The organism is Parabacteroides sp. AF17-28, assembly GCF_003479205.1.
In the GTDB taxonomy this organism is placed as follows: domain Bacteria; phylum Bacteroidota; class Bacteroidia; order Bacteroidales; family Tannerellaceae; genus Parabacteroides; species Parabacteroides acidifaciens.
In genome coordinates this window covers 57,672-115,342 of sequence record NZ_QUGV01000002.1, presented here as the reverse complement: position 1 = coordinate 115,342, position 57,671 = coordinate 57,672, and the positions used below count along the sequence as shown (strand labels likewise).

The window sequence follows — 57,671 nt, the reverse complement described above, 5'->3', positions numbered from 1 at the left end:
TATGCCGAACATCTCGAACGGCTGGTGTCGCCGGAAGGGACATTCCCGCCGTTCGGACGTTCGCTAACGTACCGTACCGGAGCTTTTCAGGCGCTTTCTCTGATGGCGCTCCGCAAGCAGCTACCGGAAAAGTTGCCGGAAGGACAGGTCAGAGCTGCACTAACGGCTGTGCATAAGAGTATCTTCAGCAATCCGACCAATTTCACGGACGACGGTTTCCTGACGATCGGCTTTGCCGGACATCAGCCGGAATTAGGGGACTGGTACAGCAACAATGGCAGTATGTATATCACCTCCGAGAGTTTCCTTCCGTTGGGACTTCCCGCCGATGACTCGTTCTGGACGGTGGAACCGCAGGATTGGACTGCCAGGAAAGCATTTGCCAACGTCCGGTTTAATAAAGATTATCCGGTGGAGTATTAATTCTAAATTGTGACTCATATGAATAAGTATATATGGCTGCTGGTCCTGTTTGTGTTTCCTGCCAGCGGTTTCAGCCAAAAGGAGTGGACGAAAAAGCAGGTAGTGGATATCATCTACCGGGTCAATGACCATTGGCAAGCGCAGAATCCTGTTCCCGAAAGGGCTTTCTGGGATAACGCCGCTTACCATACGGGGAATATGGAAGCCTATTTCCTGACGGGGAAAGAATCTTATCTCCGCTATTCCGAAGCCTGGGCGGAACATAACGAATGGAAGGGGGCCAAGTCGGATGATAAGGCAAACTGGAAATACAGCTATGGCGAGACCGACGAATATGTCCTTTTCGGGGATTGGCAGATCTGTTTTCAGACCTATGCGGATCTATACCTGTTGCAGCCTGACCCGAAGAAGATCGCCCGTGCCCGTGAGGTGATGGAATACCAGATGAGCACGACCCGCAACGATTATTGGTGGTGGGCCGACGGATTATATATGGTAATGCCGGTGATGACCAAACTGTATAAGATCACCCGCGACCCGCTTTATCTGGAAAAACTGCATGAGTATTTTAATTATGCCAACAGTATTATGTACGACAAAGATGCCTGTCTGTATTACCGTGATGCCAAATATGTTTACCCGAAGCATACGAGTGTAAACGGCAAGAAAGATTTCTGGGCACGTGGCGACGGATGGGTGTTGGCCGGTCTTGCGAAGATATTGAAAGAACTTCCGCAAGCGGATACACACCGGGTCGAGTATCTTTGCCGTTTCCGGAAAATGGCAAAGGCTGTTGTGGACTGCCAGCAGCCGGAAGGCTATTGGACGCGCAGTATGCTCGACCCTGCTCATGCTCCCGGACCGGAAACAAGCGGGACGGCATTCTTCACGTATGCTCTTCTTTGGGGAGTCAATAATGGCTATCTCGATCAGGAGGTTTATCTGCCCGCAGCCTTGAAAGGTTGGGACTATCTGACCACTGTCGCCCTCCAGGCGGACGGAAAGGTCGGATATGTGCAGCCGATAGGCGAGAAAGCCATCCCCGGACAAGTCGTGAATGCCGGTTCTACCTCCAATTTCGGAGTAGGCGCTTTTCTGCTTGCTGCCTGCGAGATGTGCCGTTTCCTCGATTAGTCGATCCCCAACTCCCGCAACATCTGCTCGGTGTGCGTCAGGAAATATTTTGTCAGCTGATAGTGTTCCGTCTCCTCGAAAGGAGTGAGGCGGGCACCGTCTTCATCTATGTTATAGATGTCGGCTCCGGGATAGGCCATCAGGATAGGCGAATGGGTGGAGATGATCAACTGGCATCCCTGGTCGACCAACTCTTTTATCCGCACCAGAAGCGATAGCAGGCGCTGCGGGGAAAGGGCCGATTCCGGTTCATCCAGGATATAAAGCATGTTCCGTTCGCCGTAGTTGAGGAATGTGTTGAGGAAGCTCTCGCCATGCGATTGTTCGAGCAGGCGGCGCCCTCCGTAGCGTCCCAGCGAATAGTCGCGGCCATATTTGAGGATGTCGCGCATCGAGCGGGCGTCGATCTCACGGGCATGGTCGAAGAACGATTCGGCGCGGAAAAAGAAATGGTCGTCCGGCTTGCGCACTTCCATTAGGCGGATCTGGTCCGGCAGGACATTGGCGAGGACCTTGTGGCTCTCGTCGCCGTCGTTCAACATCCCCTGCGCTTCTTCATCCCGCATCTCATATTTATACATGACCGCTTCTAACAGTGTCGATTTGCCGATCCCGTTTTCCCCCACCAGGAAAGTAACCGGTTTCGTAAACACCAGCCTGTCCATATACCGCACGGCAGCCGCCCTGTACGGATATTTCAGATCTTCCACCGGTCCCGATACTTCTTCCGGATTGATTAGTTTGATTTGCTTTAGATAAACCATAGTACAGTTGAAAATTGAAAGTTGAAAGTTAAGGAAAGCCGGGCTTTCCGGGGGCTAAGATACGGAAGTAAATCTGATTTACAACTTTCAATTTTCAACTTTCAACTGAATTGTATTCTTCCTGTCACATCCATGCAACAGGTGTGCCGTTACTTTGCCGGCAAATAAGAGAGGATACACTTATAGACACATGATTATATAACACTGCTTCGTTTTTTTTAATAACTGATTTACGTGTTTGGGCTTTATGTCTCAGTGATGAGGGGTAAAGCTTTTTTTGGAGACATATAAGATAGTTTTCCGCACCCGACTCCTCGGATGGATATTACAATAACCCCCCTGTTTTTGCCGTTTTTCTATTTCGTCCGAAATCTTGATCGATTTTGGATTGACTCTTTTCACGGTTTAAGCTCCTTTTTCTGACAACAAGAAAAACGAGGTGCGCAGCCCGTTTCGAAAAGTGTGCAATTTGATTGCCGAAAGCCGGAAACGCCGTCAAAGTGATAAAGCTTAACTCCCGGAGAATCGAATATTTGAAAATAAAACGGATGGCGTCCTAAATATCCCAAGGAAATTCAGGTGCTTTTTTGCCCTTTAGACGGTCCTCTTTCCAATTACGACCGTCCAAATCGCCATTACGACCGTGCTAATCTTCGCGAGGTGCCGAGTGCACTACACATTAGCACGGTCATAATGGCAAAGAGGACGGTCGTAATTGCTGGAAACGCTCAAAAAAGTGGAAAAAGTTCCTTTTTGAGGTCGAAAAAGTGGATTAACATTTGTTTTGTTTCGGATGTCTCTTGGAGCAGAAAAATCCGTTTTTTACAATAAGCCCCCCCCCTAAGTAGTTGAAAGTTGAAAGTTAAGAGTTGAAAGTTAGAAGGGATCATATTTAAGAAAATCTGAACCTGTAAATGATGATTTAGCGACGTTGTCTTAGGGCTGTAAGCCCGGCAGATCTCAGCCCAAGGCGTGAGCCTTGGGTTAAGGAAACGTCCACCTCCCCCTCTTAGCCCTGTAAGGGCGGCACCGTAATATTCTGTGCCACAATGTATCGCCCTTACAGATCTTGAAGACAGGAGGTGGTCCTATTTAAACCCAAGGCTCACGCCTTGGGCTATGATCTGTCGCCCTTTACAGGGCTTTGGGCGATTCGCGAATTGCCTCTGCGGCAGGGGGGGGCTTATTGTAAAAAACGGATTTTTTGAGCTCGAAAGGTTTCCTAATTCAAACAAATGTCAACCCACTTTTCAGCTGTCAAAAAAGGGCTTTTTCCTATGATCCGGCACCTTATTGTCATGAAGAGGGACTTTATTGCTCTGATCCGGAACTTTGTTGCTCTGAAGTCAGACTTCATATAGCACGAAGTCAATCCTCAGGACGATGAAGCGTTACTTCACGGCAATTTTCTGCGCACCTCACGGCAACAAGCCCCTAAAATTTCCTTGGGATATTTGGAATGCCGTCCGTTTTATTTTCAAATATTCGATTCTCCGGGAGTTAAGCTTTATCACTTTGCCGCTGTTTCCGGTTTCCGGCAATCAAATTGCATACTTTTCGGAATGGGCTGCACACCTCATTTCAACTGCTGTCAGCCGGAGAGGTCAAAACCATGAAAAAAGTCAATCCAAAATCGATCAAGATTTCGGACGAAATAGAAAAACAGTCGAAACAGGGGGTTATTGTCAATTTGCAGAAGATCCAAACCTGAAAATATTTGAACGATGCAACTTTTTTCCAGCTTAATGAAAATTTTACCACTCAGGAAGCCCTCGAAAAGGGGATAAATCTCGGAATGGAAAAAAGAACCATAGAATCGCCCTTTACATGTAGATGTAACAAGATACTGATTACGCGTTTTTATGAAAGGGCGATGTCGGCTTAGTACGCTGAAAAACAGAGGTGTATATAGGTGTATAGACGTATCGGACAGGAGATATGAAATCTGCGGGAACTCTCTTCAAAAAGTATGTTTTGTAAAAATACATTTAGAAAACCCTCGGCTGCTTTTCATTTAAAAACGTAAGTGTTTTATTGCAAATACTACTATCTTTTGAATATCAACTGCTATTTGCAGAGCAAAAATCTACTTGAAAAATGACTAAAAAAAACGATCGTTTATTTTAGTCATCAAAAGTCAACATTTTTTTTCAATCTTCCAAATTTTTTCAAAATAAAAAACTCCTTGAATTTCAAAACTTGTCGCATTGTTTTGTAGAAAAATGCTCCAAACCCGCATCCAGCCTAAAAATGACTAAAAAAAAGGATCGTTTTCGATCGTCAAAATACAGAAAATAACACTTGTTAACTACTATTTGTAGGCGTACATTGTATAGGGTAAGTTAATAGAGCGATGATAGGGTACAGAATTTTATTTCAATCAATAAACTCATTATTAATGCTTTAATTAAAAATGTTATGAAGAAAAGATTACTTATGTTACTCGCTGCCTTTATGGCGGTGACGAGTGTGGGGTGGGTGCATGCGCAAGATGGCCCAACGATTACGACGGATCTAACCGTTGCCCAGAAGGGGAGAGCGATCGTATTTGGTATTACAACGAAGAAAGGGAATGCCGGGGATATAAACGTCCGTGCCTCATTAACGGCTGAAAACAATGCTTTTGACACTTGGGATTCCTACTATTATGAACCTAATGGAGGGAATCCTGGTTGGGTAAAATGGAATCCTAAAAACGATGGATTCGGTCCGGCTGAAGGATTTTCTTTGATGGATGCAACTTCTTATATTAAGGTTGTACCGAAGGAAACAGGAACTTTCAGCTATACATTGAAAGTGACAAAAGTGGATGGAACAGAGGTTACTTCTATGCCTTGCGAGTTAGAGGTAAAAGACGAACCTGTATCTCCAGTTGCTTCAATTGGTGATACGGATTATGCTTCTTTGCCGACAGCGGTTCTTTTTGCGGAAAAAGATAATACGATTAGTTTGACCGCAGGAGATTTTGTTTTGTCTCCACAGTTGGTTATTGATAAACCTATTACTTTATTAGGTGTCGCTCAGAACGATGGAAAACCTCTAACGAATCTGAAAGCTGATGCGAATGCAAATTGGCCCAAAAAGCAAGATGGAAAGACGATTGAAAATAAAACAGCAAACTTGGTTTCAATAGAAGGAGCTGCGGAAGGTAATGTTTTTTTGAGAAATATTCGTGTTATGAGTTCACAGGCTTCCGGCATCAATGCGCAATCCAAAATGACAACCAATTTGCATAATGTTGCTTTGGAAGCTAATGCTAATGCAGGTCTGTTAGTTCATTCAGCAGTAATAGGAGAAGGTCTGGTTACTATAAATAATGGCTGGGGCGGTGTAAATGTTGGAACAGACGGTACGCCTGTTTATTCTCCGAAGTTTACATTTGATCCTGATTGTTCTTTTGCCGAACAATCTAAGATCTGGTCTGAAGACACCACGTCAGATCCATCGACTTTGGTTGAAGGTCCGAATGGTTGGACTTCTTATGTTGGTGTACAGGGATCAAGTTCGAAGGAGATGCGGTATTGGACGAATTCGAAACTGACACTGGAAGGTAATACTGTTTTTGCAAATGGTAATCCTGTTACTATTAAAAAAGCAGCTGTAGAGGGTGAAGTGATTGTTAGTGTGACAGACGATGCTTCAGATTTTATCCAGTTGAAGAGTGAAGGAGCAACTGTTTACGGTGGTGCTAAGAATAAGACTGTACAGAGCTCTACGATTACGATGGAAAGTGGAACGATAAAACGGATATATGGTGGCGGTTATGGTTCGACGGCTCAACAAACGGCTAATGTCAACGGGACAGCAACCATACAGATCAAAGGTGGTACGATCACGGAGCTATTGTGTGGTGGTGGTGATCAGTTTGCCAAGACCAATGTTGTAGATATCAATGTTTCCGGTAATCAGACGAAAGTACAGTGCATATATGCAGGAGGTTTTGCTAATCCGGCTCAGAAGACTCCGGTTACGGTATGGAATGATGCTGTTTGCGGGACAAAAGATGTCAAGATCACTATCTCCGAGGGAGTAGAGCTTCCCGAAGGATTGGGTTGTGGAGGCGGACAAGGGTATACTTATACCGGGACTTCCAAAGTTACCATCACGGGTGCTAAACTCGGTTCTTTCTATGGAACACTATCTAACGGTTATGCAGACGAAATTGAGGCAACTCTCAAAAATTGTGTGTTCAGCAAGGTGGGAAATTACTATGAAATGGGAGCGATCAACCGTGGACAGATACGTACAGGCTCTTTTACGTTTGACGGCTGTACGTTTAATAACTTGGAGAATCTAAAAGCAAGTTTAGGGGCCGTTGATGGTTGGGCCGATTCCGATACGAACGGAAAACCGGTGCCTACCGTTTTAGAAGGAGTTGTTTTTAAATTCGTTAACTCAACTAATAATCAAAATCCGGTTATGATGATCGGACAGGGCTTGGCTAATGCGAATATCGAATTGACAGGTACGAAAGCATCTTTGAAGAAATTCCGTGATGGTACGGCTGTATCCGAAGGAACATCCGATTTTGCCATTGCATCCGGAAAAACTTGGAGTTTCAACTCCGGTCTTGAACTTGGAACAGGCGAAGAGGCTGCGACTTTGGTCAACAACGGTAAACTCAACCTCCCGTTATCAGATATTATGACCGGTATTGACTTGTGCGGTGGTACTTTGATGCCCGATTCCGCTACTGTTGTTGCTGATTCTGTAATTGTGTCAATGAATAAAGCTTCAGATAAGAAGGATCTGAAAGAAAAGGATTTCTCTATCGAATGTAAAGACGGTGTTATCGCTTCCAACGAAACGGTAGCAAAAGAATTGCTGAAAGCCGGCAAGGTGGTGATGGTGTTGAGTTTCTCGGAAAATACTTATTCTATTGCTTCTTTCCAGAAAACATTGGCTAAGATCACCAACCTGCCGGATAGTGTAGTGTTTGGTACAGTGCCGATCACGTTGGCATTCAATTTACCGGGTACGGAAGTTTTAATAAATGGTAATACAAGTGAAGTTGTAGAACTCAAAGATGGTGTTCTGACGATCAAGAAGCCGGGTACTGTTACTTTTGATCTGAAGGTTAAAAAGGATACAAATAACGATGGTAAGATAGATGGCAATGATAAAGATAGTGATGGCAATTTCACTTACGATGAAGACGCAGCCAACACGCAAATCCTGAAAGTCAACAAACGTAAGGTTACATTAACCAAAGGCTTGGAAGCAACAACTAAAGTGTATGATGGTAATACAAATATAACTTTGACGAAGGGTGAAACGTTAACATTCTCCGGTAAGTTAGGTACGGATGCAACCGGTCTGGATTTGGCAGCAAACCCAACAGGTAAACTGATAGATGCAAACGCTGGTGAAAACAAGGAGGTAATCGTTACGGCTGCTTTGGCTGCGGCAAACGGTTCTGACTCTACTGCTTACTACGAACTGGCTCCGATCACTTTTGTAAAAGCAAAGGTAACCCCGAAGGCTGCAACTGTTACAGCAACAGCTGCATCTCGTGATTATGGTGTGGAGAATCCTGAATTTACAGCGACTACTACGGGTTTGGTTGGAGATGACAAACTCGATGGTATCCTGAAGTTCACTTGTACTGCAACCAAAGACTCGTTGGCTAAAACATACGATATCGTTCCTTACGGCTTGACTTCCGACAACTATACAATCTCTTTTACAAGTGCAAAATTGACAGTCAATGCTGTTAATCCGGTTATCGAAATGGTGGAAGCTAAGACGGTACTGAAGAGTGATAATTCTGCTAAAGAAATCCAGTTAAAAGCAAAACTGATTCATGCAGGTGGCGCTAAGGAGATTACTTCTGTTAAGTTTGTCCAGGGAAGTACGGATGTTGCTGCTACTTTGGATAGTGGTTATTACACTGGTAAATTTGATGTATCATCCGGAACGACTTATTCTGTTAAGGCTTCTGCTACGGCAGGTTCTAATACCGGAGAAAGTAAAGCAATCAGTATTGTTGTCGATGCCTTGACTCCGCAGGTAGTCTCCTTCGGTGCATCTGTTCTGCCGACAATGGTTTATGGCAATGAAATGACATTGTCTGCAATGAGCGATCAAACTGCTGCTACAGGCGATTATACCTATAGCGTAGCTGAAGGTGATCCGGCAACTATTGCAGATGGCAAACTGAAAGCAACTAAAGTTGGTAAAGTGACCCTGACCGTAAGTCGTGCTGCCGATGTTGCTCATTCTGCCGCTGTCGCAACCCAAACAATCGAAATCATGCCGAAACCGATCACGGTTACAGTAGGTGCGATCGAAAAGGTTTATGACGGAACAGCAGCTATCGAGAAACTTCCGACTTTCACATTGACAGGTGCATCTGACGATGTTTCCGTTAAGACAGAAGGCTTGACACTTAGCTTTGCAAGTAAGAACGCAGGCGAAAGCGTGAAAGTCCTGATGCCGGAACTGACGTTGACAGGAACTAATGCTGCCAACTACACCTTGATCCAGCCGAAGAACGTAACCGGGAAGATTACGAAAGCACCGCTTACCGTAAAGGTGAAAGATGTGACACGCATGTGGAACCAGCGTTATACGAAGTATGAGTTCGAAGCTACAGGTTTGGTAAATGACGAAACATTAAGTAATGTTTATAGTGGTGTCTTTAATGTAACAGAAGACGGTTCTGTTTTGAATTTGAATATGCCGGGTGCATGTCCGAACTATGCGATTACGACTGTTCCGGGTACGCTGACTGTTGAACTGGGTACTCCGAAAGCGGTAGTGTATGGTACATCAGATGCCAAAAAAGCAATGATCGTTGATGAAGCCGGTTACACGGGATTGAAAACTTCTGAAGTTGGAGAAGATGGCTATGCTAATATTCTGGATGCAAGTGGCAAGGTGATAGGTCAGAGTTTGAATAAGATTTCTACTTCTGCTGTTACAACCTCTTCGATTAAAGCGCCTATGCAAACGAAAGCGGCTGTTGCCGGCGATTGGAATCAGGAAACATTTAAAGGTATATCTTATGGTACTCCATACGAAGTAACGAAGTTAGAAAATACTTGGACGTATGAATCGACCAATACCAATGTTCTGACTATTTCGACAAATACAGAAGGTAATATTGTTTGTACTCCTGTCGCAACAGGTAAGGCTACGGTATTGGCAATCAGTAGTAGTGAAGTGAAGATCCTGAACCTCGAAGTAGCTCCGGCTAAACTGACTGTTAGCACATCCGATATGAATAAAACATACGATGGAACAACCCTTGCTTCTGGAACGCTTACATTGAGTAATGAAGCGAATGGTAAGGACGTAGCACTGGATCTTTCCGGTATTACATTCAACTTTGCTGATAAAGCGGCAGGTGATAACAAAATAATCACTCCGTCTCAATCGCTGATCCTGATCGGTAGCGAAGCTAACAATTATGTTCTGGAAGTAACCCTGACAGGCAAGATCAATCAGAAAGAAGTGACAGTCGGAACTCCGCTTAGCGCTTACTATAACGGAAAGAATGTTATGGAACTGACTGATTATACATCGAACGACCGTATCAGTGGTGATATCGTTCCGATCAGGGTTACCTTTGGCGCTGCAACAGCCGGTGAACAAACTATAAAAGAGCTTGAAATGGGTACGACAGGTGATGCTGCTAACTATAAACTGGCAGACTCTAAACCAACAAATGGTAATATCCTTAAATCAACAGTTGTTGCCGAATTACCTGCTAATGCTTCTTCTGTAAGCAATCTGAAAAGCAACATCAAGCTGACAATTCGTGAAACAGGTGAGACTGTAGCAAGCAGTGCAATTGCTTTCAATCCGACTATAACATCCGAAGGTAGCGGTAGCAATACTGTTTATTATGTGAACGGTGGTGAAACAGTTAACTATTCTGTTGTTTACGACAAGAACCAGCTTGGTTACACAGCTGCCCCGACTCCTCCTTCTGGTGGTGGTGACGAAGGCGACGAAACCGTTACAATCTCCCTGGATGCAACAACAAAGACGTTGCCGCGTAATGAAGAGTTCGTACTGAAAGCAACTGTATCTCCTTCCGATAAGACCGTGACATGGAGCAGTAGCGATCCGACGATTGCCAGTGTGACAGCTAACGGAAACAGTGCAACAGTGAAAGCCTTGAAGGTAGGTACGGCAACGATCACAGCTAAGATCGGTGATGTAACAGCCACTTGCGAAGTAACTGTAGACTTTGCTACCGGCCTTGAAGAAGCCCTTGCCAATACGCAGGTATATGCAAAACAGGGTAGTATTTATGTGAATCCGATTCAGCCGCTGCAGCTGACGATTGTGAACATGTTCGGCAAGACAGTTTACAATGCACGCATCAGCAGCTATGCGCAAATACCGGTAACAAATGGCATTTACATTGTGAAATTAACCAATGCCGGCAATACGATTGTTACCAAGGTAAATGTATACTAATCCATATATAAGAGAGTTTTAGTATTGAATGAGAAAGGGCGTCCGAGAGGATGCCCTTTTTTTAGTCTCAGTTTCTCATTCGAACGACAGATATGGCTTGAGCCGCTTCCTGTCCATATCTGTAAATTCTTCTATCAGTTGCAGGTTCTCCCACCCGGAGAGTCTGCTTTTTTGTTTGCGGAGCTGTTCGATGGCTTTTGCCTGCCGGTAGTCGAGGTAAGGATGACGGCGGAGGTCTGCGGCGGGCAGGGCGTTGACATTCAGTTTGCGGATGTACAGTGTGTCGGTGAAGAACCAGGGAGCGAGGACAGCATAGCGCTCTTCATCGATGCCATACACTTCCGACAATTGGCCGACGGTGTAGAATCCGCCCAACAGTTCCCTGTATTTCACAATCCGGCGGGCGAAGGTGCTGCCGATGCCGGGAACTTTCTTCAGGGTGGTCGTGTCGGCTGCATTCAGTTCGACAACTGTTCCGGCAGGGAATTTTTCTGTCCGGACGTACGGCTTGTATTCTTTCCGTGTTTTCTTTGTTGGGAAAGGAGCGTTTTCTTTATGGGTATTTTTCTTCCCCTTCGGATGTAATTCGGATTCCTTTCGGATGGATTCTTTTTCCCTTTCGGATATGTCTTTTCCGATGATGATCCGTTTTTCGTCCGAAGCCAGTCGGTTTCCTGTCCGATGGGCATCCGTTTCCAAAGCGACAGGCATCGCTTTTTTACCCGTCCAAAACAATAAAATCCAAGAGATTGTAATCAGGCAAAGCAGCAAGGTCAACGCCCGCCTTTCACCTTTGGAGAAATAGAGAAGGTCTCGCCAGTTCATAGTTTGATTTGTTTATGGTTTGATGTTTCTTAATTGTTTGATATGGGAGATGCTTTGCGCCTGATGTATAATGTCTAAAACTTCAATTTGTTTAGCCGTTATGCGGTAGACGATCAGATGGGCTGGAAGGACAATCCTTCTATACCGCTTATCTTTGGTGGGAAGATATGGATATTCTGCATGCAACAAGTAGTCTGTGGCTAATTGCTGCACTTTTTCATATATAAGGTTCTCGTACTTGATTGCTGTTTGTTCACCGAAGGTCATTTTTCCATAAGTAAAGATTTGGTCGACTGATGAATAAAAAAGCAATGAAGCGATTACCGGTTTTGCCTTTGTTCCCTCCATTGTTGTATCATTTGTTTACCTTCTTCAAGTGTATAGAACGGGCCTTCCTCCGCTTCCCTGATCATTTCGGTCAATTGTTCGGCGGAAAGTGTCCCGCATCCGGTAGCCGGGTCGAATCCATAACGGGAGTTCCTTGCATCCCTTTTCTGTTGCACTTCCTCCCATGACGGGAAGGATTTACATTTAACTTTACAGGAAGTTGCTACTTTCTTTTTTCTAATGGTTTTGATTTCCATAAGGCGATTGTTTATTAAATGAATACTGTCCCACAAAGGTAAGAGTTCCCTGCAGATACGCAAGGAACTTCCCCGAGTATTTTAAAACAGTTTTATAATCCTGTTGACCAGTCCTAACTCGTTGAGGAAAATCAGGCCGATAGCGACCGGAGCGATGTACTTCATGAAGAAGGCGTAGGTGTTGAAGAAATGGAACGGGACGGTTCCTTCGTTCGTCAACTCGGCTTTTAGTATCTTGCGGTCGACACGTGTTCCGACAAAGATACAGATCAGCATACCGCCTAAGGGGAGCATTATTTTTGCTGTCAGGTAATCCAGCGCATCAAAGAAAATCAAGCCGCCGATCGTGAACTCTTTCAGCACGCTGAATGAGAGCGAACTGAGAATCCCTAATGTCAGCACGCCGCCTGAAACGAACCAGGCCGCCTTTTTTCGTGAAATATGATATTCTTCGTGTACATAGGCTGTCGCTACCTCATGAAGTGAGATTGTCGAAGTCAAAGCCGCCAAGGCGAGCAGCACGAAAAAGACAGTGGACCAGATCCAGCCGAAGGGCAATTGTTCGAAAACGTTCGGTAGTGTGATGAACACCAGTTCGGGACCTGCTGTCGGAGCAATGCCGAAACTGAATACTGCCGGGAATATCATCACTCCTGCCAATATGGCTACCAGCGTGTCCAGGACTGTGACCTGCAGGGCCGTTGTCTGGAGTTTTGTGTCTTTCTTGAAATAGGACGAGTAAGTAATCAGGCATCCCATTCCGATGCTAAGCGAGAAGAAAGCCTGCCCCATTGCGCTGAGCACAACCGACGAGGAGATTTTGCTGAAGTCCGGATTGAACAGGAATGCCAACCCTTTCTCGGCATTCGGCAACGTGACCGAACGGATGCAGAGAGCAATCAGAATCAGGAATAACATGGGCATCATGATTTTGGATGCCCGTTCGATACCTTCTTTTACGCCGGAGATAATGATGATATGCGTCAGGGCGATGAAGGCAATCGTCCAGCCTATCGGCCGTACGATCCCGGATGAGAATTGCTCGAAGTCCAGTTTGAATTCGGCCGCTGTCTTGCCCGTTAGTGAACCGTCCAGTGCCTGCATGATATATTCGAGCGTCCAGCCTGCCACTACCGAGTAGAAGCCCAGGATCAGGAATGCCGCCAGTACGCCGTTGTAGCCGATAAGAGACCATTTTGTTCCCGGTGCCATTACTTTGAAGGCGCCGGCCGCGTTTTTGCGGGAATGACGTCCGATGAAAAACTCCGTGATCATCACCGGAAGCCCTAATAAGATAATGCAAATGATGTAGATAAGGAGGAATGCTGCTCCTCCGTTGGAACCGACCATATAAGGAAACCGCCAGATATTACCCAGTCCGACGGCACAGCCTACTGTTGCCAGGATTACACCTATTTTACTACCAAATGTTGCTCTGTTATGATGATGGGACATATAGTTGAATTATGAATTGTGAATTATGAATTATGAATTACGCCGTCTTTGATGTGGATTACGCGGTCCGTGTCGTTTGCCAGTTGTTCGTCGTGCGTGACGATGACGAAGGTCTGGTGCATCTGGTCGCGCAGGTCGAAGAATAGCTTGTGCAATTCCTCTTTGTTGCGGGTGTCTAAGCTGCCCGAGGGTTCGTCAGCGAGGATGACGGACGGATTGTTGATCAGAGCACGGGCTACGGCTACGCGCTGTTTCTCGCCGCCTGACAGCTCGTTCGGTTTATGCGACATCCGGTCGGCCAAGCTCATGAAGTCCAGTATCTCTTTAGCTCTTTTTTCTGCCACAGCCGGCTTTTCGCGGGCGATAAGGGCGGGGATCATCACGTTTTCTAAAGCTGTGAATTCCGGCAGAAGCTGGTGGAACTGGAAGACAAAGCCGATGTTCTTGTTCCGGAAAGCCGCCAGCTTTTCTTCCGAAAGACGTACGGTTTCCGTCCCGTTGATATATAGTTTGCCGCTATCGGGCGCATCCAATGTCCCGACAATCTGCAGCAAGGTTGTTTTGCCTGCTCCGCTCGGGCCGACAATGGCGACAACCTCGCCTTCGCCTATCGTCAGGTCGATGCCTTTCAGTACTTGCAGGGAGCCGAAGCTCTTGGTTATTCCTTCTGTCTTTATCATACCTTTATTAATTGACAATTGATAATTGACAATTGACAATTGGACGGAATGACAAATAATTGTCAATTGTTCATTGTCAATTGTCCATTATCCTCATTCGTTATTTGCCAGTTGGCGGATGACAAATGAGGATAGATAGCAGCCGAATATCGCCGGCATATACGAGACAGTTCCGGTGGTCGTGCGTTTGCACTGTTCGCCTTCGACCTCTACGACGGCATCCGGATTCGCAATCTCTGTGGAGAAAACAACCGGAATCCCCTTGTTCAGGCCCAGTCCGCGCAACCGTTTGCGTACGGCTTTTGCCAGGGCGCAGTTGCAGGTTTTCGATATGTCTGCAATCCGGACTTGCGACGGGTCTGTCTTGGCTCCCGCCCCCATGGAAGAGACGACCGGAATCCCTTTCCTGTGAGCATGATACAGGAGGAATACTTTCGGGCTGAGGGAATCGATCGCGTCGACAATGAAATCGTATCGGGTGGCGGAAAGCACCTCTTCCGTCCTTTCGTCACGCAGGAATTCGTTGATAACGGTCAGCTTCAGACGCGGGTTGATATCCAACAAACGACGGGCCATGACTTCGGCTTTCGGCATCCCTAATGTGGAATGCAAGGCCGGAAGTTGCCGGTTGATGTTGCTCTCGTTCACGGTGTCGGCATCGACAATCGTCATGTGCCCGATTCCAGCCCGGCATATCTGTTCGGCGGCATAAGCGCCGACGCCCCCTAATCCGACGACCAATACATGGCTATGTGCAAGCTGTTCCATCCGGTCGGCGCCTAACAAAAGTTCCGTCCGCGTGTTCCAATTGTAACTCATTAGAAAGATTTTGGTTGCAAAAGTAATAAATCAATCAGAAACGTCCGTTCTTTTATATATCTTTGTCACATTTTAATTCAAATACCTATGAAGATACAACTTTATTGGCTGCTCTCTGCAGCCTTGTTATTATTGCCCGGAAAGGCAGACGCCGCTAACAACAAAAAACCGTTCGTTATCCCTGAACTTCAGGAGTGGAGAGGGAGCCAGGGAATGTTTACCCCGGCGGCAACCTCCCGTATTGTCTACACCGGTAAAGACCCGGCTGTAGCCCGTGTCGCCACGCAGTTTGCCGAAGACTACGAGCTGATGTTCGGCCGGCAGATGAAGGTCGTACAGGGCGGTGCATCGGCGGGTGACTTCGTCCTCACTCTCTCTTCCGACAGCCGCTTGGGTGAAGAAGGCTACAACCTGAAGATCACTGATCGTGTCACCGTGGCCGCTCCCAAGAGCAAAGGGCTTTACTGGGCTACCCGCACCTTGCTCCAGATGTCCGAACAAGAGGCCGGCCAGGCGTTGCCCAAAGGTACGGCGCGCGATTATCCCGACTATGCCATCCGCGGCTTTATGATGGATTGCGGCCGTAAGTTCATCCCGATAAGCATGCTGCGCGATTATGTGAAGATGATGGCTTACTACAAGATGAACACTTTTCAGATCCACCTGAACGATAATGCCTTCAAGCAATACTACAATCACGACTGGAACAAGACCTATTCCGCTTTCCGCCTGGAATGCGAAACCTTCCCCGGCCTGACCGCCCGCGACGGATTCTATACGAAGAAGGAGTTTATCGCCTTGCAACAACTGGCCGATAGCTTAGGTGTGGAGATTATTCCGGAGATAGACGTTCCGGCTCATTCCCTTGCCCTGACGCAGTATAAGCCGGAGATTGGCAGTGAAGAGTACGGCATGGATCACCTCGACCTGTTCAAACCGGAAACATACGAGTTCGTCGACGCCCTCTTCCGTGAATACTTAGAAGGACGCAATCCCGTCTTTGCCGGCAAGCGTGTACATATCGGTACGGACGAATATTCGAATAAGAAACAGGATGTGGTCGAGAAGTTCCGCGCCTTCACCGACCATTATATCCGCTTTGTCGAAAGCTTCGGCAAGCAGGCCTGTGTCTGGGGAGCTTTGACGCATGCGAAAGGCGATACGCCCGTCAAATCCCAAGACGTGCTGATGAGCGCCTGGTATAACGGCTATGCCGACCCGAAGGAGATGATCAAGCAAGGCTATGACCTGATCAGTATCCCCGACGGCTATCTGTATATCGTCCCGGCAGCAGGCTACTATTACGACTATCTGAACACCGAAATGCTGTATAAGGAATGGACGCCCGCCCATATCGGGAAAGAGGTGTTCCCCGAAAAACATAAGCAGATCAAAGGCGGCATGTTTGCCGTCTGGAACGACCATGCCGGCAACGGGATCAGCACGAAGGATATCCACTATCGCGTCTTTCCTGCTATGCAAACGTTAGCGGTCAAGATGTGGACCGGAAAAGATTGCACGACTCCTTATGAAGACTTCAACAGCGCCCGCCGGTCAATCAGTGAAGCTCCGGGCGTGAACGTAGCCGGCCGTATCGGTACCGAACCGCGTGCCGTCTATAACCTCGAAACACTGACTCCGGGAATGGCGACAGGGTTGAAGGAGATTGGTTACCATTACACCGTTTCTTTTGACATCAAAGCGGCTCTTGAGGAAAAGGGGACAGAGCTGTTCCGCTCGCCGGACGCAGTCTTTTATCTCTCCGATCCGGCTTCCGGTAAATTAGGCTTTGCCCGTGACGGCTATCTGAACACGTTCAATTACCAGTTCTATCCCGAAGAGACTGCAACCGTCACGATTACCGGTGACGAAAAGTCTACCCGCCTTTATATCGACGGCAAGCTAAAGGAAGATCTGAATATCCAAAAGCGTTACTTCAATGCCGGCAAGGACTCGATGAACTACGTCCGTACGCTGGTCTTCCCATTGGAGAAAGCGGGAAGTTTCAAGAGTTCGATCCGTAATGTGGAAGTGCTGAACTATTGCAAGCCGGAGATGTAAGCTTACGAGGTCGAGAACCCAGACCGGACAGAGCGGTTTGTGCTGATGACCGGCCGGGGTTGACGAATATCGTTGCTTTTACTTAATCTCCCGGTAGATGTTTTCCAGGACAGTGAGTCTTGTCGTCTTGCCGGCTTCGAAGCCTGTCAGGTCGAGACCGCTCAATCGCTTCCAGGCGGTTAGTGTGGCTGCATCGATCGGCTCCTGCAAGCGGGCGTTCCATTCGGGAAGGTAACCGCGGAGGCCCAGGTATTGAACCATGCGGAAGTGGGGATCGGTGTAATCCACATCTTTGAAATACATCAGCGTCGCTTTCTGGTTGACCAGGTTGTCCTGGAGGGCGGAAAGATCGATGTTCTGCACCTTCACCTTCTCGTCTATCGACAGGGCGGAAGCAATGCCTGCAGCCTGTCCCATTGCCATCCAACAAGGCTCCATGCGCAGAGTGGAGAATCCGATATGCGAACCTGAAACGGGAACGGGCAACAGCAGGTTGTCCACCTCTTTAGGCACCATCACGCCATAAGGAACAGTATAAACGGCGGACGGGTAGCTGATGAAACCGTCCAGATGGATACGTCCCGTCTCTCTTTTTCGTACCGCGTGCGAATCGAGTGCATAGTGGCTGGCTGTTATGCTGCTTTCGTGTATGGGCGGACGGCTGCCGATCGTCACCGGGACGGCATCGTTGGCGGTGAAGAAATACATCCCTTCGAAGCGGCGGCCTTCACGTACGTAGACCTGGCGTGGGAAATGCCCGTTGTCTGTATATTCATCCTTTGAAAGTCCCCATTCTTTAGCGGCTTTGCGGAAGTGGGCGGGCAGTTCGGGGTCGTTCTGGGCAAACCAGAAGAGCCCTTCCGTATATTCGCGCAGACGCTGTGCAAACTTGTCGCGCCATTCCCAGGAAGAGGTCGGCCAGGGCCAGTTTTCTTCCGGCAGGTCGGTGGAGACGAAGACGCCGTGCTGGTTGTTGGCGTCTGTCTTCATGTTCGGGACGTGGACGATATTGGTGATTTTGGCAATGCCCCATTTGTCGCCCGGAAGTTGGGACGGGTTACCGGCTTTGATATGCCGGCGGTTCGCTTCCATCATCTCGTCGGTGACGCGCTGCATGGCGGCATCGGTGTTACGTCCGGTCCAGACGTCTTCCACGATGGAGGCATAGTCTTCCCGGTTGTAACGGGCAGGCTTGGCAAAGGCAATGCGATTCGACGGGTTGTTAGTCAGACAGAGGCGGTAGTTGTAGGACTGGACGGCATTGTCCCGTTGGAACGTGCTGCCATCGCCTTCCGGTCCGCCCCAGTATTTGTAGACGCGTCCGGCACCCGGCTCGCCAAACTCGTCTTGTCCTTCGCGGCCTGTACGGAAGGGCACTCCGGCGGCAGCTCCGAGATCACCTTCGTAGGTGGCATCGAGGAAGACGTCTCCGCTGTATTCTTCCATCTTCCCGGTTTCGCGGTTCAGGATACGAATCCGTTCGATGCGGTTGTCGTGCATGATGATGTTTTCATCTTCCGCATCGAACTGGCGCATGGTGAGGACGGTGATTTTGTCTTTCTGCCCGTCCAGCATCTTTTGGAAGATACGGGCGCCGACAGATGGCTCGAAGTGGTATCCGTCGCTGCACATCTTCACCTGTTCGGAGTTCGGGCCGTAGGTGTCGACATAGTATTGCCGGACTCCGTCGACAAACTCCCGGAACAGTCCGGTCGTCGCGTCGCGGGTTGCAATGTCTGTCGCCCCCAGTCCGTTGGCGGGAAGCCCTCCGACATAGCGGGTCCGTTCGAGGATCACAGACTTTTTACCCATACGGGCGGCCGAAATGGCAGCCATGATTCCCCCCGGATTCCCGCCTACGATGACGAGGTCGTAGGAGGATTGGGCAAACAGGCTCGTACAACCTAACAGGAAGGAGAGTAGGATCGCTTTCTTTTTCATAAATCGTTTATTTACTGTTTAATACTTCGTATGCATAACGGGCGTAATGACCTTGCAGGCCGTTGGCATATTGTTCCAATATCGTTTTACCGATATCGTTTTCGTCTCCGCATAAGTAAAGGGCTCTTGCCAGATGCAGTTCCTTTAGTGCACGGTTACGGGTGGAGGTATCGATATCTCCCGGAACAACACTACTTTGCGCCTCTTTATAAGACTGTATGGCATGGAAACGGACGCCGGGAGTGGTCAGCATCTTTGCCAATACGGGAACGGCGTCCCGGTTACCGATAGACTCCGTGGCCATAGCAATGGCACGGAAGTGTGAGAAACAGTCTTCCGGGGTCAACTGCCCAGCTTTATTCAAGAGGGTTGGCAAAGCGGATGCCTCTCCTGTTTTTCCAAGCGCCGTGATCAGGGCGTCGAGATGGCTTAGGCTCATGCCGAACTGGTGCATACCCGTGTAATGCCAGCCTTGATCCCAGTTCTTGTACTGGCGGATCGCTTCTTCCAGGGCTGGTGCGGCTTTCTTGTCTCCCAGCATGCATAGGATGCTGGCGAGGATTGCTTTTTCGTCCGACTGGCTTGTCTGGCTGAATTGTTTGTCAATTAGCTTCCGGCAACGTTCCGGGTCGGAGAAGAGAACTTCCAGCCCTTTGTAGTTGTCTGAAACCGATTGGGCGGCCTTTTGCATGTCGGAGTTACTGAAGCCCTTGAACTCCTTGTCGGTCAGGACACGTTCAGGCAGGTTGCCGATCCAGACCAGGTGTTTTTGTATCTTCCTGATGTCTATTTTGCGGAGTGCTTTATTTTCTTTTATACATTGTGCGGACAGGTAACCTACTGCATAGCCCTGGTTTTGCAGGCAGGGTTGCATCCGGATAACCGGCATCGCGTCACGGTGTGCACTGGCTCCCAACCCTGTTGTCAGAATACCTTCCAGTCCTTTGGGCAGGAGGCTGCGGAGCGGGACATCGGCATCGTAGATCATGTGCCGCTTCATAGGTGGGGAGAGAAGGAAGTAAGGATCTACAATCATTCCGTGCGTATCGAAAGAACTTTGGTGGAATGAGATGGTGTCCGGATAACGGCGGTGGTTCAGCACGTCGTAGACCGAGATGATATGTTCGCCCACTACTCGCCGGCGTTCGCGTGTCTGCGGAACCTTGACGATATCGTAGTGGCCTTTCATCTTCACTTTGGCTTGGATGAAGGTGCGTGACACGTCCAAGATGTCTGTATCGTCGATAAACAACCAGTCGTTGTTATTGTAGGAGTCGCCCGGATCGCGTTTACCGGCTCCGGCTCCCTGGACGGCAAGTGTCTTTTTGCCGGTGTAGTCGAACGGCGCTCCGGCCGCAATGGCGATATCTGCACTTCCGGTACTGTCGATCAATACTTTTGACCGGATAACGCCCCGGCCGAAAGGAGTTGCCACGACAAGCCCTTTTACCTGATTGTTCTCGACCAATGCGCCGCATCCGAGTACGCCGAACCAGAGTTGCCCGTTTGCTTTCAGGAGCTCTTTCCGGTACCATTCCATTTTCCAGTCGGACACCGCCCGGTTCTTCCAGTCTTTTTGTTGGCGCGGATGGTTTTCCGGTGCCATTTCGTGTACACCGTTATCGATGGTTGCCGTGAAACCTTCCCTGAAGCCGTCCCAGTAACAGCCGATCAGCCCCATTGTCCCCATTCCGCCTAACCCATGCAGATATTCAAGTACCAGTGTACTGACCCCTTGCCGGGCAGCCGAGATACCTGCGGCAGCTCCTGCCGTTCCCCCTCCGAGGACGACAACGTCATATTCACCCAATACGGGTAATGCTCCGGCAGGCGAGTTGACGGTATTCTTATGAAGAAGGGGGCGGAGAGGCTGGAGGACTTCCCCGATTTGTCCATAGTCGGAGGCGTTTACTTTCTTTTGATATACGATTGTCTGGGCGGGCATGGAAAGAAGTTGGGTCCGGAATCCGATTTCTTCTCCCAAGAGTTCGCCTAAAAATACGGCATTGATCGGACGCATAACGGTTTTCATGCTTTCTCTCGGAAGCTCGGCACAAGGACCTAATATCCAAAGGTTCGGATACTTTTCGGCTTGGAATGCCTCGATCGGGAGTTGCCTGATGCTTCCCGATACTTCGTTACATGCTTTTTTGCTGGTAATGACCTGCTGGGGAATATACCATAGCAAATCTGAGCTGTCTACCTGGTCCGGGTCCCAAGTCTGGGTTCTCACCGTTTGTTCGATCTCCATTAAAGCGGCGTAGGAGTCGTTCTTCAATGGCATCAGGAAGGTGTATCGTGTCACCGGATATTCTTTCCCGCCGGACAGGACCGGCAGCGGCAAGACTTCTGCATGGGTGATGTTTGCCGATTCTTTTTTTCCGTTACCTACGACTGTATAGTTAAATTCGACAGCCCCTTGCCCTGCGTTTTTAACCTGGATATCCGACATTCGGGCAACGGAAGCATTATGGGTCGCGTCGATAATCCCTTTGCAACGGATTGCCTGTCTGCCGGAGCGATTGGCAATGACGACGCCTGCCGGTTTCCCTTTTTCGTCTACCAGCAGGTTGGTAACGTAACTGCTGTACAGGAAATCAACATTGTTATCGATTAGTTCGTTCTCCAGCACTGTCTTGTAATGCAAAGGCCTGAATGATTTGACCTCTTCAAAAAGTTTGCGGGCAAGAGCGGTCTGGGGTGTTTCGTCTTTTTGGCGGTCATAAAGAAATGAGCCGCATATATCATCGCCCAAATAAGGCATATAGCCGATCAGATAGACCTTGCAGCCGGTTTTGGCTGCTGCGACTGCTGCTGCGACTGCGCGGGAACTTCCTCCGGCCACGACCAAGTCGACATCGGCAATGACAGGAATCTCCCGTTGCGTTTCATGGCAGAATCCGTCATCAGGAACCACTGCCTGCATCGTCGCTTTCGCTTCCGTCACGCTACCTAACGAAGCTAATGCTCCTCCGGCTGCCGTTACTTTTAAAAAATCACGTCGTGTAATCATGGTATTTTCTTTTTATAAAGGTCTTTATGAGAAGCCATAAAGATAAGGATTTTATTTTTTAGGAACTAATATAATTGCATCGGCAAATAATGCACCTTTTGAGCGATGGCCGTCGATTGTGACAGAAGATAACCTGTCACCCTTGTCAAAAGCGTATGCACCTAAGCTCACCCATGAGCCTTTATAGGATTTGGGAGATATTTCCACCTGCTTGATCCCTTCTTTGCATGCTATATCGAAGGCCATGACCTCCGGCATTTGCTGGTCGGCAAGAGCCGTGCAGTAGAAGAAAACTTCGTATGTGCCTGCTTTTTTAATGACGGGCATAAAGGTAAAGGAGCAATTGTTCTTTGAGTTTGCGGACCAGAAGTAACTGTTTTTATAATGGGGGCCGAAGCTCTTTCGCCAACCGCCTGCGCTGCTTACTTTATCAATTTCGCTGTCATCGACCTGTATTTCCGGTGTGGAGCCGTCCAGATACGGATTCTCTTTCAATATCCGGCGCAATTTGGTTACATCGACTGTTTGCACATCCGTATTGTCGTCGATGGCTAATGCGGATGCAACGGCTGCCGACTGCCCCAATACCATAAATACCGGCTCCATCCGGATCGAACCGAAAGCAATATGGGTGGAAGATACACATACGGGAACCAGTAGATTGGTGCATTCCTCACGTTTAGGCGTAATGCTTTTATACGAGATGGGATAAGGCGGAAAACCGTGATATTCCACGTCTCCTTCGTTTTTCACCATGCCGTTTGTAACGATACGCTGACAGTTGTGCGAGTCCATTCCGTAGGCTGCCATCCCGATCGCATCGCCTACTGTTTCCTCTCCCTGGCAGTTCTTTTGCGTCATGATATATTCCCCGTTCAAACGGCGCGCTTCACGCACATACAGCTGGGTCGGGAAGTTGTCATTATCGACAAATTCATCTTTCGCCCATCCGAAGCGGGAGACTTGGTCGCGAAGTTCAAGCGGAACCCGCTCGTCATGTGTGAGGAAATAAAGAAGTCCTTTTGTATAGTCAACATGTTCTTGCCAGATCCTTTCCCGGGTTGCGTAATCACCGTCCGGATAATCATAGTTCATTCCGATCATATCTGTTGACAAGGGTCCCCGGTTGTTTACATCGTATTTATTCTCCGGCATGACTCCCCAGTTAAATAACAGGTAGTTGTCTATATGCAGGTCCATTTTGCGGATAGCGCGTGCCAATAACTCATATTTAGCAGGATCGTAATTCCCCGGCTTTTCAAACGGCCGTTGGTTCTCTTTGTTGTCAGTCAGGCATAAACGGAAGTTGTAAGCTTGTATAAGTTTATCTCCGCTGCCCCGTTCTTGCAATGTGTTAGGCTGGATTCCCCAACAGAGGCCACTGTTCGGATCTCCTTCTTTCAGGTAAGGATCCACTCCGTCCGGGAACTGGTGCCAGACAGACATTTGAACGCCATTGAGTGTTTCATCATATTCATCATTCCCTTCGCGTCCCGTAAAGTAAGAAACGCCGGCTTTTGCCATGAGGTCGCCTTCATATGAGCAATCGATAAATTGTTTGGCCCGGATTTTAATGCGTGTTTTCTCATCCGGTTGTTGCGAATCTTCCAATGTAATAGCCTCTATTCTTTTGTTTTGTACGGACGCCCCTGTGATACGGCGATAATATAACACATCTAAATCCGCATCTTTCACAAAGCGCATCATAGTGGCAGTAGCTACACTGGGAGGGAATGTCCATTGTTCAAACTTGTTGTAATGTTCTCCGATGCGGCGATAGAACAGGCGTGCCAATCCCGTAACTGCATATTTGTTTCCAATATCGGTAGCACCTAATCCACCAGTAGTCATTCCACCCAGATATTTGCCCGGTTCTATCAAGAGAACGGATTTCCCCATCTTTTTAGCGGAATAGGCGGCTACAACGCCTGCCGAGGTTCCACCATAAATACAAATGTCAACTTCCTTGATAGAAGATATGTTTTCTTGTTTTTCCGAATGGCAGGAGAACAAGGATATACATAGAATAAGAAGGAATAGTTTATACTTCATAAAAGCGATATTTATTAATCGAGGCCTCGATTATGGGTTTTCAACGTTGAAATGGCATTTTCGAGGCCTCGATTATAGGCTTTCACCTTTGGATTGTCAAAATCGAGGCCTCGATTATCAGAGGATCAATACCCGTTGTTTTGCGTCAGGTTACTGTTGACCAAAATATCGTTGGCAGGGATGGGCCACAGATAGTCTTTTTTCGCATCGAAAGACATCTTATAAAATGTGGTGATATATCCGGCTGTTTCCATCGGAGAGAGGTCGGGCAGACCGTCTTTATCGATCGTCGGTATGCCACCGATGGGGTAGTTACCTTCGTCCCAGTTTTTCAACAATGCGATGAAATCTTGAGACAACTCAATATTCGATTCACTGCCGGTTAAACCATTCCAATTGGCGGAATTGGACCAGGCACGGGATAGGTAGTACATCGATTTGTTATGCGATTTTTCAGCGATGCGCCAACGCAACAGGTCACGATAGCGTACTCCTTCGAATGTGAATTCCGAACGGCGTTCCATGCGTATGACCTTGCGTAAAGCTTCCTGTGAAGCCATTTCTACGCGCGGGTAGGCGATACCGGATTCCCGATAAGCACGTTCGCGTACCAGGTTGATGGTTTTGTCCAAGTCGTCTTGCGTACATTGTCCCATCTCATTTTTTGCTTCGATGTAGGTCATTAAGACTTCTGCATAACGCAAATATGGGAAACAGTTGTCTGCCACTAAGCCGAAATTGTTGAAATCTTTCCAATCATCTTTTACGAATTTGCGGATGATCAATCCATTGTAAGCCGAATGCTGGTTTGCTGCTTTCGAGTCGGTGTTGACTACCATTTTGCCAGAAGACACTTCATAGACTGTGTTTGCATACGGACTGGGGTTGAATTCATAACCCAATGTGATGTAGTCCGGATATTTTTCAGGGAATGTACCATCTTTTTTGGATGCTTCATAATCTGCATAGTCAGAAGAATACTTTGTTTTGAATGGTTGGATGGTCATTGCCAGACGCGGGTCGCGATTGGCAAACGGATCCTTTGGATTATAGAGTGGAGATTGATCGATAGGCCGTCCGTCCGTACAAGTATAAGAACAGAACAATTCCAATGACGGACTTTGGTTGCAATGACCGCCGACTTTACGAATGACAAAGTCTCGAACGTTCGACATGAAACTGTATCCTTTCTTTAAAGTTAAATCTCCTTTAAAATAGAACATGAATTCAGGTGAACTGTTGGATTTGAACATTTCTCCATAGTTGTCGTGTAATTTGTAAACACCCAGTTGCATACATTTTTCTGATGCATCCACTGCTGTTTGCCAATCTTCGTGAAAGAGTGCGAAACGGGCTTTAAAACCTAAGGCAGCTCCTTTAGTCGGTCGTTGTTGAGCTTTATAGGAATCCGGCAAATACTCGGCAGCCTTGTCCAAGCACTCGTAAGCATAAGCTAACACTTCACTTTTGGGCGAACGGACAGCCTGATAGGCTTCATCCAGAGTCATGCCTTTGTTTAATACACAATCGCCATAGTAGGTTGTTAGCTCGCCATAGGCAAATCCTAACATGAAATAGGCTTCTCCCTTGTATTGATTGATTTTGCTTTCGCTTAGTCCGTCTGCTGTTCCGTTATCCAATGCGTTGATTACTTTTGTGGCACGAGCGATAGATTTATATAATGAGGTCCAACGGCTTGATGCAGTTCCCCATTGAGAAGTCACTGTTCCTAACGTGATTTCGTTGGACCCATTGCGGTTTAACAAATCGTCATCCCAATAGATTACGTCGATTGGAAAGAAGTCAGGTCTCCACAAATCATTGAGAGCCATTTCTATCTCAGTTTCGTCGTGATACCAATTCTCGCTCGAACCCTCCGATAGTGGATTCAGGTCCAGGTCGGCACAGGCGGTCATGCCCAGTGCTATTATTCCGGTTAATAGATATTTATTTATTTTGTTCATAACAGGATTCTTTAATTAAAATGAAACATTCAGACCAAAAATATAAGAAGACAAAAGGAGGTCGCTGTTACGACTCCACTCAGGATCGTATCCTTCGGGATATTTTGAGAATGCCGGTAGGTCGTTGACACTGACATATACTCTCAACTTATTGACGAAGAACTTCTTTGTGATTTCAGCCGGAATGGTGTATCCTAATGTGATGTTTTTGATACGCATATAAGCCCCGTTGAAAAGGTAGAAGTCGCTGTTGGCATAAATATTGGCATTGTTGGTCGTCAACTTCGGATATTTAGCCTTTGCATTTTCGGCATCTGTAGCAGATGGGCTCCAATGGCTCTCGATCAGATTCAGCGGGCAGGCATAGGCCTGATAGTTGAACGGTGTGCCGGGCCATCCCCAATAGGAAAGTTGATGGCCGATGCCTTGGAATGACAGGTTGAAATCAAAGTTTTTCCATTCACCCCAAAGAGATCCGCCGTATTGCATTTCCGGCAATGAGTTCCCTAAGCGTACACGGTCGTTGGATGCAGTGATCTTACCGTCGTTATCGATATCCTGGTAACGGATATTACCGGCCGCATCGTTATTGGTCAGAACGGGAATCTTGTTACCGTTTTCGTCTAACATGGCTGCTTCGTTCAAGATAATTCCCATACTTTTGTAGCCGTACCATTCATTATAATAAGAACCTTCTTCAGTCAGTTTGGCTCCGTCAATCTTTTGTCTATCCGCCATATATCCCATTTTCGAGCGATAATCAGATAAGTTGAAACTTACACCATAGCGGAAATCGTTGATCTGGTCGCTCCAGGAAAGTTCAAGATCCCAACCTCTCGTGTTCATGTCTGCTGCATTGTTTTGTGGTGCATTATAACCGAAATAGGAAGGGAATCCTACCTCCATTAACATATCCGTCGTCTTTTTGTAGTAGTAATCTAATGAAGCACGCAGTCTGTTGCTCAGCAAGGTGATATCAGCTCCGATACCGTAGGTTGTCGTAGTTTCCCACGTCAGATCGTTAAACGCGTAGTCTGTCTGGTAAGCTGTCTGCACGATGTCTGAAACACCGGTAGTAGCATTGGGAATAAAGCCTGTGCCGAAGCTCAGTTTGGCTTGGTAAGGAAATTCCGAACCGATACGTTCGTTGCCCAACTGTCCGATTGAACCACGGAACTTCAGGTAGTCGACCACACTCTTATTGAACCACGGCTCTTCAGAAATGACCCAGCCGGCACTGACAGAGGGGAATGTACCCCAACGATGACCATCTGCAAAACGGGAAGAACCGTCAGAGCGGATATTAGCTTGCAACATATAGCGATCTGCCCATGAATACATGATACGACCGAAGAACGAACGATAGGCATTATGTCCTGCTTTTCCACTATTGAATTGATAATCTTCAGGCCCTAAGTTCAGATAAGGGAAGTTTACCAAACTATAATTGGTACGTGAAGCTCCTTCTTCTTCCCATTTATAAGAATAATCTTCATAACCGGCCATCAATCCGATAGAGTGGCGATTCAGCTGCAACTTATAGTTGGCGTAGAACTGTTTGGTCAAACTATGATTGTCGTTGCGGGTTTCACTGAGACTGGTCGAGGAATAGCCGACTCCGGGGATAGGATCGCCGGTAATACGATAGACTTCGTATCTTTTTTTATGATCCTTTCCTTTATAGAAGGAGTATTGAGGGGCAACGATAGCTGTCAAAGTCAATCCTTCTACAGGGGTAAGGTCTAACTGTATCTTACCACCGACTCGATAGTTTTGCTTTTTCATCGATCCACTTAGTTCGCGTTGTGCAATAGGATTGTCTCCGTCTTTACCATCGGCAAAACGTCCGTCGGACCAATAGGCATTGTAGATTGGTGCCCGTTCCATCAATTCACCCATGCTGAGATGTGGTTCAGTAGCATTGGAATAAAGTAGGTTGAGGTCTACATTTGCATGGATCCAGTTGTTAATCGTATAATCATTATTGGTACGAATGTTGAAACGTTCATAGTTTTTTGTGTCTATCAGAGCTTCTGATTCGTAGTAATTGAGGCTGAAATTCGTTTTCAGCTTTTCGGTGCCGCCGCTGAGCGAAAGAGAGTGCCGTTGGTGGTGCGTACTGCTTTTCAGCCCCAAGTCCATGAAGTCAGTGTCTGCATAGCGATCGGGATCCTCAGCTCGTAATTGTGCGTAATTGTTGATCACATCTTCCGAATAGAGTGAATGAGGAGAAGAAGCGCCATCGTTGAAAGCTAATTCGTTGAGCCCTTTCATCCATTGTACTGAATTTGCGAACTTTGGCTTGTCTGTTGGAGTATCAATTCCGTATTCTCCATTGTATGAAAGGTGGAATTCCTTGTTTTTTGCGCGTTTTGTAGTAATCAAGATAACACCTGCTGCCGCACGTGAACCGTAGATAGCAGCAGAAGCTGCATCTTTCAGAACCTGGATGTCTTTTACGTCTTCAGGGGCAATGTCGTTGATATCGCCCGGTACGCCATCCACAATTACCAACGGGTCGTTGGTCGACATGGTCGTGACTCCACGCACGCGGATCGTTGCTCCGGCTGTAGGGTCGCCACTCGAACGGGTGATCTGCACTCCAGCCATTTGTCCTTGTAACTGGCTGGATAGTTGCGGTGTGTTTTTCATCCGCAATTTGTCACCACCCAAAGAGGACGTTGAACCGGTCAGATCAATCTTGCGGGCCGTACCGTAACCAATCACCACAACTTCACTCAGTGCTTCTGAATCTTCGTGAAGTATGATATCGTAGGAACTGCGTGTGTCTACTTTTATTTCGATCGCTTTATATCCGATATAGGAAATCGAAAGTGTAGCATCAGATGCTACACTGATATCGAAGGAACCTTCGATATCAGTTATAGAACCATTAGTCGTGCCTTTTTCTACTATATTTGCACCAATAATCGGTTCGCCATTGTCATCAATGACTTTACCCGTAATACGCTTGGTTTGCCTCTGTTGGTATGCATAGGCTTTACGGACAATGTTGATGTTCCGGTCATTAATCGTATAAGTTAGATCTGTTCCGGATAAAGCTTGTGCCAGAACTTTGTCGATTTGCTGGTTAGTAGCTTTCACATTGACTTTGATATTCTTTACTTCTTCATCTACATAGAAGAATAAAAACTCGCTCTGTTTCTCTATTTGGGAGAACAGGTCAGTGAGGGGTATCCGCTCTGCTTTAACTGATACGGTGGCAGATTGAGAATAAGTAGATTCTATTGCTACCGCTTGAAACAGAGTCACGAATAGTAAGATAGCCGCGATTCTCATAATTGTAAAGAGTTTTTTTAAGCCTTTGGGTAAGAAAGACTTGTAATACGAAACATTTTCCATATTTTTGTACTGATTTAAAGATTGATAATTCGCTTCATCCACAATGTTTGGTCGCGGAGCGGAAGAAGCGGGATATTAAATTTAAAGATTTAAAAACCGGTTGTGCTTTCAAGTATGACCGGTTTTTTAGGTTAACGCTGGTGTTATTCCATAGGCATTATCGTTTTTTAGGTGTTACATATTGGATATAATAAACTCCATTACTATTATTCCATCGGATAGGAAGACTGCGTGAGATTACTTTCAAGATCTGCTCAATGCTCTGTTCTCTGCTAAATGTGCCGGAAACTGTTACAGTCGGCTTCTTCAACTCTTCGTTGTCAATCTTAATATCGACTTTATAAGTATTTTTCAGTTCTTCCATCAGTTCGATAAACGGGATCGACTTATATTTCAACAGACCGTCTTTCCATGCAGTAAAGACGTCTGTGTCGACGTGCTTGATATCTACTTTATTTGTCGATCGACTGAAAGTCAACTGTTGATTTGGTGTCATGACAATGTTCTGTTTGGCCCCTTCAAAGCGAATAGAACCTTCTACTAAAGTTGCCGTGATATCGTCAGAGTCTGCATCCGCCTTGACATTGAAATGCGTGCCTAATACGACGATAGAGGCGCCGTTCATCTCTACCAGGAAGGGTTTGTCCGGGTCTTTTGACACTTCGAAATAAGCTTCGCCTTCCAGCTTTACGTCCCGTTTGTCTTTCCCGTATTTATTGGAATAACTTAGGCGGCTATTCTTATTTAAAGTAATGACTGTTCCGTCTTCCAGTGTGAAGTCGGATTTATGTTCGTCTGTCAATAATGTGTAATATTCCGACGCGTAGCTGTTTGTATAATAAAGAAAAAACGCAGAAGAGAAGATAAACAGCAAAGTGACAGCAGCGATAAGGGATATATAAGTTTGCCACGACTGTCTTTTTTTGATGCGTTTGTCTTGGGTCTCGATCTGTTGGAGTAGCTTATCCGCAGAAAAAGTTGGTACAACAGGATGTTTGAGTGCGACATTTGCGTCCCAATAGTTCTTGAGCTGCCGAAATTCTTCCTTGTTCTTTTTATCTTCATTTAGCCATTCGCTTAATGAAAGGATATCGTCCGAAGAACTTTCTCCGCTCAGGACTCGTGCGATTATATGATTTATTCTATTTTCCATTCTGAATGCTTCTATTAAAATAGTCGCAGGAAGCTGAAAAATCCCTTAGTCTTTTAGGTGAAAAATATTGAGTTCTCTTTCTAAATACGCGTCATTTTTGCAGATAATTTCTCTTGGGGAAGTTTCGCCCCTGCTATTCTCAGTGTTTCTATTAATGTTTCTGTATTTAAATCACATGCCGGTTGTCCGGTTTTTATGGATTGTGCGGCGGCAGTTCCGGCTGCTTGCCCCATCATACAGGCTGCCGGTTGTACGCGGATAGATCCATGTACTCTTACGTCACTCGAAGCACATCGGCCGGCAACCCACAGGTTATCCCAGCCTTGCGGCACTAAGATCGAATAAGGAATTCCAAAAGATTCACCGGGCTTTAAGCGGGCGGTTTGTTCATATTCTTTAATATGACGTTTGTATTCTTCTTCCGAATCATTGTACGGATGGATATCGACAGCCTTATTGAACAAGGCAATCTGGTCAGGGAACTTGCGCTTTGTGGCATAGTCGTCATACTTTAATTCGTATTCACCTAAAATGCGGCGTGATTCACGCACTCCCATTAATGAAGCAGTTGTTGCATGTTCTATTTTTTCGTAGCCCGGAACATATTTCTGATAGAAAGTCAGATATTCTCTTGCTATTTTCCGACCAAGCATCATTCCTTTTGAAAGACTTTCGCAGTTCAATGCATTAAGTCCGAAGAGATGTCCTCCATTCAGGTAGCCAACCGTTTCCCCGACCTTGAATATCCCCGGTAAATGCCTGTCTGTATAGGTGAAATGCCCATCCTTGATCGCTTGTAATAACAAGGGGTTGTTGTTATAGACGTGTGCCGCATTGGGATAATCGATATTTGCGAAGATCGAACAAAGTGTAGCCGGCATGATTCTGGGAGAGTCTTTTCCTGCTTCCCTGCAGGTTACTCCGCATAGATCGGCCAGCACAGCGTCACCTGTACAGTCGATGAAAGTTTTTGCTTTTACGTAACGTAGCCCCTCGATATTTTGCTGAATAACGCCATTGACTCTTTTGCGTGTTGTATCCACATCGGCATCTATTACCCGTGTGAAGAAGCGGACTTCTATACCAGCCTCCTGTACTAATTCATCCAAGAGAAGTTTGTATCCTTCTCCTTGAAAAGCAGTCCAGTGATGATAGTGTTTTGTAAAGATTTCCGGTTTTTCGTCCGGTCCCAAGAATCCCCGTTTATACATTTTCATTACGATTTCGTACATGATGCCGCCAACCAACATCTCTTCCCCGTTAGCCATTGGGTCGAAAGCTGTCACCAGTCCTGAAGTTCCCATGCCGCCCAAGCAGCCCATAGCTTCTATGATTAACACATTGTACCCTGACCGGGCAGCACTCAATGCTGCTCCGATGCCTGCCGGACCACCACCGGCTATGATAACATCATATTCTTTGTCTATGGGAATATTACGAACAAAATGGTAATTACCTTGTTCGCGGGATGTTGTTGCCGTGCTTTTTTCTGTTGCCAGGCATTGTCTACCAGCCATTGTTGTAATGACTCCTAAAGCTGAGCTCTTAATGAAGTTTCTTCGTGTTTGTTTCATATGATATTAAATTAGATTATGATATATTCATTTGGAGTACTTATATAATATTAGTCGCATCAACAGAAAAAAAGCCTTAGTCGTCTTGGAAAAAATATGTAGGGATGCCGGAGGTATAAGCCGGTTCGGGTTGCTGTTTATGTCCATGTAGGAATGGATGGACTGGCATGTAGAGGTTGGCCCGCGCCATCTGCTATTCATGTTACAGCCGTGAAACAAAAGAAAGATAACTGTAACATAGAAGGAAGACAGTTGTGACATGAAAGGAATACAGTTGTAACATGCAATAGGGGACGGATCAAAAATGTTAAATAGAAGTATCTTCAGCCAATGCTTCCCGTAGTTTCCGAACAGCATTGGCCAGGTGCGCTTCCAGGGTTTTGACGGAGATGTCGAGGATGTCGGCGGCTTCCTTGTATTTGAGCTTGTCTTCGCGGATGAGCTTGAATGCGACCTTGCATTTTGCGGGCAGGGATTCGATTGCCATATTCAGGCGTTTAATCCCTTCCTGGCTGATGAGGTCTTCTTCGGGAGTCGTTTCGGTAGAGGTGAACAAGTCGATGGATACTTCATCAAGAGATATCTTTTCCATGTTCTGTTTGCGATAGTAGCTGATCGCTTTGTGGCGGGCAATGGTATAAATATAGGAATCGAAGTTAGCCACGCCGGGGAGTTGCTGGCGGCTGTTCCAAAGAGCCAGGAATGTATCGGAGACGATCTCTTCGGATTCTGTCGGCGATGAGACATACAGGCTTACGAACCGCATTAACCGTCCGAAATAGGACATGTAAAGCGATTTAAGAGCCGTTTGCGAGTCAGACAGAGCCATCTCGCAAACCCATTGCATGATATTGTCTCGATTCTCTCCCAAATATGAGTAAGATTAACAATGTTCTATATAAGTAGTCGCGAATGTAGAGAAAAACCCTTAGCCTGGATAACATTATTTTCGGATTAACTGTTTTCAAATGCAAGTAGTCATGATTGTAACAGGTTTGTAACATCTATGTCATTTGTGCGTAATATTTGTTTCAGACCTTTGCAACCAAATAAGATAACAAGCAATTATGGAGACATTCTATCTCTTTCTGATTATTTTCCTCTTTATACTGGCAATATTCGATTTGTCTGTCGGAGTGAGTAATGATGCGGTGAATTTCCTGAATTCAGCAATAGGATCGAAGGCTGCATCGTTTAAAGTTATTATGGTGATTGCTGCTGTCGGCGTATTCGTCGGCGCTTCACTTTCCAACGGCATGATGGATATTGCCAGGCACGGAATTTACCAGCCGCAACATTTCTTCTTCTCGGAGATTATGTGCATTTTGCTGGCTGTCATGTTGACCGATGTGGTGTTATTGGATATTTTTAATTCCTTAGGGATGCCTACGTCGACAACCGTCTCATTGGTTTTCGAGCTATTAGGCGGTACGGTTGCGATTTCATTAGTCAAGATAGCCAATTCGAACGGTATGCTGCAACTGGGCGATTTATTGAATACGGATAAGGCGTTTACCGTGATATTGGGTATTTTCCTTTCCGTGGCAATCGCTTTCTTCTTCGGGACAGTTGTGCAATATATTTCGCGTCTGATTTTTACGTTTAACTATAAGAAGCACGCTAAATATTTTGTGGGCCTGTTTGCCGGTCTGGCTGCCACGTCCATTCTTTATTTTATGCTGATAAAGGGATTGAAGTCGAGCTCTTTTATGGAAGGCGACCTGAAGGAACTGATTTATGGAAATACGGATAAAGTGGTGTGGGGGGCTTTCATCTTCTTTACGATCCTGATGCAGGTGTTGTATTGGCTGAAAGTAAATGTATTCAAGGTTGTGATCCTGATGGGTACGTTTGCGCTCGCACTCGCTTTTGCCGGGAATGACCTGGTGAACTTCATCGGTGTTCCCCTGGCCGGTTATTCTTCTTATATGGATCTGATGGCACAGGGTGGGACGACCACGACGAATACATTCCTGATGGAATCTTTGCTCGAACCGGCTAAGACGCCCTGGTATTTCCTGTTTGGTTCCGGTATTGTGATGGTCATCGCGCTTGCTACTTCAAAGAAGGCGCATAATGTGGTGAAAACATCCCTCGATCTTTCCCGCCAGTCGGAGGGAAACGAAAACTTCGGGACATCTCCGGTTGCACGCACGCTGGTCCGTACCTGCAACAATATCTCCAATACGATTCTGAGCGTTGTCCCTCCGCGTATGAAGGACTGGATAGACAGCCGTTTTGATAACAGCGAAATGATTCTTGAGGATAAGGCCAGTTTTGATCTGGTCCGTGCTTCCGTCAATGTGGTGCTTTCCGGTTTGCTGATTGCTGTCGGTACTTCGTTGAAGCTGCCGCTGTCTACGACATACGTGGCTTTCATGGTGGCGATGGGTAGTTCGTTGGCTGACCGTGCCTGGGGACGTGAGAGTGCTGTCTACCGTATTACCGGTGTGTTATCCGTGATCGGCGGTTGGTTTATTACGGCGGGAGCGGCTTTCACAATCTGTTTTATCGTTGCTTTGCTGATCCATGTCGGAGGTGTTGCGGCTATGGCGGCAATGGTCGGGTTGGCTGTTTATATGCTGATTCGCAGTCATCTTACCTATCGCAAAAAGATGAAGAAAGAAGCGATGCAGCAAGAGGTCGATTCTACGATTTCCAAACTGCGTGAGACGACGGATAAGCGTGAGGCTCTTTCCCTGTTCCGCGAACATAGTCGCGAAGAACTCTGCAATGTCCTGAACTTTGCATCGGATGCTTTCAGCCGTTCCGTTCATGGCTTTATGGATGAGAACCTGCGTGAGCTTCGTAAGGTGATGAGTGCGGTCGAGGAGAAGAAGAGCTACCTGAAACAGGTGAAACGTGTCGGAACGCTGGGCGTGACTCAGTTGGAACATGATATTGCGATCGATAAAGGATTGTACTATTATCAGGGAAATGACTTTGCGAGCGAGATCATATTCAGTATCCGCCGTCTGACGGAACCTGGCAAAGAGCATGTCGATAACCATTTCAGTCCGTTGAGCGAGGTTCAGAAAGAGGATTTCGGAAAGATGACCGACAATATTGTGTCTTTCCTCAAACGTGGCGCCGCCATGATTGAAAGCAACGATTACCACCGCTTGGACGACCTCGTTGCCGAATCGGCAGAACTGAATGCAGGGCTCACGCTCCTGAAGAAAGAGGAACTGAAGCGTATCCAGGGACAGAGCGGAAGCACGAAAGTGAGCATGGTGTACCTGAATATGGTGCAGGAGGCGCAGAATGTGGTTGCGTTTACGACGAATCTGTTGAAGGTTAGCCGCAAGTTCCAGAAAGAATAATGGATGTTATAATGATAACATTTTCTTCTCTTTAATCAAATCGGTTTCGTTCATTTGGAGGGACGGCACGGTACACATTTTGATGTAATCGCCCGTCTGGCAGGTGTAGTCGTAATAGGCTTGCTGTTCGGGCGTGAAGTCCTCCTTTTGAACCAGACCGCTTTCCATAGTTAGGAATTCTTCTGTATCCGTGCTGTCGGACTCCTTGATCAGCAGGATGCGGCGGGCAACCGGGTTTCGGTTGTAGTCAAGGCCGATATACAGGCCGCGCAGTTGCCGGGGATTCCGGAAGAAGGGGATCTGCAGGTAGACTGTAACTAATGTAAATTGCGGGGACGGGTTTTCGCTGAACATGCAATAGAAATTCTGCGGGTCGCCGATGACGCCCATTCCCCATTGTGCTTCCCCATAGGCGTTCAGCCGCCCGATACGGATATGCTCTTTGTTCTCCGACAGGTTGATGATGAAAGGTTCTACTTTCAGGCAGTCCGACGAGGATGAAAGGCTGTAACTGGTGTAAAGCCCGCATATATTGTCGACCCGGTGAATCGATAACTGTACCTCTTCCTGTAAATGTTCAAGGAAGGGGTTTGCTTTCCGGGTGTCGTTTACGGCCGGTTCCAGTTTGTCTAACCGTTCCAGTAAATCCGGCAGGATGGAAAGCAATCTGCGTTTGGAGATATTGTTAACCAGAACAAGCGCACGTTCCAATGCTTCTTCCTGTGGACAATTTTTCAGCCCCTCAAAATAGGCCGGGAGCACTGTCGTATATAAAGAAGACAGGATGCTGGGAGCCATTTCGGCGCAGTCGGCTATTTCTTTCATTTTTACCCCGTTGTTTCGCAGATATTCTATTCGTTGATAGAGTTCCCGGAAGTCGTCCATATTGTTTTTTGTTTACTGTTTTTGTATTGCAAAATAAGTACAGGCATATTGCATTTGTGTTACATGAATATTACATAAATATTGCTTTATAAATCATTGATTTATAGTAGGTATTAATAATAAACATTCATGTTTTCAGTAATATTGTTGTAATATGCCGCCTGTACTTTTGCTGCCGTAAACAAAATGACAGCATGTTATGAACAGACGGTTTTCCGATTTTCTTTTTATCCTTTGGGCCGGCGGTGCCGCTCTTCTTTCTTACTCATTGGTCTATGCCTTGCGCAAACCGTACACGGCGGCAGCTTTCGAGGATGTCGATTTCTTCGGAATGGATTATAAGGTGGTCGTGACGATTTCCCAGATATTGGGGTATGTGATTTCCAAGTTTATGGGGATTAAGCTCATCTCCGAATTGAAACGGGAAGAACGTCTGAAATTCATTTTGATGTCAATTGTCATGGCGGAGCTTTCGTTAGTGTTCTTCGGGTTGCTTTCCGCTCCTTATAATATTGCGGCGATGTTCCTGAATGGCCTGTCGTTAGGTTGTATGTGGGGAGTTATTTTTAGCTTTATCGAGGGACGGCGGATGACGGATATCCTGGCCAGCCTCTTAGGCGTCAGCATGGTGATCAGCTCGGGAACGGCCAAGTCGGCGGGACTTTTCGTGATGAATAACCTGCATGTGAATGAGTTCTGGATGCCTGCATTGATCGGTGCGGTGGCATTGCCGGTTCTGGCACTGTTAGGATATGTGCTGAACCGTTTGCCGCAGCCTACCGAAGAAGATATTGCGATGAAGTCGGAGCGGGCTACGCTGAACGGGAAACAACGCTGGGAACTGTTCAGGAACTTCATGCCCTTTCTTCTGATGTTGTTTGTTGCCAATATCGCGATTGTGGTGTTGCGCGATATAAAAGAGGATTTCCTTGTGAATATCATAGATGTCTCCAACTATTCTCCCTGGCTTTTTGCCCAGATCGACAGTGTGGTGACGCTCATTATCCTGGGGATATTCGGGTTGATGGTCTTTGTAAAGGACAATCTGAAAGCCCTTTCCATTCTCTTTTGTCTGATTATTATGGGGATGATCGTGATGTCTATCGTCTCTTTCGGGCAGGAGCGGTTCCGGCTGTCTCCCGTTGTCTGGCTCTTTGTCCAGAGCCTTTGCCTGTATATTGCTTATCTTACTTTCCAGACGATTTTCTTCGACCGGTTCATTGCCTGTTTCAGTATTCACGGGAATGTGGGGTTCTTTATTGTGACGACGGACTTCTTAGGATACACCGGGACGGTACTTGTGCTCGTACTGAAGGAGTTTTGTAATCCTCATATCGACTGGGCTGTGTTTTACAACCAGTTTGCGGGGTATGTCGGTATTTTCTGCTGCATCACCTTCATCTGTTCCTTTGTATATTTGCACCAGCGTTTCCGGAAGGAAAACGGCTTGACAGTCAAGAGCGGCGAGGTGTTTGATGCGACTCCGCAGAACGCTATCACGATGGCTTGATGAATGAATAAGTAAATAAGTATAATAATGAAATAAGTAAGTTATGAAAAAGATTTCGTGTGTGATTATGGACTGGGCCGGAACGGCTGTCGATTTCGGCTGTTTTGCTCCTCTGAATGCCTTCCTGAAGGTTTTCTCCGAAGAAAAAGGAGTAGATATAACCTACCGCCAGGCGCGTGAGCCGATGGGGCTGTTGAAAATAGACCATATCAAGGCGATCCTGAATATGCCAGAAGTGACAGACAAATTCCGGGCGCGTTATAACCGCGACTGGAACATGGATGACGTGAACGAGATGTACCGGAGTTTTGAAAAGCACCTCTTTGCCTCCCTCCGCAACTTTACAGATCCGATCCCCGGCGTACTGGAAACGATGGAAGTGCTGCGCGGACAAGGTATCCGGATCGGTTCGACCACCGGCTATACGCAGGCAATGATGGACGTGGTTCGTCCCGACGCTGCCGCCAAAGGATATGTGGTGGATAATCTGGTTACTCCGGATGATGTTCCCGCCGGTCGTCCTGCTCCATATATGATTTATAAGAATATGATCGACCTGGCTATCCCTTCTGTCGATAATGTGGTGAAAGTGGGCGATACGATTGCCGATATCAAGGAAGGGCTGAATGCGAAAGTCTGGAGTATAGGCATCGTCACCGGCAGCAACGAGATGGGCTTGACGGAAAAGGAATACAATCATCGCTCCGCCGACGAACTGGCAGAACTGAAACGGGAAGTTCGCCAACGGATGCTGAACGCCGGTGCCCATTTCGTCCTCGACAACATCACGGAACTCCCGGCTTGCATCGAAAGGATTAATCGGTAAAATCATCACAAAAACATAATATTTACATCATGAATACAAAACGAAACTATCTATTACTTACCCCCGGCCCTTTGAGTACGTCCGAAACGGTTCGTGAAGCCATGTTGCAGGACTGGTGCACGTGGGATAAAGATTATAACGAAGGAATTGTCACTCCGATCCGTAAAGGCCTGTTGGCTATTGCAGGCCTGGATGAGGATGAATATACAAACGTCTTATTGCAGGGAAGCGGCACATATTGTGTGGAAGCGACTATCGGTGCTGCCGTAAAACCGACCGATAAACTGTTGATCCTGGCAAACGGCGCTTATGGGAAACGGATGGCTCAGATTGCCGGATATTACCATATCGACCATGTACTGGTTTCTTTGCACGAAACCGAACTGATCACCGGCGAAGTGGCCTGTAAGGCACTCGAAGCCAATCCGGGCGTCACTCATCTGTCAATGGTGCATAGCGAAACAACCACCGGCTTGCTGAATCCGATCGAGGAGGTGGCAGAGGTGCTGAAAGGCCGTGACATCACTTTTATTGTCGATGCGATGAGCAGCTTCGGCGGTGTGCCTATTGACATGAAAGGGCTGGGCATCGACTTCCTGGTCAGCAGCGCCAACAAATGTATCCAGGGCGTTCCCGGTTTCGGCTTTATTATCGCAAAGAAGGATAAATTGGTCGCAACGAAAGGCAATGCCCGTTCCCTCTCGCTCGATATCTATGCGCAATGGGAAGCGATGGAGAAAGGCGGCGGCAAATGGCGCTTCACCTCTCCCACGCATGTGGTACACGCGTTCTATCAGGCCATGAAGGAACTGAACGAAGAAGGCGGCATCGCAGCCCGCTCGGAACGTTACAAAAAGAACCACCGCACGTTGGTCGACGGCATGCGCGCCTTAGGCTTCGAGACCTTGCTGCCCGATGCCTCGCAGGGCCCGATCATCACCTCTTTCCGTTATCCTTCGGCCGGCTTTGATTTCGCCTCTTTCTACGAACAGTTGAAGGCAAAAGGGTTCGTTATTTATCCGGGTAAGATTTCCGACGCCGACACCTTCCGTATCGGAAATATCGGCGATGTTTTCCCTGAAGATATGAAAGCGCTTTTACAGGCGATTCAATCGATAAGATATTAAAATAGCAAGTGTATGGTTGTGAGCTAAGGAGAATTTCGTTTCTTTGCAACCGAAAATCAATACACAGTTTCGTGAAATATTTCGTTTGCATTTTACTGTTCTTATTTCAGTTCACAATAGAAATGGCAGCCGCTGTCTCTGTCCCCGCGCTTGACGCGGGGCCGCAAGATGAGCGGCTTTATCAATTAAAGCCCGATACGGCAGGTTTTGATGCGATCCCGCGTCAGGCGCGGGAACAGGGCGCGGCTTCCGATACCCTTCGGCAGCGCATGCCGGTTGTGCCGTATAAGTTCAATCCGAAAAGCCTGATTCTTCCGGCATCCCTGATTACAGTCGGAGCTGTCGGTACGGCGATAGACGGAATGAACGATTTCCATCTTCTCTCGCGCAAAGATTCCGTGAAGCAAATCCGCATAGACGATTATATGGAATGGGGAATGTTAGGTTGGGTGTTTGTCTGCGACCTGATGGGGAAGGAGAAGCACAATTGGGTGGACCAGCTTTGCCTGGTTGTCATCGCCGAAGGATTTAATGCAGCCATGACGCGAACAGTTAAATATGCGGTCAACGAAATCCGTCCCGATGGCGGTCCGCATTCTTTTCCCTCCGGGCATACAGCAAATGTTTTTTTAGGTGCGCACGTCGCCTGGAAGGAGTTTAAGGACAGCAGTCCGGTGTTGGCCTATTCAGGTTATGGCTTGGCCACGCTTGTCGCCTGTTCCCGCCTGTATAACAACCGTCACTGGGTGGCGGATGTGGTTGCCGGAGCCGGTTTCGGCATCCTTTCCGTCGAGCTTGCCTATCTGACCTATTTCCCGATTCGTAATGCGATTGCCCGCCGGATTAACCTGAAAGCCAGCGACCGCCTGGTTATAGCCCCGACGCTGTCTCCCGAGGGCGGTGGTCTTTATCTTTCCTGGAAATTTTAGGATATCTTATTCCGTTTCGCTGATGCGGATCAGTTCTTCGATGAATGTCCGCTCGTTGCTAAGGCGGGGAATCTTGTGCTGGCCGCCTAATTTCCCTTTCATGCGGAGCCACTCGTAGAACGTGCCCTCGCGTGCAACTATAATTTCCAATGGCTGAAGCGAAATCTCCTTATAGCGTTTGGCCTCATAGTCGGAGTTGAGCTGTTGCAGCGTCTTGTCTAACAAAGCGGCAAAATCGTCTAACGAAGGCGGCATCTTCTCGAATTCGACCATCCATTGATGGCGGCCTTTTGCCTTGTCAAGCATAAAGAGGGGAGCGGCGGTGTATTCTTTCACTTTTGCTCCGGTCAGGCGCGAGACAGCACTGATCGCCTTGTCGGCATTGTCCACCATCAACTCTTCCCCAAAGGCATTGATATAGTTCTTGGTACGTCCCGATATCACGAACTTGTGCGGATGCAGGGAGGTGAAACGGACGGTGTCGCCGATCTGGTATCGCCAAAGGCCGCCGGATGTGGTAATCACCATCGCATAATTCTTGCCGACTTCGACGGCTTCCAACGGAAGAATAGTCGGGTTGTCGCTGCCCACCTCATTGATCGGGATAAATTCATAGAACACGCCGTAGTCGATCATCATCAACAGGCTGTGCTCATCCGGATCGTCCTGAAGGCCGAAGAATCCCTCCGAAGCGTTGTAGGTTTCCATGTAATGCATTCGGTCTGAAGGAATCAGCGCCTTGTATTGGTCGCGATAGGGCTCGAAACTGATGCCGCCGTGGAAGAATACCTCCATATTCGGCCAGACATCGGTCAGGTATTCCCGTCCGGTCTTTTTCAGCATCGCCTTGATCAGGACCAGCATCCAGGAAGGGACGCCGGAAAGGCTGTTCACATCGGCCCGGCAGGTGCTTTCGACAATCGCCTTGATCTTGCTTTCCCATTCGTCCATAAGGATGATTTTTTTGGCAGGGACGCGAATCAGGTTCACCAACGGATTCAGATTCTGCAACAAGACGGCCGAAAGGTCCCCGCAGTGTGCATTCCGGTTCAGGGGCGACGGGCTGTGGCTGCCGCCTAAGATCAGGCCTTTGCTGGCGAAGAAATGGCTGTCGGGAGTGTTTCGTAGATAGACGGAGACGGTGTCGAAGCCGCCTTTATAATGGCACCCTCTCAGAATTTCAGGGGTGACGGGGAGGAATTTGCTTTTATCGTTCGTGGTGCCGCTGCTTTTCGCGTACCACCGGACGACCGAAGGCCAGAGTATATTCCTTTCTCCGTTTATCATACGGGTGACGTATGGTTTTATATCGTCGTAAGTCTGCAAGGGGATACGCCGGCAAAAGTCGGCATATCTCTGAATGCTTTTGTAGTCGTATTTCAAGCCCCACTCAGTGTTGCGGGCGGTAGATAGAAGGGATTGCAACTGGTTACGCTGGATAACGTCGGTTTCCTGCGCGAATCTTGCGATCTCTTTTTGCCGGGGGCGGAAGAGTAGTGATATCGTATTCGTTAGAATATCCATGCTCCTTTTATTTGTATTGCGTACAAATGTAGGCATTCTCTTTCTATTAATATCTTAAGATATGCATATTTTCCTATCTTTGTGCTACATACTTAATCCTGTATAACGATGAGAATAGGAATCCTTTCTTCCGGAGGCGATTGTCCCGGTATAAACGCAACGATTCGCGGTGTCGGCAAGACGGCCATCATGCATTACGGCATGGAAGTGGTCGGTATCCACAGCGGTTTCGTAGGCTTATTGAATAAAGATGTACAGACGTTCGACGAACGCAGCCTCTCCGGTATCCTGAATCTGGGTGGAACTATTTTGGGTACTTCCCGCGAAAAACCTTTCCGTAAACTGTTGGCTTCCGGCGAGAGCGAGAAACCGCAGGTCATTATGCAGAATTATGAAGAGTTAGGCCTGGATTGCCTGGTCTGCATCGGCGGCAACGGGACACAGAAGACTGCCGGCATGCTTTCCGCCTTGGGACTGAATGTGATCGGCGTACCGAAAACAATCGATAATGATGTCTGGGGAACGGATATTACGTTCGGCTTCGATACAGCCGTGAACATAGCAACCGAAGCGATCGACCGTCTGCATTCGACCGCCAGTTCCCACAAACGTGTGATGGTGGTCGAAGTGATGGGCCATCATGCCGGATGGATCGCCCTTTATGCCGGAATGGCGGGAGGCGCCGATGTGATCCTGATTCCCGAATTAGGCTATGACTTGGAGAAGGTAAACGAAACGATCCTGGAACGTGCCCGCAAGGGCAAACCCTATTCGATCGTTGTCGTGGCCGAAGGCGTCGAGACGCCGAACAAAGAGCGTCCTTCCGTTTATGTGACGCGTGCCATCGAGGAGGCAACCGGCATCGAATGTCGTGATACGGTGTTGGGATATATCCAGCGCGGAGGCAATCCTTCGCCGTTCGACCGCAATCTGGCAACCCGCTTGGGCGGACATGCTACGGAATTGATTGCCGAGAGACGCTTCGGGCGCATGGTTTGTATGAAAGGAGATTGTGTCGAGTCTGTCCCGCTGTCGGAAGTGGCCGGTAAACTGAAGCTGGTGACTCCGGACCATGATCTGATTGTACAGGGGCAACGGATGGGAATCTCCTTTGGGAGTTGAAAGTTGAAAATTAGTTTTCGGCGGGGACGGCTTCTTGGGCGGTTTCCGCTTTTGTTTCTTCTGCACTTGCTGTCTTTGCACTTGCTGTCTCTGCGGATATTTCTTCCTGGCCATTGTTTTCCATTGCCTCTTCGGGGAGTTCCTCGAATTCGTGCTCGGCCGTGTTCTCGCCGGTCTTCTTTTTCTTCAGTTCCGAGATGAATTGCTGGAAAGTCTTATCCGTACGCAGTTTCTTGATCGCCATCTTGGCGGCCGATTGCTGGGATTCTTTTTTAGAGTATCCGATGCCTACGCCGATCTGTGTGTCCGAAAGGGTCACACCCGTCTGGAATACCGGATTCCCGTCGTTGTCGGTAAACGATTCGATCAGGTCGAACGAGATTTCCAGTTTGTTCTTCTGGCTCCATTCGATCAGGCTCGATTTGAAGTTCACCTCTTTGCGGGCGATTGTATCGATGTCGATATATTTCTTGATCATCACATCCTGGATGAAATGATAGCACACCTTGTAACCCTGATCCAGATAGATGGCTCCGATCAATGCTTCAAGGGCGTTTCCATACATGTGATTGTTGTGGGAGCTTAGTTTGGCTGAGTAAACAACCATTTTGTCGAGTCCCAATTCGACGGCAATGCGGTTCAGTGTCTCGCGTTGTACGATTTTGGAGCGGGTATTGGTCAGGAATCCTTCCCGCTTGTTTTGGAAATGTTTATAAACGATATCAGCTACGATTGCATCCAATACGGCATCACCCAAAAACTCCAACCGTTCGTTATTCAACCATCTGCCGTCACCGCTCTCAACCGAAGATGACTTGTGGAGGAAGGCCTGTTCATACAAGTGGATGTTTTCAGGGCAAAACCCAAGTATTTTGTATAAAGAAGAATAAGGCTCCTTACCGATATTCTTGAGGAGCCTTATTCTTTTGTATAGCTTTGTAAACACGTTACTTCACAAATTTTTTAACAATCGCGCAGGCATTGTGACCGCCGAACCCGAAGGTATTTGACAGTGCAGCCCGTACTTCTCTTTTTTGAGCTTTATTGAATGTGAAATTCAGTTTATAATCTATTTCCGGATCATCATCGCCATCGACGTGGTTGATCGTAGGAGGAACGATACCGTTCTGTATAGCCATAATGCAAAGCATTACTTCTATAGCTCCGGCAGCGCCTAACAGGTGACCTGTCATTGACTTGGTGGAACTGATATTCAAGTTATAAGCATGATCTCCGAAGACTTCCTTGATCGCTTTTACTTCTGAGATGTCACCTACCGGAGTCGATGTCCCGTGAACATTGATATAATCGATGTCTTCCGGTGTCATTTCCGCATCTTCCAATGCATTGCGCATAACCAACTTGGCACCTAATCCTTCAGGATGGGAAGCAGTCAGATGGTAAGCATCGGCAGACATACCGGTTCCGGCAATTTCGCAATATATTTTAGCTCCACGCGCCAAAGCGTGTTCCATTTCTTCCAATATCAGGCAAGCACCGCCTTCACCCATTACGAAACCATCGCGGCTGGCACTGAACGGACGGGAGGCAGTCTCCGGAGAATCGTTGCGTGTAGACAGTGCATTCATCGAATTGAATCCACCTACGCCTGATTCCGAAATTGCGGCTTCCGCGCCACCTGTCACAATGACATTCGCTTTGCCCAAACGGATATAGTTGTATGCGTCACCAATCGCGTTGGTAGAAGAGGCACAAGCCGAGACTGTCGCAAAGTTCGGGCCATGAAATCCATAAAGCATGGAGATATGTCCGGCTGCGATATCCGAAATCATCTTCGGAATGAAGAACGGATTGAACTTCGGACCGATCGTGTCTTTGGTCTTCGCATATCCTAATACTTCTTCGTCGAATGTCTTGATACCACCGATACCAGAGGCGAAAATAACGCCGATACGGTTCTTGTCTTCCTTGTCCAAGTCCATTGCTGCGTCTTCGATCGCCTGCTTTGCTGCCTGTATTGCAAACAAGCTGTAGCGGTCGCACTTGCGGGCTTCCTTACGATCCATCACTGTCAACGGATCGAAGCCTTTTACTTCGCATGCAAATTGTGTCTTGAATTTGGATGCATCAAACTGAGTAATAGGCCCGGCTCCACTCTTCCCGTTGATAATACCTTCCCATGTTTCCGGGAGGGTATTACCAAGTGGAGTAATAGCTCCAAGACCTGTTACCACAACTCTTTTTAATTCCATACCTTTAATTAAAAGGATTGATTACTTCGCATTAGCTTCGATGTAAGCAATGGCGTCGCCTACAGTTGTAATCTTTTCTGCTTGATCATCGGGAATAGAAATACCGAATTCTTTTTCGAATTCCATAATCAGTTCTACAGTGTCAAGAGAGTCTGCTCCTAAATCGTTAGTAAAGCTTGCTTCGTTTGTAACTTCTGTTTCTTCAACACTTAATTTGTCAACGATGATAGCTTTTACTCTTTCAGCAACTTCAGACATAACTTTTTCAATTTAGATTAATAAATACGAATATACTTTTTAAATTTGCAGTGCAAAGAAAAGAATTTTTTATGTTACAAAACAAATTTAATGAGCTAAAAATGCGGAAAACTGCACATTTTTTCTTTTCTTGTGCACTAAAACAGGTAAAAACATGAAGAACATAGCCATTTTTGCTTCCGGTTCGGGTACAAACGCGGAAAATATAGCCCGATATTTCTCTAAAAGTGAAACTATTAAAGTGGCGGTTGTTTTGTCTAACAACCGGAATGTCGGTGTCCATGGACGCGTAAACAAATTGGGAATCCCCTCTTTTGTTTTTTCGCGTGACGAGTTTGCCGAAGGGAGCGCCGTTTTGGCTAAACTGGCGGAGTACGATACGGACCTGATCGTCCTTGCCGGCTTTATGAATAAAATCTCCGACACCCTGTTGAATGCCTATCCGGGCAAGATTATCAACATCCATCCGGCCCTCCTGCCCAAATACGGCGGAAAAGGAATGTACGGGATGCATGTGCACGAGGCGGTAGTCGCCGCCGGCGAAAAGGAAACAGGCATCACCATACATTATATAGACGAGCATTACGACGAAGGGACGACCATCTTCCAGGCAAAATGCCCCGTCCTTCCTTCCGACACCCCGGAAGAGGTCGCAACGAAGGTGCATGCCCTCGAATATGCCCATTATCCGCACGTCATAGAAGATCTGTTGAGATAGAGGGGCGCATGGAAAATTCGCATCCGCAATATTGCTGGTTGTAGAAGCCGTTTTCGGCTAAGAGGATGCGTCGGCGTTCGCTTAGCCCGCCTTTGCGCCAGTTCTTTTCCCAAAATTCGACATCGGTAAATTCGGCCGCTGCTGCATGGCCGGCCTCTGCGATCTGTTCGAGGCTTTTCCAGCGCGAAGAGGCTAAGGTGGTGGCAAAGGTGTCGAAACCTCTTTCGTGCGCCATGCGTGCCGTCGCCCGTAGCCGCATCCTGAAGCACTGCCGGCAGCGTCCTCCCCGTTCCGGCTCATTCTCCAGGCCGCGGATTTCCTGCAACCAGCTCTCGTGATCGTAATCTCCGTCGATGATTTCCAGCCCTAAGGATCGGGCGTAGCGGGTACATTCGGATTTCCGGATATTATATTCTTCCAGCGGGTAAATGTTCGGATTGAAATAGAACAACACCGGACGTATCCCGTTTTCCAACAACCACTCTATAATGGCCGCCGAACAGGGCGCACAGCAGGTATGAAGTAATAAATGCATATCGGGACTGGGTTTGTTACGGGGTACGAATATAAGCAATTTTGTCGGATTTTGGGAATTGGGTCGCAAAATCGCCTGATGTATCCTGAACCGTAAATCATCATTTACCGATTCAAATTTTGAACCTTCTGCAAACAGGAATTATACAATAACCCCTTTTTCTGGCGTTTTTCTATTTCATCTGAAATCTTGATCGATTTTGAACTGACTTTTTTCACTGTTTTAGCCTGTTCAACTGACAACAGATAAAACGAGGTGCGCAGTCCGTCTCGGAAGGCGTACAATTTGATTACTGAAAAGCGGAAACGCCTACAAAGTGATAAACCTTAACTCCCGGAGAATCGAATATTTGAAAATAAAACGGACGGCGTTCCAAATATCTCAAGGAAATTTAGGGGCTTTTTTGCCATGAAAACGGTCCTCTTTTCAATTACGACCGTCCAAATCGCCATTACGACCGTTCTAATCTTCGCGAGGTGCCGAGTGCACTACACATTAGCACGGTCATAATGGCAAAGAGGACGGTCGTAATTGCTGGAAACGCTCAAAAAAGGCGGAAAAGTCCCTTTTTGAGACCGAAAAAGCAGATTAACATTTGTTTGGTTTCGGATATATTTTGAGTCTAAAAAATGCGTTTTATACAATAAGCCCCCCTCGGTGGAAATACACAGGCATGAAAACGGAGGCGAATGGTTTGTGCGGAAGAAGGGACGGACAGTGTTTAAAGGTCAAAAGAAAATGATGCTGATAATGACAAATTTATAGCTTTACGATTCTAAACAATATCGCCATGAGAAGAACAATTTATCTATTTGTATTTACGTGCCTGCTGTTGCTTCCTTTAGTATCCAATGCACAGCTTAAATCGGGTATTGTAGTGGGTGGAGGTGATAGCTGGATGCACAAGTCGAAAATTAATTCACCTTTATTATCAGGAGAAAGAGATTTGAATTGGGATCACCGTTTTAGTTTTAATGCTGGATATCATTCCAATATGAATTTAAAAATCATTTTTTGATTGATGCAGCTTTGTTGTATCAAGCGAGAAGAGTGAATATCGCTTACCAGGAACAAGGAATGGACCCTAATATAGATTACGGCAAACAGCAACCGGGTGGAGCTATTTACGATAAAACAAAATTATTTAACGGATTATCGCTGAATGCTGTCGTGGGCTATAAGTTATGGAAAGGGTTAAAAGCCGGAATCGGGGTAGAACCGACGATCTATTTCAATACGACAAGCGAAAATAATATGACAGATGATAAATTTGATATTCCTCTTGTTGTAAAAGTAGGCTATGATTTCAACTGGTTTCAAGTTGATCTGTCTTATAAGAACGGATTCAAACGGCTTTACTGGAATCCTGTAGTTGGCAATACAGATACAAGAGACTTGCAGGTGTCGATCTTTGTTCCGATTTTTAAATGATCATTGATACAACTTGCCTCGGTTTTGAAACAAAAAATCATATAGTTATCCTGATAATCACTGTTAAAAAAAATAATAAGCGGCAAAGAAATCAACCTGATCTTTTTGCCGCTTATTATTTCGTTTAGAAGTTCACATTCAACTGCATCACGAACGTCCGGGGAGGTGAGCCAGCATCGGGCGGAAAAGACTTAATCTATGAGCAACTCTATTTTCTTCGCAATTTCTTCGGAGGTCGGTAGCAGTTCCTTATAGGCTTCGGGTAATTCGGGCGACAGACTGTAAGTCGCCACCCCGATAGGCATTGTCGAATTTTTCAAAGCATATTCCACAATCATGCGGCTTTTCGATTTACATATAATGATACCGATTGCCGGGTTTTCATGGGGCAGTCTTACGGTATCATTCAGTACATTCAGGTAAAATTCCATCTTGCCTTTATATTCCGGTTGGAACTCACCGATTTTCAATTCAATTGCTATCATTGCTTGCAAACGTCTGTTATACAGAAGTAAATCTATGAAATATTCTTTACCATCTACTACTATCCGATACTGATTGCCGACAAAAGAGAAATTCGGACCGAACTCCATCAGGAAAGCACGGATATTCTTTATGATCGCCTGTTCCAATTCATATTCGGAATGTTCTTCTGAAAGTCCCACAAGGTCGAATGTGTATTCGTCCTTCAAAGCAAGTATGGCTTGTTTTTTTATTTTATCCGGTAAGGTTATATCGAAATTACTTTGCCCAAGCAGATAGTTTTCGTATGTCTTTACCTCTATCTTGTTGATAAGAACATCTTTCGTCCAGCCGTATTTCTTGGTCGCCAATATATAAAATTGCCGTTGCTGCGTTTCCTTACACTTGGTAAGGATGACGATGTGCTTTGACCAGCTAATTTCTCCAACTAATGGTTGGAGAAATTCATTCGATTGGTATTCAGTATAAAAGCGTGCCATATCCCACATATTGGAAACGCCAAAACCTTTGATCCCCGGAAATTCCTTTTGGATATCCCGTGAAAGGTTTTCTACAACGGATTTGCCCCAGCCCAATGCTGCCTGTTGTTCGGTAATCCGCTTGCCGATTTCCCAATACAACGCGATCATCTCTTTGTTTACAGCCTTTAACGCTTCGTACTGCGCTGACCGAATGCGGGCTGTTATCTCATTTCTGAAGTCGAGATATTCGGGGGATATAATGGGGGCGTTCTTTACTGCCATACCTCATTTATATTATAATTGGTTACAAAGGTAAGATTTTCTTTTGATTAAGCTGCCTACAAATAGGCTTTTGAAAAGGACTGTATTACAAAGAATAAGCGGCAAAGAAATCAACCTGATCTTTTTGCCGCTTATTATTTCGTTTAGAAGTTCACATTCAACTGCATCACGAACGTCCGGGGAGGTGAGACCAGCATCGGGCGGGTGGTGTATTCTTTGTTGAACAGGTTGTTGACCATGAACTGGACGGAGGTCTCTTTTGTGATCTTCACGCCGGCACGGAGGTCAACTACGCAGTAAGGCGTATTGTGATCCATCCAATAGGAGGTGAGCGTTTCTCCGCCCGAGTTGCCATACAAGACGTAGCGTATGTAATCCATCAGTTCCGGTTGCGATTTTTCGCGTTCGTCCACCATCAGGTAGTCGACGGCCAGCGTCTTGCTCTTCCAGGCGATGTTGGTGCCTAAGCTCAGGCGTTTCCACTGGAAGTCGAGGACCGCTTTTACGGTGTGTTTCTGGCGGTACTTCAGGTATTTGGACGTGTTGGATTTCTCTTTCATGCGCATCGGGTCGTCGAGGAGCGCTTCTTCTGCGTTCTTGCGCTTGTAGTCGACGTCTTCCGGTTCGATAAAGACATATCCTAAGTTGTAGGTCAGCGTGGTGTTCGGGTTGAACGTGTAGACGCCGTTCGTGCTGATCTCCGCTCCGTAGATACGGGCTTTCGAGACGTTGTAGAACTGGGCGCCGAATCCCGGCATCTGGCCTTGGGAGACCATGTTGAGGAAGTCACGCGTGCCGTTGACATATTCGAAGGTCGAGTTGTTGAAGATTCCGAAACGGAATTCGATCATGTCGGTGTACTGGGTGTAGAAGCCCGCCACGTCAAAGAAACCCATCAGGTTGCCGAACTTATAACCCTGCTTGAATCCTAACTCGGCGTTAACCCCTTTTTCCGCTTTTACCTGGTTGTTCGGGTAGACGCCGACACCGCCGATGTCTTTGCGGGCATATTTCTCTGTCAGCGAAGGATAGCGGTAGCCTTGTCCGAAGCTGGCACGGATAAAGCTGTAGTCGGCAAGCTGGTAGTTCAACCCGGCGCGGAAGATCGGCTTGACCGGGATGTGGGTGCCGAAGAGCTTCGTGTCGGCTTCGCGCAGGTAGTCGTCCACACGGTAATATTCCGCACGCATACCGGCCGAAACGCCCAGGCGGTCGAAGAAGCGCTGGTCGTACTGGACGAACAGGGCGGCGTTGTCGCTGTCGTGCGTGCCGGTCATGTTGGAGACGCTTTTCATGTGCTCGTAGGTGGCGCCTGCCGTCAGCTGTATGCCGCTGTCCCATTTCTTGTTGAACTGGTAGTCGACATAATAGGTATAGTTCTTATCGATATCGGTCTGTTTGTCTGTTTTGTTTCCGAGAGCGCCCGAGAGCCAGGGGATCAGATCCGACTGGTCCGTGGGAAGGCCGTTCTTCATCACCCATGCTAACAGATCGCAATAGTCGCCGGTCGTCGCGGTCGGGAAAATGCCGTTCAGGATATTGGTCGCCCCGTTGACGATCCCGCCCAAGTCTCCTTGCAGGATCGGCTGGATGACCGGGAAGAAGGTGCTGTAGTCGCCGTTCTGGATATTCTGCACCAGGCCGGTGATCGAGTTGACATCGGTGCCCATATTGCCGAGGATGTCGAGGATGGACTTCTGGTTGCTGGTTCCCTGCCCGATATTGTCGCCCCGGTAATAGAAGCGGGCTTTGATCTTGTGGGAGGTGTTGTTGTTCGGGTTCGTAAAGTTGAAGAACGGGTCGAGGTAGAAGGTGTTCGCTTCGCGTCCCATATTGGCGATGGCGGAGGGCTGGTAAGCCTCTTTCGGCGAACGCCAGAGGAAGAAGTCGGCATAGTTGTCGGCCATATAGTTGGTGTTGAAACCGTAGTTCAGCAGTTTGCCGTCCGGCATCGGCTGGTGGTACGTCAGGTTGCCGCCTACACGGAAGCGTTTGTTATAGCCCTGTTCGCGGAACCCTTCGTCGGTGAACAGGTTCAAGCCTGCCGAGACGTCGAAATCGCCGATGCGCCGTGCGTGCGACACGTCGAACCCTTCATACAGCGGGTTGCGGATGCCGGAAAGTACGCTTTTGCGCAGGAACGGCTCGACGTCGTATTTCCCGTCCCGCCAGAAAGCCTTGTCGCTCCACTGGTAGTCTTCATTCGCCGGGTCGCCATACACGCCGACGTAGGCGCGGAGGCTGGTGGTCGGTGTCAGATTGGGGCGTTTGGTCCGGATGTTGATCACGCCGTTCAGTGCCGACGAGCCGTACAGCACGGAGGAAGCGCCTTTCATCACTTCCACCTGCTCGATGTTTTCCAGCGGGACGATGTTCCAGTTGATCACGCCGCTTCCCGGCATCAGGGCGTTCATCCCGTCGATCAGGACGAGGCTTCGCGAGCCGACGCCGTAGGTCCAGCCGTTACCGCCACGAATGGAGGGTTGCCGGTCGTTGATGTCCACGCCCGGCATCGTGTTGAGTGTCGAGCTCAGGTCGGTCGGCGCCTGCCGGGCGATGTCGCCTGCTTTCAGGAGGTCCATGGAGACGGTGACGTCGCTCAGTTTCTGTTCGAAACGTCCGGCGCTGACTACCACGTCGCCTAACAGGTTGGCCTGGATGTGCATGCGGATGTCCTTTACTTTCACGTCGCCGCGGTTGAGTACTAACGGCACCAGTTCGTTTTCGTATCCGATATAACTGAACAGCAGGTCCACGCCTCCTTCCGGAAGTGCGATCTCATAGGCTCCGTCGGGGTCCGAGATCGTGCCGTTCGTGTCTCCATTGATCTTCTTGTATGTGATGTTGACGCCGGCCAGCGGTTCGTTGTTGTCGGCGTCATAGACATGTCCTTTCAATGTCTGTCCGAAGGCCGCCCCGGTGAAGAGCAGCAATGAAAAAATCAGGCTATATAGCTTTCTCATGATGAATTGCTTTTTTAATAATTAGGTTTGTCCTTATATAAGTAAATACCGATTTCGATAGGAATTGTGTTCAGTTCCTGGATCAGCTGGTCCAGTATCGCGCCGACGGTTTTGCCTTGTAGGAGCAGGCCGGCGAGACCGGCAAACTGGGGCGGTATCATGTCGCCGATCAGATCCATGACAGGCGCATCTAACGTCTCGGCAGGGATAAGGGTTTTGACAATGGGCAGCAGGGTGAGCAGCTCTTGCAGTTCCGTTTTGTTGAGTAACAGGATGATATCGCCTTGTGCCGGGTTGCTGCTCGGACGGATCTCCATTTTGATGCCGGTCGTCGACCAGCCGATGATCTTTTGGTAAGCCGCCATGATGGCGTTTTCCATTGCGCTCTGGTCGGAGTCGGCTTTCGTCTGTTTGTTCATCATCACCTGGCGGATGATCATGTCGATTTGCAAAGTGACATAAAGGGAATTGTTTTCCGCGTAACAGGTCGCCAAGTTGGCGGGCGAGGCGGTCCAGTCGCTTGCGGGATGCTTGACATACGTGCCGATCAGGTCTCCTATCGCGACGGAATCGGGCAGAGGAGCGTAGTTAGCGATGATGTTGCCGTCCGGGCGGAAGGTGATATCGTCGAGGACGGAACTGATCAGGTTGCCGACGAGTTGGCCGCCGATCATATTGTAGAGCATTCCGAGCATCGTTTGCATGCTGCCGTTATCCACATTATAATAGGAGGCATTGTTGTGGGCGATATACCAGGTTCCGTTTGCCGTCAGCTGGTTGGCGGGAATGGTGATGTCCGACAGTTCGAGTGTCATCTTTCTTTTCTGTACGCTTCCCTGATAATGAAAGGCGGTGCCGGTTGCGGCGGTTGTGCTTCCGCTGAATGTATAGCCGTCTGCGGCGGCTGAAAGAGGTACGTTTTCGAGTTTCGTCTCTCCGTCGTGCGGTAGTACATATTTAAGAATGAGATCCGCTGTTTTTCCGTCTCCCGTCTTGAATTCGACGTCTTTCCCGATGAAAATATTCCCGTTGTAGCTTAAAACTAATGAGTCGCCGTTTGCCGGGGCACTTAGTTTATTGGAATAAATCCCGCTCAGGCCTGCCGGGGAGAGGCCTTTGTCGTTTTCGTCATCATCGCAGGATATCAACAGGATAGCCATCGCTATGGCACAAATAAAACGTAGTGATAATTTTCTGTTCATAGAGTATTCTTTTTATCGAATTATAGGATGGTACAAAGAACAGGCTTATGTTCGAACCAAACAATCTCCATATTTGGGAATGTATATTCTATTTTTAAGAATGTTGGGTGAGGTAAGTATATTTTGTTACTTTTGATACGACAAAAAGATGTGATATGAAGATAGACGTTGACTTGCCTAAATTTGACATTCCGAAAGATTATATTGTAGGTGATGGTATCACGGGTGATATCCTGAATATGTACGGGCTTTTCCCTTGTAAGATAAAGGCTGGGGTGTTTGCTTTTTGTACGCAGGGGACGATCCGGCTGACGATTAACCTGAGTGAATATACAGTCCGTGCCAATGATTTTGTCACATTGCTTCCGAATACTTTTATCCAGATCCACGAGGTGTCGGACGATGCCCGGGTCTGTTTCGTCGCCTTTTCCTCCCGCTTCTTGGAGGGGATCAACTTTATCCGGACGATCTCCAATCTGATTGTGACGATTATTGAGAACCCGGCGGTGCCGTTGTCTGAGAATGCGGCGGCTATCTATAAAGACTTTTTCGCCCTGTTAGTGCGTGCCGACAATGATCCGGATTCGATCTTGTTTGCCGATAGCCTGAAGCCGATCCTCGATCTTATCTTCCAGGGAATCATCAATATGTACAAGAAGATCAGTACCTGGCATGAACCGGTATTGAGCCGCGACAAGGAGATTGCCCGCGAATTTGTGCAACTTGTCTGGCAATATTATACGAAGGAACGCAGCGCCTCTTTCTACGCCGGTAAGCTGCGGATCACGTTGCCCCACTTCTGTTCCGTGATCAAGAAGACAACCGGGATGACGGCTTTGGACATCATCGCCAGTGTCGTGATCCTGGATGCCAAAGCCCAGCTGAAATCCACCAACCAGCCGATCAAGGAAATATCGATCGGATTAGGTTACAGCAATGTAGCGTTCTTCGACAAATATTTCCGCCGCTATGTCGGCATGTCTCCGTTAGAATACCGGAACAGCTAAAAGGATGGTGTCGGCAAATATTAAAATCTGAATGACGAATCGTAAAGATGGATGTTGATTGGTAATGAGATAAATACGTTCTTTGTCCATTATGTTAATGAGTATGTTATTAGGCTTCCTCGCCTTTTTAGTCCGTTGGCTGTTTAAACGGAAGGCAGGAGCTAAAAAAGAACAGCGTGATGAAAATACTACTGGTTACAAGGGGGTCGCAAGGTGATGTGCTTCCCTATTTAGGTGTTGCCCGTGAATTGGTGAACCGGGGTCATGAAGTGACAGTTAACCTGCCCCGCCTTTTCGAGAATATAATCAAGGGATATGGTCTGAACTATGTCTTGCATCCGTTTGACGACATAACCGGAATGATGGCCGGTGTCGAACAGCAGTCGCAGAGTGTGAAGACTGTCTTGAAGTGGACACGCGATACGATCGGTGCACAGTTCGAGCAACTGATCCCTTTGTTGCAGGAACACGATATAATGGTGGCGACGAACTCCGAATTTTCGGCGACCAGTGTGGCCGAATACTGCCATAAACCGCTTATCCGTACGGCATACGGGCCGTTCCTGCCGGGCAATAAGATTCCGCCCGCCGTCTTTCCTTTTCCTAAGCCGCATCCGATATTCCAACCGCGTCTGTTGTGGTTCCTGATGAACCGGATGTCGAACTTTACCGCGCGCGACACGGTGAACCTGAACCGCGAGAAATACGGGCTTCCTCCGATCCGGAACTTCGGGCATAACGCGGCGTTGGCGGCGGACAATTATATGATATACAGTCAGTACCTCGGCCAGTCGGATCCGGAATGGAGCAAGCGGTTCCGCTGGAAAGTCGGCGGATACTGCTTCAACGATACGTTTGAATATGACGAGGCGGCCTATCAGGAAATGATGTCTTTTGTGAAAGCGAAAGATACGCCTGTCCTGTTTTTCACCTTGGGCAGTTGCAGTGCGAAAGACCGGAACCGTTTTTGCGAGATGTTGCTGAAGGTTTGCAAACGGCATGATTTCCGGCTTATCGTCGGTTCGGGCTGGGCTAAGACCGGGGCTTCGATGCAGACAGACGAGCATCTCTACCTGATGCAGCATCCTGTGCCTCACTATCTGATTTTCCCGCATTGCGACGGCGTGATTCATCATGGCGGCTGCGGAACGACACATAGTGTTGCGCGTGCAGGCCGTCCGCAATTAGTCACTCCGCTGATCGTCGACCAGCATTACTGGGCTTATCGCACCCTTCAGCTCGGCCTCGGCCCGGAACGGGTCAAGATTGCTAAAGTGTCGGAAAAGGAACTGGACCGCAAGATATGCGATTTGGTCACCAACCCGGACTATAAGAAAAACGCCGCCGCCTTAGGCGAACAGATCCGGAGCGAGCGGGGCATAGAGAATATGTGCGATTACATAGAACGTTTTGGCCATGAGTAAGAATGCAATCGTAATCGGGGCGACATCCGGCATCGGCCGTAGCGTGGCCGAATGCTTAGTTGCCCACGGCTACCGGGTCGGGATCACGGGCCGCAGGATCGAACTGCTGCAAGAGATGGTACAGGCTGCACCCGGCAGTTTCGTCGCCATGCAGATGGACGTGATGCAGTTGGAGCAGTCTGTCGGACAGCTAAAGGAACTGATAGCCCGTTTGGGTGATCTGGACTTGTTGATGATCAATTCAGGTATCGGCGATCTGGACCGGGAACTGGATTTCGCCGTCGAGCGGAGGACAATCGAAACGAATGTCCTGGGCATGACCAACCTTGCCGTGTATGGAACCCACTATTTTATTAACAAGAAAGCGGGGCATCTGGTCCTGATGTCTTCCGTTGCCAGTATCCGGGGAAGTAAGATCGCCCCGGCTTATAATGCCTCCAAAGCCTTTATCTCCAATTATGCGGAAGGGTTGCGGCAGAAAGTGAACGGATTGCCGATCACCGTCACCGATATCCGTCCGGGATTTGTCGATACGGCACTCGGACAAACCTATCCGATTCATTTCTGGCTGTTGACTCCCGATGAGGCTGCCGCCGATATCTATAAAGCAATCTGTAAAAAGAAGAAAATCGCCTATATCTCCGGGCGTTGGAAATGGGCGGCTTACATGATGCGCCTGATTCCTGTCGGCGTCTACTGCCGGATGGGAAAAAGATTACAATAGAACTTATCTTAGTTTATTCCGGTTGAAATGCGGACCCGCCTTGAACAGGAAGAATAGCGTGGACAGGATTGTCAGACATGCTCCGAACAGGTAAGCATGGTTGAACCCTCCGAAGGCTTGCGCAATGCTTCCGCCTGCCATCAGTCCGATACCGATGCCGACATCCCAGCTGGTCAGGTAAGTCGAAGTCGCCGTCCCGCGCTGGCTGTTGGGCGCCAGGTTCACAAACAGCGTGTTGAAAGCCGGGAACATAGTCCCGAACGCGACCCCTTGCGAGAGCGCGATCCCGATATACAGATAAGAGGTAAAGCCCGGATTCCATCGCATCAGCCTTTCCAACGCCGCCAACCCGAAGAAGCTCGCTGCCGCCAGATACATCCCCAATGAAATGACTAACGTGATCCTTCCTTTATCCACCTGCCTTCCGGAGAACAGACGGGAGACAGCTAAGCCGATCGCCATAAAGGTAAAATAGAGTCCCGAATTGAC

Annotated in this window: 42 protein-coding genes (2 of these 42 cut by a window edge); 17 read left to right on the top strand and 25 right to left on the bottom strand. The window is 47.7% G+C overall.

Annotated features, from left to right (window positions below):
* Positions 1–423, top strand: the final stretch of a protein-coding gene (locus tag DWW90_RS01920) for a DUF2264 domain-containing protein (protein ID WP_233547633.1). The gene continues 738 nt to the left of window position 1, outside the view; only the last 423 of its 1,161 coding nucleotides appear in the window; its start codon lies beyond the left edge, outside the window; it ends in the stop codon at positions 421–423.
* 18 nt (positions 424–441) lie between these two features.
* A complete protein-coding gene (locus DWW90_RS01915) occupies positions 442–1,557 on the top strand; it encodes a glycoside hydrolase family 88 protein (RefSeq protein WP_115500755.1) in 1,116 nt (371 codons plus the stop codon).
* Here the strand turns inward: DWW90_RS01915 and DWW90_RS01910 are convergent.
* Positions 1,554–2,321 (bottom strand): AAA family ATPase, encoded by a 768-nt coding sequence (locus tag DWW90_RS01910; protein ID WP_122343791.1) that lies wholly within the window; start codon positions 2,319–2,321, stop codon positions 1,554–1,556. The two genes, DWW90_RS01915 and DWW90_RS01910, sit on opposite strands and share 4 nt — an antisense overlap.
* A 1,383-nt stretch (positions 2,322–3,704) precedes the next feature.
* On the opposite strand from DWW90_RS01910, the gene DWW90_RS20360 reads away from it, so the two are divergent.
* Positions 3,705–4,067, top strand: a complete 363-nt coding sequence (locus tag DWW90_RS20360) for a hypothetical protein (RefSeq protein WP_147382390.1) — start codon at positions 3,705–3,707, stop codon at positions 4,065–4,067.
* A 672-nt stretch (positions 4,068–4,739) separates the two neighbouring features.
* Complete coding sequence (locus DWW90_RS01905) at positions 4,740–10,751, top strand: YDG domain-containing protein (protein WP_147382389.1); 6,012 nt, start codon at positions 4,740–4,742, stop codon at positions 10,749–10,751.
* A gap of 75 nt (positions 10,752–10,826) precedes the next feature.
* On the opposite strand, the gene DWW90_RS01900 is transcribed toward DWW90_RS01905, so the two are convergent.
* From DWW90_RS01900 to DWW90_RS01875, 6 genes are all read right to left on the bottom strand, one after another.
* The gene (locus DWW90_RS01900; protein WP_122343789.1) at positions 10,827–11,576 is read right to left on the bottom strand and encodes a helix-hairpin-helix domain-containing protein; all 750 of its coding nucleotides are present in this window, start codon (positions 11,574–11,576) and stop codon (positions 10,827–10,829) included.
* Between the two features lie 12 nt (positions 11,577–11,588).
* Positions 11,589–11,924, bottom strand: coding sequence for a type II toxin-antitoxin system RelE/ParE family toxin (locus tag DWW90_RS01895; RefSeq protein WP_122343788.1), 336 nt, complete (start codon positions 11,922–11,924; stop codon positions 11,589–11,591).
* Positions 11,897–12,160 (bottom strand): hypothetical protein, encoded by a 264-nt coding sequence (locus DWW90_RS01890; protein WP_122331438.1) that lies wholly within the window; start codon positions 12,158–12,160, stop codon positions 11,897–11,899. The genes DWW90_RS01895 and DWW90_RS01890 overlap by 28 nt, the downstream gene beginning before the upstream one ends.
* A gap of 81 nt (positions 12,161–12,241) precedes the next feature.
* Positions 12,242–13,615 carry a sodium-dependent transporter gene (locus DWW90_RS01885; RefSeq protein WP_122331439.1) on the bottom strand — a complete coding sequence of 458 codons (1,374 nt, stop codon included), beginning with the start codon at positions 13,613–13,615 and terminating at the stop codon, positions 12,242–12,244.
* A gap of 23 nt (positions 13,616–13,638) precedes the next feature.
* A complete protein-coding gene (locus tag DWW90_RS01880; protein WP_115498371.1) occupies positions 13,639–14,295 on the bottom strand; it encodes an ABC transporter ATP-binding protein in 657 nt (218 codons plus the stop codon).
* Between the two features lie 93 nt (positions 14,296–14,388).
* Positions 14,389–15,114, bottom strand: a complete 726-nt coding sequence (locus DWW90_RS01875) for a ThiF family adenylyltransferase (protein ID WP_122331440.1) — start codon at positions 15,112–15,114, stop codon at positions 14,389–14,391.
* Between the two features lie 87 nt (positions 15,115–15,201).
* Between DWW90_RS01875 and DWW90_RS01870 the strand changes: the two genes are divergently transcribed.
* The gene (locus DWW90_RS01870) at positions 15,202–17,175 is read left to right on the top strand and encodes a family 20 glycosylhydrolase (RefSeq protein WP_122343787.1); all 1,974 of its coding nucleotides are present in this window, start codon (positions 15,202–15,204) and stop codon (positions 17,173–17,175) included.
* 78 nt (positions 17,176–17,253) lie between these two features.
* Here DWW90_RS01870 and DWW90_RS01865 read toward each other — a convergent pair whose 3' ends face one another.
* The 8 genes from DWW90_RS01865 to DWW90_RS01830 all read right to left on the bottom strand — a co-directional run bounded on the left by DWW90_RS01865 (position 17,254) and on the right by DWW90_RS01830 (position 33,082).
* On the bottom strand, positions 17,254–19,116 hold the full coding sequence (locus DWW90_RS01865; RefSeq protein ID WP_122343786.1) for an FAD-dependent oxidoreductase: 1,863 nt from the start codon (positions 19,114–19,116) through the stop codon (positions 17,254–17,256).
* Positions 19,117–19,123: 7 nt separating this feature from the next.
* Positions 19,124–22,129: an FAD-dependent oxidoreductase gene (locus tag DWW90_RS01860; RefSeq protein WP_122343785.1), complete on the bottom strand. Its 3,006-nt coding sequence runs from the start codon at positions 22,127–22,129 to the stop codon at positions 19,124–19,126.
* Between the two features lie 51 nt (positions 22,130–22,180).
* The gene (locus tag DWW90_RS01855) at positions 22,181–24,181 is read right to left on the bottom strand and encodes an FAD-dependent oxidoreductase (protein WP_122343784.1); all 2,001 of its coding nucleotides are present in this window, start codon (positions 24,179–24,181) and stop codon (positions 22,181–22,183) included.
* A gap of 125 nt (positions 24,182–24,306) precedes the next feature.
* Positions 24,307–26,145: a RagB/SusD family nutrient uptake outer membrane protein gene (locus DWW90_RS01850; RefSeq protein ID WP_122343783.1), complete on the bottom strand. Its 1,839-nt coding sequence runs from the start codon at positions 26,143–26,145 to the stop codon at positions 24,307–24,309.
* 15 nt (positions 26,146–26,160) lie between these two features.
* Positions 26,161–29,508 (bottom strand): TonB-dependent receptor, encoded by a 3,348-nt coding sequence (locus DWW90_RS01845; RefSeq protein ID WP_199662158.1) that lies wholly within the window; start codon positions 29,506–29,508, stop codon positions 26,161–26,163.
* A 157-nt stretch (positions 29,509–29,665) separates the two neighbouring features.
* Complete coding sequence (locus DWW90_RS01840; protein ID WP_122343782.1) at positions 29,666–30,661, bottom strand: FecR family protein; 996 nt, start codon at positions 30,659–30,661, stop codon at positions 29,666–29,668.
* 80 nt (positions 30,662–30,741) lie between these two features.
* A complete protein-coding gene (locus DWW90_RS01835) occupies positions 30,742–32,235 on the bottom strand; it encodes an FAD-dependent oxidoreductase (protein WP_199662157.1) in 1,494 nt (497 codons plus the stop codon).
* 307 nt (positions 32,236–32,542) lie between these two features.
* Entirely contained in the window at positions 32,543–33,082 is a 540-nt protein-coding gene (locus DWW90_RS01830; protein WP_167451626.1) for an RNA polymerase sigma-70 factor, read from the bottom strand.
* 220 nt (positions 33,083–33,302) lie between these two features.
* On the opposite strand from DWW90_RS01830, the gene DWW90_RS01825 reads away from it, so the two are divergent.
* Positions 33,303–35,558: an inorganic phosphate transporter gene (locus tag DWW90_RS01825; RefSeq protein ID WP_122343780.1), complete on the top strand. Its 2,256-nt coding sequence runs from the start codon at positions 33,303–33,305 to the stop codon at positions 35,556–35,558.
* A 6-nt stretch (positions 35,559–35,564) separates the two neighbouring features.
* Here DWW90_RS01825 and DWW90_RS01820 read toward each other — a convergent pair whose 3' ends face one another.
* Positions 35,565–36,443 carry a hypothetical protein gene (locus DWW90_RS01820; protein ID WP_122343779.1) on the bottom strand — a complete coding sequence of 293 codons (879 nt, stop codon included), beginning with the start codon at positions 36,441–36,443 and terminating at the stop codon, positions 35,565–35,567.
* Positions 36,444–36,642: 199 nt separating this feature from the next.
* Here DWW90_RS01820 and DWW90_RS01815 point away from each other — a divergent pair, with 199 nt between their 5' ends.
* The 4 genes from DWW90_RS01815 (at position 36,643) to DWW90_RS01800 (ending at position 40,835) form a co-directional block, all read left to right on the top strand.
* On the top strand, positions 36,643–37,953 hold the full coding sequence (locus tag DWW90_RS01815; protein ID WP_122343778.1) for a DUF5690 family protein: 1,311 nt from the start codon (positions 36,643–36,645) through the stop codon (positions 37,951–37,953).
* A 43-nt stretch (positions 37,954–37,996) separates the two neighbouring features.
* Positions 37,997–38,779, top strand: coding sequence for a phosphonoacetaldehyde hydrolase (gene phnX, locus DWW90_RS01810; protein WP_115498261.1), 783 nt, complete (start codon positions 37,997–37,999; stop codon positions 38,777–38,779).
* A 29-nt stretch (positions 38,780–38,808) separates the two neighbouring features.
* Positions 38,809–39,906, top strand: coding sequence for a 2-aminoethylphosphonate--pyruvate transaminase (gene phnW, locus DWW90_RS01805; protein ID WP_122343777.1), 1,098 nt, complete (start codon positions 38,809–38,811; stop codon positions 39,904–39,906).
* A gap of 71 nt (positions 39,907–39,977) precedes the next feature.
* Positions 39,978–40,835, top strand: coding sequence for a phosphatase PAP2 family protein (locus DWW90_RS01800; protein ID WP_233547626.1), 858 nt, complete (start codon positions 39,978–39,980; stop codon positions 40,833–40,835).
* A 6-nt stretch (positions 40,836–40,841) separates the two neighbouring features.
* Here the strand turns inward: DWW90_RS01800 and DWW90_RS01795 are convergent, their stop codons facing one another.
* Positions 40,842–42,359 (bottom strand): GH3 auxin-responsive promoter family protein, encoded by a 1,518-nt coding sequence (locus DWW90_RS01795; protein WP_122343775.1) that lies wholly within the window; start codon positions 42,357–42,359, stop codon positions 40,842–40,844.
* Between the two features lie 108 nt (positions 42,360–42,467).
* Between DWW90_RS01795 and DWW90_RS01790 the strand changes: the two genes are divergently transcribed.
* Positions 42,468–43,481: an ATP-dependent 6-phosphofructokinase gene (locus DWW90_RS01790; RefSeq protein ID WP_115498265.1), complete on the top strand. Its 1,014-nt coding sequence runs from the start codon at positions 42,468–42,470 to the stop codon at positions 43,479–43,481.
* A 10-nt stretch (positions 43,482–43,491) separates the two neighbouring features.
* Here DWW90_RS01790 and rnc read toward each other — a convergent pair whose 3' ends face one another.
* The 3 genes from rnc to DWW90_RS01775 are packed head-to-tail and all read right to left on the bottom strand — an operon-like array spanning position 43,492 to position 45,952.
* Positions 43,492–44,427, bottom strand: a complete 936-nt coding sequence (rnc, locus tag DWW90_RS01785; RefSeq protein ID WP_115498266.1) for a ribonuclease III — start codon at positions 44,425–44,427, stop codon at positions 43,492–43,494.
* Position 44,428: 1 nt separating this feature from the next.
* Complete coding sequence (gene fabF, locus DWW90_RS01780; RefSeq protein ID WP_122343774.1) at positions 44,429–45,694, bottom strand: beta-ketoacyl-ACP synthase II; 1,266 nt, start codon at positions 45,692–45,694, stop codon at positions 44,429–44,431.
* 21 nt (positions 45,695–45,715) lie between these two features.
* Positions 45,716–45,952: an acyl carrier protein gene (locus tag DWW90_RS01775; RefSeq protein WP_005639879.1), complete on the bottom strand. Its 237-nt coding sequence runs from the start codon at positions 45,950–45,952 to the stop codon at positions 45,716–45,718.
* A gap of 154 nt (positions 45,953–46,106) precedes the next feature.
* Here DWW90_RS01775 and purN point away from each other — a divergent pair, with 154 nt between their 5' ends.
* Complete coding sequence (purN, locus tag DWW90_RS01770) at positions 46,107–46,670, top strand: phosphoribosylglycinamide formyltransferase (protein WP_115498268.1); 564 nt, start codon at positions 46,107–46,109, stop codon at positions 46,668–46,670.
* On the opposite strand, the gene DWW90_RS01765 is transcribed toward purN, so the two are convergent.
* Positions 46,648–47,205, bottom strand: coding sequence for an epoxyqueuosine reductase QueH (locus tag DWW90_RS01765; protein WP_115498269.1), 558 nt, complete (start codon positions 47,203–47,205; stop codon positions 46,648–46,650). The two genes, purN and DWW90_RS01765, sit on opposite strands and share 23 nt — an antisense overlap.
* A 790-nt stretch (positions 47,206–47,995) precedes the next feature.
* On the opposite strand from DWW90_RS01765, the gene DWW90_RS20355 reads away from it, so the two are divergent.
* Positions 47,996–48,223 (top strand): hypothetical protein, encoded by a 228-nt coding sequence (locus DWW90_RS20355; protein WP_147382388.1) that lies wholly within the window; start codon positions 47,996–47,998, stop codon positions 48,221–48,223.
* Positions 48,220–48,636, top strand: a complete 417-nt coding sequence (locus tag DWW90_RS01755) for a hypothetical protein (protein WP_122343772.1) — start codon at positions 48,220–48,222, stop codon at positions 48,634–48,636. Before DWW90_RS20355 ends, DWW90_RS01755 begins: the two co-directional genes overlap by 4 nt.
* Before the next feature lie 191 nt (positions 48,637–48,827).
* Here the strand turns inward: DWW90_RS01755 and DWW90_RS01750 are convergent, their stop codons facing one another.
* The 3 genes from DWW90_RS01750 to DWW90_RS01740 all read right to left on the bottom strand — a co-directional run bounded on the left by DWW90_RS01750 (position 48,828) and on the right by DWW90_RS01740 (position 54,027).
* Entirely contained in the window at positions 48,828–49,862 is a 1,035-nt protein-coding gene (locus DWW90_RS01750) for a YhcG family protein (protein ID WP_122343771.1), read from the bottom strand.
* A gap of 143 nt (positions 49,863–50,005) precedes the next feature.
* Positions 50,006–52,825: a TonB-dependent receptor gene (locus DWW90_RS01745; protein WP_122343770.1), complete on the bottom strand. Its 2,820-nt coding sequence runs from the start codon at positions 52,823–52,825 to the stop codon at positions 50,006–50,008.
* 14 nt (positions 52,826–52,839) lie between these two features.
* A complete protein-coding gene (locus DWW90_RS01740) occupies positions 52,840–54,027 on the bottom strand; it encodes a DUF4925 domain-containing protein (protein WP_122343769.1) in 1,188 nt (395 codons plus the stop codon).
* Positions 54,028–54,182: 155 nt separating this feature from the next.
* Here DWW90_RS01740 and DWW90_RS01735 point away from each other — a divergent pair, with 155 nt between their 5' ends.
* The 3 genes from DWW90_RS01735 to DWW90_RS01725 all read left to right on the top strand — a co-directional run bounded on the left by DWW90_RS01735 (position 54,183) and on the right by DWW90_RS01725 (position 57,182).
* On the top strand, positions 54,183–55,034 hold the full coding sequence (locus DWW90_RS01735; RefSeq protein WP_122343768.1) for an AraC family transcriptional regulator: 852 nt from the start codon (positions 54,183–54,185) through the stop codon (positions 55,032–55,034).
* Between the two features lie 179 nt (positions 55,035–55,213).
* Positions 55,214–56,458 carry a glycosyltransferase gene (locus DWW90_RS01730; RefSeq protein WP_122343767.1) on the top strand — a complete coding sequence of 415 codons (1,245 nt, stop codon included), beginning with the start codon at positions 55,214–55,216 and terminating at the stop codon, positions 56,456–56,458.
* Entirely contained in the window at positions 56,451–57,182 is a 732-nt protein-coding gene (locus DWW90_RS01725; RefSeq protein WP_122343766.1) for an SDR family NAD(P)-dependent oxidoreductase, read from the top strand. Before DWW90_RS01730 ends, DWW90_RS01725 begins: the two co-directional genes overlap by 8 nt.
* A gap of 3 nt (positions 57,183–57,185) precedes the next feature.
* Here DWW90_RS01725 and DWW90_RS01720 read toward each other — a convergent pair whose 3' ends face one another.
* A protein-coding gene (locus DWW90_RS01720; protein ID WP_122343765.1) for an MFS transporter crosses the window boundary here: on the bottom strand, positions 57,186–57,671 show its end. The gene runs 714 nt beyond the window's last position; only the last 486 of its 1,200 coding nucleotides appear in the window; its start codon lies off the right edge, out of view; it ends in the stop codon at positions 57,186–57,188.

Coding starts and splice junctions, on each gene's coding strand:
- DWW90_RS01750 (WP_122343771.1), bottom strand. CDS start 49,862: ATGGCAGTAAAGAACGCCCCCATTATATCCCCCGAATATCTCGACTTC.
- phnW (WP_122343777.1), top strand. CDS start 38,809: ATGAATACAAAACGAAACTATCTATTACTTACCCCCGGCCCTTTGAGT.
- DWW90_RS01850 (WP_122343783.1), bottom strand. CDS start 26,145: ATGAACAAAATAAATAAATATCTATTAACCGGAATAATAGCACTGGGC.
- DWW90_RS01885 (WP_122331439.1), bottom strand. CDS start 13,615: ATGTCCCATCATCATAACAGAGCAACATTTGGTAGTAAAATAGGTGTA.
- fabF (WP_122343774.1), bottom strand. CDS start 45,694: ATGGAATTAAAAAGAGTTGTGGTAACAGGTCTTGGAGCTATTACTCCA.
- DWW90_RS01860 (WP_122343785.1), bottom strand. CDS start 22,129: ATGATTACACGACGTGATTTTTTAAAAGTAACGGCAGCCGGAGGAGCA.
- DWW90_RS01730 (WP_122343767.1), top strand. CDS start 55,214: ATGAAAATACTACTGGTTACAAGGGGGTCGCAAGGTGATGTGCTTCCC.
- DWW90_RS01915 (WP_115500755.1), top strand. CDS start 442: ATGAATAAGTATATATGGCTGCTGGTCCTGTTTGTGTTTCCTGCCAGC.
- DWW90_RS01790 (WP_115498265.1), top strand. CDS start 42,468: ATGAGAATAGGAATCCTTTCTTCCGGAGGCGATTGTCCCGGTATAAAC.
- DWW90_RS01775 (WP_005639879.1), bottom strand. CDS start 45,952: ATGTCTGAAGTTGCTGAAAGAGTAAAAGCTATCATCGTTGACAAATTA.
- DWW90_RS01840 (WP_122343782.1), bottom strand. CDS start 30,661: ATGGAAAATAGAATAAATCATATAATCGCACGAGTCCTGAGCGGAGAA.
- DWW90_RS01855 (WP_122343784.1), bottom strand. CDS start 24,181: ATGAAGTATAAACTATTCCTTCTTATTCTATGTATATCCTTGTTCTCC.
- DWW90_RS01845 (WP_199662158.1), bottom strand. CDS start 29,508: ATGGAAAATGTTTCGTATTACAAGTCTTTCTTACCCAAAGGCTTAAAA.
- DWW90_RS01900 (WP_122343789.1), bottom strand. CDS start 11,576: ATGAACTGGCGAGACCTTCTCTATTTCTCCAAAGGTGAAAGGCGGGCG.
- DWW90_RS01890 (WP_122331438.1), bottom strand. CDS start 12,160: ATGGAAATCAAAACCATTAGAAAAAAGAAAGTAGCAACTTCCTGTAAA.
- DWW90_RS01745 (WP_122343770.1), bottom strand. CDS start 52,825: ATGAGAAAGCTATATAGCCTGATTTTTTCATTGCTGCTCTTCACCGGG.
- purN (WP_115498268.1), top strand. CDS start 46,107: ATGAAGAACATAGCCATTTTTGCTTCCGGTTCGGGTACAAACGCGGAA.
- DWW90_RS01870 (WP_122343787.1), top strand. CDS start 15,202: ATGAAGATACAACTTTATTGGCTGCTCTCTGCAGCCTTGTTATTATTG.
- DWW90_RS01875 (WP_122331440.1), bottom strand. CDS start 15,114: ATGAGTTACAATTGGAACACGCGGACGGAACTTTTGTTAGGCGCCGAC.
- DWW90_RS01765 (WP_115498269.1), bottom strand. CDS start 47,205: ATGCATTTATTACTTCATACCTGCTGTGCGCCCTGTTCGGCGGCCATT.
- DWW90_RS01735 (WP_122343768.1), top strand. CDS start 54,183: ATGAAGATAGACGTTGACTTGCCTAAATTTGACATTCCGAAAGATTAT.
- DWW90_RS01865 (WP_122343786.1), bottom strand. CDS start 19,116: ATGAAAAAGAAAGCGATCCTACTCTCCTTCCTGTTAGGTTGTACGAGC.
- DWW90_RS01820 (WP_122343779.1), bottom strand. CDS start 36,443: ATGGACGACTTCCGGGAACTCTATCAACGAATAGAATATCTGCGAAAC.
- DWW90_RS01905 (WP_147382389.1), top strand. CDS start 4,740: ATGAAGAAAAGATTACTTATGTTACTCGCTGCCTTTATGGCGGTGACG.
- DWW90_RS01815 (WP_122343778.1), top strand. CDS start 36,643: ATGAACAGACGGTTTTCCGATTTTCTTTTTATCCTTTGGGCCGGCGGT.
- DWW90_RS01740 (WP_122343769.1), bottom strand. CDS start 54,027: ATGAACAGAAAATTATCACTACGTTTTATTTGTGCCATAGCGATGGCT.
- DWW90_RS01825 (WP_122343780.1), top strand. CDS start 33,303: ATGGAGACATTCTATCTCTTTCTGATTATTTTCCTCTTTATACTGGCA.
- DWW90_RS01910 (WP_122343791.1), bottom strand. CDS start 2,321: ATGGTTTATCTAAAGCAAATCAAACTAATCAATCCGGAAGAAGTATCG.
- DWW90_RS01795 (WP_122343775.1), bottom strand. CDS start 42,359: ATGGATATTCTAACGAATACGATATCACTACTCTTCCGCCCCCGGCAA.
- DWW90_RS01835 (WP_199662157.1), bottom strand. CDS start 32,235: ATGAAACAAACACGAAGAAACTTCATTAAGAGCTCAGCTTTAGGAGTC.
- DWW90_RS01725 (WP_122343766.1), top strand. CDS start 56,451: ATGAGTAAGAATGCAATCGTAATCGGGGCGACATCCGGCATCGGCCGT.
- phnX (WP_115498261.1), top strand. CDS start 37,997: ATGAAAAAGATTTCGTGTGTGATTATGGACTGGGCCGGAACGGCTGTC.
- DWW90_RS20360 (WP_147382390.1), top strand. CDS start 3,705: ATGAAGCGTTACTTCACGGCAATTTTCTGCGCACCTCACGGCAACAAG.
- DWW90_RS01880 (WP_115498371.1), bottom strand. CDS start 14,295: ATGATAAAGACAGAAGGAATAACCAAGAGCTTCGGCTCCCTGCAAGTA.
- DWW90_RS01895 (WP_122343788.1), bottom strand. CDS start 11,924: ATGGAGGGAACAAAGGCAAAACCGGTAATCGCTTCATTGCTTTTTTAT.
- DWW90_RS20355 (WP_147382388.1), top strand. CDS start 47,996: ATGAGAAGAACAATTTATCTATTTGTATTTACGTGCCTGCTGTTGCTT.
- DWW90_RS01830 (WP_167451626.1), bottom strand. CDS start 33,082: ATGCAATGGGTTTGCGAGATGGCTCTGTCTGACTCGCAAACGGCTCTT.